Genomic DNA, 56308 nt, shown 5'->3' with positions numbered 1-56308 from the left:
CCAGTTCGACCTGAAAGGCATTGCCATCTACCGGCTTGCTGCGGGTGATGTCCACCTGCAACGTGGCAGGATCGGCCCCGGCAAGATTGCCGACGGCGATGGAGCGGAGCCACAGCGCGCTCAGGATTTCTTGCAGGTGTGGGGCAAGGTTGGCGTGGTCGTACACCGCCTCGGTCACCGAAATGATGTTGTGCTGCGCTTTTTCGCGCAGGGTGCGGTGGTGTTCGTTGGACACTGAATCCAGCAGCGCTCCAATGCCCGAGGCATCGTCATCCAGCCGGAAATCAGCGGCAGTGAGCACAGGCACCGCTTCGCCCCGGCTCTTGTAGAGGTTGGCCAGGATGCGAATCATGTCGCGCGTTTCTTGCGCATCCGTGGCTATCAGCACCTGTTCCTCAAGCAGGCGCAGCAAGTGCGGTGCGTAAGGCCAGGACTCAGTGAATTCACGGCGCTTGCGATCCTGCTCGGCGGGCGGCACATCCAGCAGGCGGAAGTATTCGGAGACGTGTTGCGCAACCAGCGATTCGATGGTGCCGTCTGCAATCTGCAGACGGTTGTCGAACAGGCGATGCAACAGCATCCGCCGTCGATCCTGCTGGATACGCTCGGCATTGCCTCCCGCCTTGAAGTCGATGGCCACCGGGTTGACGCGGTGCACCTGCTGGTAAGCATCGCTTCCGCCATTGCGCACGGAGATCACCAACACGAGTAGGTCGGGGCGCTCTTTGGCGATCTCCGACAGGATCTGGATGAAGTTGAACGCCCATTGCTTCCAGGGGTACTGCTTGGTATTGGTCAGGCCGTCGTACCAAGTCTGGAATTCGTCGAGGAGGAGCATCGCGGGCCGATGCTCAAGCAGCTCGATGATGAGCTTGTCTGAGGGGATGTCGGTCTTGGCCGCTCCCATGCCTTCCCACTTGCCCTTGATGAATTCGCCGCGAGGGTGGCGTTCGAACAGCAAGTCCCACAGGAACTTGTAGCGTTGCCGGTGCAGGCTCTCGCCAATGACCAACATGCCATCGCGCAGTGCTATCTTGCCGATGCCGGGATCACCCAACGTGCTTGACCAGGAGTTGAGCCATGCGCCCGTCGATGCGGCATCGTTGACCGCGTGGTAGAGCGCTGCCATCAAGTGCGACTTACCCAGGCCGCGCTCGCCGATCACGACCACTGGCCGCCCTTGGTTGGGGCCTACGGCTTCGATGCCCTTCAGCAGATCGTGGGTGGGATAGGTGATCTCCAAGAATGCCTGTGCGGCGATCTGGGTGGCACCCGTGTTCGAGTCGTTGGAAAGCTCAATGGCCGTCCCTTTGAGGCGCTTGCCCCGAAACTCATCCCGAAGAGTCAATCCAAGCATTACTTACGCACTCCATCGTTGGTTTGGCCATTGGCCGTGTGGACACCCTCGCGCGCAGCGTCGAGTCCTTCCAAGGACTGCTGCTTGATCCAGTTGTCAATGTCTGCGCGCGAAAACCGCCACGTCCCTCCAACTTTGAAGGCTGGGATTTTCTTGGCCCCGGCCAACCTGTAGATCGTCCGTTCCGTGACCTTCAGGTAGTCGGCTACCTGCCTGATGGTGAGGATTTCGCCTTCGTTGTTGTCGGTGGGCATCGTGGGTGCCTTGGAGGTCAAACAATGGCAGGATTGTACAAAATTTTCATGTTTGGGTGATAATTACGCATCTCATGCGAATTTTTCAAGATTGCTGCCGGTCATAAGGCATGCGTGAAGATCGGGCAGGAAGCGTTGGCAAGAGGTAAAACAATGGAGCTCCGACATCTACGCTGTTTCCTCGCTGTTGCAGAAGAACTGCACTTTGCCCGTGCAGCCGAGCGGCTGCATATGGAGCAGTCGCCACTGTCGCGCGCCATCAAGGAGCTGGAAGAAGAACTAGGCGTGTTGCTGTTTGCCCGTACCACGCGCAGTACACGGCTGACCCGTGCCGGAACATTGTTCTTGGAGCATGTGCGCCGTGTGTTCGCTGCCTTGGAACAAGCGCGTGAAAGCGTGAAAGCGGCAGCAAACGGTTTTCATGGGCAGTTGCGCGTGGCCTTGTCGGATGGCATCACGCCGTCGCGCTTGCCGACCTTGCTGGCGTTGTGTCGCCTAGAAGAACCCGAGGTCGAAATCCGCTTCTTCGAGGTGCCGCTGTCGCAGCAGATCAAAGGGTTGCATGACGATCTGTACGACGTAGGGTTTGCCCAATCCGACGAAGTGGGCGACGGCATCGTCGCCATACCAGTCTGGAGGGACGCGCTCATAGTGACGGTGCCAGCCCGGCATCCGCTGCTTGCATTCAAGCGCATCCCTTTGGAGGAACTGCTGCGCTATCCGCTGGTTCTATGTGATCCGAAAGTGTGCGAAGGCCATGCCAAATTCGTCGATCGGGTGCTGCGCCGGGCCGACATGGAGCCGTTGGTCGCAGAACGGGTCGCTACGTGCGATCTGATGATGGCGTTGGTATCGGCCGGCCTCGGGCTTGGATTTACGGGCGCAGCGCGCATTGCGGCCAACCCCGACTCGGGCGTGGTGGCCCGACCGCTGGCTTTGCGCGTGCCGCCGCTGACGACCTACCTGCTGCACGCTGAAGGTCAGCCGTTCGATGTGCTTGCACGGTTCATTGAGCGCGTGCAGGCCATCGAGTCACCGGAAGCCCCAAGGCCCAAGCCGGGCCATTACTCCGATTCCCTGGAGGAACCTGCGCCATGAAAAGGATCATCCCATTCTTGCTTGCAGCCGCGCTGACTGCCTGCGGCCAGTCCGAAACGCCTCAGAAGGCCAACACATCGGAAGCGAATATCCCGACGGTGGAAGAACTGGCGGCCAACCCCGACCGGCTCAAGGAACTGCGCCAGCAATGCAAGACAGATCGCCCCAAGCTGGGCGACGTGCTGTGCAATCGGGTAGCCGAGGCCACGCGCAAGCGGTTCTATGGCGACGGCGAAACCCCATACACACCACCGAAGGAATCCCCCAAGTTCTGATTGTTGGCGGTTCGTCGCATCGACTTTATCTTTCTGCTCGACACGCCGCAATGCGCCTGCACTTGCGGCGCTTTTCTTTGGTTCGCCATCGCGCGCATTCTGTCTTTTTGCTCGACCTTTCTGCCCGAAACGGTCTTTGACCGGCACTGACCCGGCACCGATCCTGACGCCTGCGGCACGCCCTTGTGCCGCTTTTCCCATGAGGAATCAGCGCAGGAGAAATCGGAGGCCAGGTCATGCAAGGGACGAACGTGCTGTTCGGTCAGATCGCCGTAGTGTTCGGCATCGTGATCGCCGGCGTGTGGGGCGCCACACAATGGACAGCAGCGGCCCTTGGCTATCAGCTACGCCTTGGCTCGCCCTGGTTCGACTTTCTTGGCACGTCTATCTACCACCCTTGGAAGCTGTTTGAGTGGTGGTTCTTCTTCGGCGCGTATGCACCGGAGGTGTTCGACACTGGCGGCGCGATTGCCGGCGCCAGTGGCATGGTCGCCGTGTGCGTTGCCATTGCCATGTCGGTCTGGCGCTCGCGCCAAGCGCGGCTCGTCACCACCTACGGCTCGGCCCGCTGGGCGAACGCGCAGGACATTCGTAGGGCGGGCCTCACGCAGCCGGCCGGCGTGTTCCTCGGCCAGCACGACCGCCAGTACCTGCGACATGAAGGGCCGGAACACGTCCTGACCTTCGCGCCCACGCGAAGCGGCAAAGGCGTTGGCCTCGTAGTGCCGACGCTGCTTTCCTGGCCCGCATCCGCCGTCATCCACGACATCAAAGGCGAGAACTGGCAAATCACCGCAGGCTGGCGCTCGCGCTTCTCGCATTGCCTGCTGTTCAACCCGACCGACGCGAGGTCGGCCGCCTACAACCCGCTGTTGGAGGTGCGGCACGGCGCGCATGAAGTGCGCGACGTGCAGAACATCGCGGACATCCTGGTCGATCCCGAAGGCGCGCTGGAGAAGCGCAACCATTGGGAAAAGACCAGCCACGCGCTGCTGGTCGGGGCCATTCTGCATGTGCTCTACGCGGGCGAGGACAAGACGCTACGCGGCGTTGCGAACTTCCTCTCCGACCCGGCCAGCCCGTTCGAGCTGACCTTGCATCGGATGATGACCACGCCGCACCTGGGCCTGGATCAAGGAGGTATGCCGCATCCGGTTGTCGCTTCGGCTGCGCGCGAGGTGCTCAACAAGTCGGACAACGAGCGTTCCGGCGTGCTGTCCACGGCCATGAGCTTCCTCGGCCTGTACCGCGACCCCACGGTGGCCGAAGTCACGTCTCGCTGCGACTGGCGCATTGCCGACCTGATCGCGGCCAAGCATCCGGTGTCGCTGTATCTGGTGGTGCCGCCTTCGGACATTTCGCGGACGAAGCCGCTAATCCGTCTGATCCTCAACCAGATCGGCCGGCGGCTGACCGAATCGCTCGATGGGTCCGACGGCATCGAACGCCGCCACAAGCTGCTGCTGATGCTCGACGAGTTTCCGGCGCTGGGGCGCCTGGACTTCTTCGAGACCGCCTTGGCCTTCATGGCGGGCTACGGCATCCGCAGTTTCCTCATCGCGCAGTCGCTCAACCAGATCGACAAAGCCTACGGCCAGAACCATTCGATCCTCGACAACTGCCATGTGCGCGTGACGTTCGCCACGAACGACGAGCGCACCGCCAAACGGATCTCCGAGACGCTGGGCACGGCCACCGAGCTGCGCGCCCAGCGCAACTACGCGGGCCACCGGCTCGCGCCGTGGCTGGGCCACCTCATGGTGTCGCGTCAGGAAACCGCGCGCCCGCTGCTGACGCCAGGCGAGGTCATGCAGCTTCCGCCCGACGAGGCCGTGGTGATGGTGGGCAGCAGTCCGCCGATCAAGGCCAAGAAGCTGCGCTACTACGCGGACACCAATTTCAGCCGCCGCGTGCTGCCGCCGCCTGCGCTGGCGGACGGGCAGTACTCCGACGTGCCCCCGCTGCGCCCGGACGATTGGAGCGCGCTGGCGATTCCTGCCGTGCCAGTCGCACCGGTCACCGTTCCCATTGATGACATGGGCAGCGCCGACGACGGCGGCCCGCGCCGTCAGCCCGAACTCTCCGAAACCGTCGCCTACGACCCTGAGCTGGCCGCGTCCGCAGCCGACCTCGCACTGCTCGATGACGACGACCTGCCACTTCCCCTTCCTCGCCAGCTTGACCCTGCCATGCAGCGCACGGCCCGGCTGGCATCGCTGAACCCAAACGACGGAATCGAGCTATGAGCCAATACCGCCTGAATCTCTTTATCCAGTCGGAGCACGCCAAGCGCCTGGACGAGCTGGCCGCCAAGAAAGGCGTGTCCAAGTCGTCCATCGTCGCGGCGGCGCTCGCATCGTGGCTGTCGCCCGATGCCGCCGACCAGCGCGAGGCGGCCATTGCCAAGCGGCTGGATCGCCTCTCGCGCCAGGCCGAGCGCATGGAGCGCGACCAGAACATCGCCATCGAAACGCTGGCGCTGTTCATTCGCTACTACCTGACCGTCAGCACGCCAGTTCCCGAAGCGCACCAAGAGGCCGCGCGCGCCCAAGGCAAGGCGCGCTTCGAGCAATTCGTGGAGCAGTTGGGCCGCCACCTGCTGCGTGGGCGCAGCCTGGTGCGCGACGTGGTGGAGGAACTGCATCCAGACCCAATGCGGATGGAGGACGCGGCGGCGGCTGCGCAAGCACAGGAGCGTGCGTCATGAGTGTCGTTCCGCAATTCCCGCCCGAACCGCGCTCGTCCGCAGCGGCCTCGCTCGACCGGCGCATCCAGATGCTGCGCACGGCGATGGGGCCGTTGATCGCCGCTGCGCTCGAAGACCCGGACGTGGTGGAGGTCATGCTCAACCCGGATCACACCCTTTGGGTGGATCGCCTGTCGTCGGGCCGAGCGCCTATGGGCGTGGAGATGTCCGAGGCGGACGGTGAGCGAATCATCCGCCTGGTGGCCGCCCACGTCGGCGCGGAAGTCCATCGCGGCCAGCCGCTACTGTCCGCCGAGCTGCCCGAAACGGGCGAACGCTTCGAGGGCATCCTGCCACCGGCCGCGCCGGGGCCGGCCTTCGCGCTGCGCAAGCGCGCCATCGGCGTGATCCCGCTGGAGCGGTACGTCATCGACGGGATGATGACCAGCGCACAGGCGGGCTTTCTCGTTCGCGCCGTGCGCGAGCGGCAGAACGTGCTGATCGCCGGCGCCACCAGCAGCGGCAAGACCACGCTCGCCAATGCTTTGCTCGCCGAGGTCGCCGCCACCGGCGACCGTGTGCTGGTGCTCGAAGACACGGTGGAGCTGCAATGCGCGGCGCGCGACCACGTTCCGCTACGCACGCGGCATGGCGTCGTGTCGATGACCGAGCTGGTGCGTTCGTCAATGCGCCTGCGCCCGGATCGTGTCGTCGTTGGCGAGGTGCGTGGCCCCGAGGCGCTGGATCTCATCAAGGTGTGGGGCACGGGCCACCCCGGTGGTATCGCCACGATCCACGCGGGCTCCGCGCTCGGGGCACTGCTGCGCCTGGAGCAACTGATCCTCGAAGTGGCGGTGAACCCGCCCCGTGCGTTGATCGCCGAGGCGGTCAACGTGGTGATCCATATCGCCGGACGCGGGCGCAAGCGCCGCATCGAGAGCATCGCCCGTGTCGTCGGCTTTGACGGTATGGGCTACCGGCTGGTGGATTGGGGGGCGGACGCGCTGAAAACGCCGCTTTCCGAGCTGTCGCCACTTTCCGATGCCGCACCCGCTGCGGCGACCTCCCCATCCCCTGACTCACTTGGAGAACTGCCATGACGCAGATGATCGTTCCTGCTTTCCGTTTTTTTCCGAATCCGGCTTTGCGCCTTGCGCGACTGCGCAGCCTTGCTCGCCCTGCGGGGCAAGGGCTGCTGCTGGCCGCGCTGCTGCTGCTCCTGGCTGGAACCGCACAGGCCGCCGGTTCCTCGATGCCGTGGGAAGGCCCCTTGCAGTCGATCCTGGAGTCGATTCAAGGGCCGGTGGCGCGCATCGTTGCGGTCATCATCATCATCGCCACCGGCCTCGCGCTTGCCTTCGGCGACACGTCGGGCGGCTTCCGCAAGCTGATCCAGATCGTGTTCGGCCTGTCCATCGCGTTCGCGGCTTCGAGCTTCTTCCTGAGTTTCTTCAGCTTCTCTGGCGGGGCTGTCGTATGAGCGCCCCAGACACCTTCGCAGACGGCTTCGAGGTGCCGCTGCATCGCTCGCTGACCGAGCCGCTTCTGCTGGGCGGCGCGCCGCGCACCGTGGCGATCGCCAACGGCACGCTGGCCGCTGCTGTCGGGCTGGGCCTGCAACTGTGGATTCCCGGCGTGGTGCTCTGGATCGTTGGCCATTCGCTGGCGGTGTGGGGCGCGCGCGTCGATCCGCAGTTCATGGCCGTGTTCGCGCGGCACATCAAGCACCGATCGCTGCTGGACGTGTGAGGTGATGCCATGCTGAACCTCGTCGAATACCGCCAGCGGCCCGCGCTGCTCGCCGACTGGCTTCCGTGGGCCGGACTGGTCGCGCCGGGCGTCGTGCTGAACAAGGATGGCTCATTCCAGCGCACGGCACGCTTTCGCGGGCCTGATCTGGACAGCGCGACACAAGGCGAGCTGGTCGCCACGTCGGCGCGGTTGAACAACGCGCTGCGCCGCATGGGATCGGGCTGGGCACTTTTCATCGAAGCCGAGCGCCGTCCCGCCGCCGATTACCCGCGCTCGGAGTTCCCCGAGCCGCTTTCGTGGATGGTGGAGGAAGAGCGCCGGGCCGCCTTTGAGGAATCGGGCCACCACTTCGAGAGCGGTTATCACCTGACGCTGGTGTATCTGCCGCCGGAGGAGTCGCGCGCCCGCGCAGCCAAGATGCTCTACGAGAACACGCCGACGAATGGCGTGGACTGGCGCGAGCGGCTGCAAGCCTTCAGCGCGGAGACGGATCGCGTCTTCGACCTGCTCGATGGCGTGATGCCGGAAATCACCTGGCTCGATGACAGCCAGACGCTGACCTACCTCCATTCGACCGTCTCGACGCGGCGCTATTCGCTGGCGGTACCCGAAGTGCCGTTCCATATCGACGCGCTGCTGACCGATTCTGCACTGGTTGGTGGCCTGGCGCCCATGCTGGGCGACCAGCACCTGCGCGTGGCATCGGTGCGCGGCTTCCCGACCTCGACCTGGCCGGGAATTCTGGACGACCTCAACCGCCTGGGATTTGCATACCGCTGGAGTACGCGCTTTCTGTGCCTGGACAAATCCGAGGCGGAACGGGAGCTGGGGCGCCTGCGCCGTCAGTGGTTTGCGAAAAGAAAGAACGTCATCGCGCTGCTGCGCGAAACGATCTTCCAGCAGGAATCACCGCTGGTCGATACCGACGCCAACAACAAGGCTGCCGACGCGGACGCGGCCTTGCAGGAGTTGGGCAGCGATCAAGTCGCCTTCGGCTACCTGACGGCGACCGTCACCGTCATGGACGAGGACGCCGGCGCAGCCGACGAGAAGCTGCGCATGGTGGAGCGGGTCATCCAGGGACGCGGCTTCGTCACCATCCCCGAAACGCTCAACGCCGTGGATGCGTGGTTGTCGTCTATCCCCGGCAACGCCTATGCGAATGTCCGCCAGCCCATCGTCTCGACGCTGAACCTGGCGCACATGATGCCGGTGTCTGCCGTGTGGGCCGGGCCGGAGAAGAACGACCACCTCGACGGCCCGCCGCTGATCGTCACGCGCACCGATGGCGCCACTCCGTTCCGGCTGGTGACGCACATTGGCGACGTGGGCCACACGCTGGTGGCTGGTCCCACGGGCATGGGCAAGTCGGTGCTGCTCGCCACGCTGGCGATGCAGTTCCGCCGCTATCCCGGCTCGCGCATCTTCGCGTTCGATATGGGCCGCTCGATGCGGGCCACCATCCTCGGGCTGGGCGGCGAGCACTACGACCTGGGCACGGATGGCGAAATCGCCTTCCAGCCGCTCGCCCGCATCGACCGCGAGGGCTACCGCACTTGGGCCGCCGAATGGATCGAAGGCCGCTTGCTGCACGAAGGCGTGACCGTCGGCCCCGACGAGAAAACGGCTATCTGGTCGGCGCTGGGAAGCCTGGCCGGTGCGCCGGTGGAGCAGCGCACGATGACAGGCCTGTCGGTGCTGCTGCAATCGAATGCACTGCGACAGGCGCTCGCGCCGTATGTGCTGGGTGGCGCGCACGGCAAGCTGCTGGATGCCGACCATGACCGGCTGGGCATGGCCGACGTGCAATGCTTCGAGATGGAAGAACTGATGCACAGCAAGGCCGCCGTCATGGCCGTGCTGCATTACCTCTTTGCGCGCTTCGACGAACGCTTTGATGGTGCGCCTACGCTGCTGATCCTCGATGAAGCGTGGCTGTTTCTCGATGACCCGGTGTTTGCGGCACGCATCCGCCAGTGGCTCAAGACGCTGCGCAAGAAGAACGTCTCGGTGATCTTCGCCACGCAGTCGTTGGCGGACATCAAGGATTCGAGCATCGCGCCCGCGATCATCGAAAGCTGCGCCAGCCGCATCTTCCTGCCGAACCCGCAGGCGACCGAGCCGCAGATTCGCACGATCTACGAAGGCTTCGGCCTCAACAGGCGGCAGATCGATATCGTCGCCACCGCGCAGCCCAAGCGCGACTACTACTACCAATCCCGGCTCGGCAACCGCCTGTTCGACCTCGACCTGGGGCTGGCGGCGCTGGCGTTTGCGGGCGCGTCCACGCCGCAGGACCAGCGCGACATGGACGCGGTGCTCGCCGACGCTGGCACGCCCAGCTTCGCGGGCGCGTGGCTGCGCCATCGCGGCCTCAATTGGGCGGCTGACCTGCTGCCCTCGTTCCCCGGCCTTGCGCCGGGTTCCCTCCGTACCGCTGACCACCCCCAGGAGAACCTGCCATGAAAACCCATGCCTCGAAACTCGCCGCGCTGACCGCTGCCTGCGTGCTCGCCTTCGGTATCGCGCAGCCCGCCCATGCCTTGTTCGGCGTCGGCGACATCGTGCTCGACCCGACCAATCTGATTCAGAACACGCTCACGGCCGTTCGCACGCTGGAGCAGATCAACAACCAGATCCGCCAGCTCCAGAACGAAGCGCAGATGCTCATCAACCAGGCGCGCAACCTGGCCAGCCTGCCGTCCAGCGTGGTGGGCCAGTTGCGCGCCAACCTGGCGACCACCCAGCGCCTCATCGCGCAGGCCAAGGGCTTGGCCTACGACGTGACGAGCATCGACCGGGAGTTCGCACGCCTGTACCCCGAGAAATACGCCGCCACGGTGAGCGGCAATCAGATGTACCTCGATGCGCAGGAGCGTTGGAAGAACACGCTCAACGGCCTGCAAACCACCATGCAGATGCAGGCCCAGGCGTCGCAGAACCTGAGCGATGACGAAAGCGTGCTGGCCGACTTGGTGGGCAAGAGCCAGTCGGCCGAGGGTGCGCTGCAAGCCATGCAGGCCATGAACCAGTTGCTGGCCTTGCAGGCCAAGCAGTCGATCCAGTCACAGCGGCTCCAGATCACGCAAGACCGGGCCGCCTCGCTGGAGCTGGCGCGACAAGCGGCGGCCACGGAGCGTGCCCGCGAGGTGCGACGACGCTTCCTCGGTGAAGGCACGCCGTACACACCGCAGTCCATCAACTTCTACCGCGACTGACGGGAGGTCGCCATGCGATGTGTCCTCGCCCCGTCTGTTGTGATGCTTGTCGTGCTGCTGGCTGCGTGCGGCGAGCAGCCGACCGACAACCTTGCGGATGCCTTGTCCGCCGATCCCGTGCGGCTCAAGGCATTGCGCGCGCAATGCGCGGCCCATCCACAACAGGTTATGCCGACCACGGGCGAGGACGCTTGCCGCGCCGCAGCTGAGGTATTCCGGCGGCGCTTCTTCGCCGGCCAGTCCGGGCCGGACGAATACCGGACGCTGGCGGACCTGCCGCCGATCCCGCCCAGCTTCGATGAACCAGAGGGCACGCCATGAATGACGTGACCATCATCGACCAGTTCCTCAACACCTTCGCCACCTACATCGACTCGGGTTTCGGGCTGCTGCGGGGCGAAGTGGCGTTCCTCACGGCCACGCTGATCGTCATCGACATGACGATCGCCGGACTGTATTGGGCCATGAGCCACGCCACTGGCCAGGGCGAGGACGTGATCGCCAAGCTGCTGCGCAAGGTGCTCTACGTCGGTGCCTTCGCCTACATTCTCAATAACTTCAACTGGCTGGCCAGCATCGTGTTCCGCTCCTTTGCGGGTTTGGGTATCACCGCCACCGGTTCGGCCATCACGATGGAGAACTTCTTGCAGCCGGGCCGCCTAGCGAAGATGGGCATTGACGCGGGTGCGCCGATCCTGAAGCAGATCGGCGACATGGCCGGGTTCCCCGAAGTGTTCGTGAACCTTGACCCCATCGTGGTGATGTTCCTCGCGTGGCTGATCGTGGTGCTGTGTTTTTTCGTGCTGGCGATCCAGCTTTTCATCACGCTGATTGAGTTCAAGCTGACCACGCTCGCGGGCTTCGTGCTGGTGCCGTTCGCGCTTTGGAACAAGACCTCGTTCCTGGCCGAAAAGGTCTTGGGCAACGTGGTGGCCTCCGGCGTCAAGGTGCTGGTGTTGGCCGTGATCGTGGGCATTGGATCGGGCCTGTTCTCTCAGTTTCAGGTTCATCCCGCCGAGCCGTCCATCGACCACGCGCTGGTCATCATGCTGGCCTCACTCACGCTGCTGGCGCTGGGCATCTTCGGCCCTGGCATCGCCACAGGCCTCGTGTCCGGTGCGCCGCAGCTCGGCGCGGGTGCGATGGCGGGTGCCGCTGTCGGTGCAGCCGGCACGGCCGTCGTTATCGGTGCTGCAGCAACCGGCGTCGGTGGTGCGGTGGCGGCTGGCGCGCGCATGGCACCGGCAGCCGCCAAGCTGGCCGGCGCTGGTGCGCGTGCGGCCACATCGGCGGCTGGCAGTACGAAGTCGGCATTCCAGGCCGGCTCCGCCGCCGCAGGAGGTGGTGCGAAAGGCGCAATGGCGGGACTGGGCAGCGTCGTCAAGACGGGTGCGCAGGCAGCTGGGCGAGGCGCTGCGTCCCGAGCCTCCGCTGCCGGGCAACGCATGGCCGCTCCCTTCCGCGCAGGCTGGAATGGGGATGCGGGAGCGTCAGGTGGCCCCGCCCCGGCAAGTGCCACTGCGGCCCAGGCACCGGAACAACCTGCCTGGGCCAAGCGGCTGCACCGCCGCCAACAAATCACCCATGCCGCGACCACCACCGCCCACGCGCTGCGCGGTGGCGATGGCGGCGGCTCTGGCCAAGGGCCGAGCCTGCGCGGCTCCGACGACTGAAGCGATTCATAAGGAGAACTGACCATGCGATTCAAGAAACCGCAGGTGCGCTATGCCGACACGCCGCAGCCTGCCACGCCGTACCAAGCTGCCGGCCAGGTGTGGGACGACCGCATCGGCTCGCCGCGCGTGCAGGCGAAGAACTGGCGGCTGATGGCCTTCGGCTGCCTGACGCTCGCGCTGTTGATGGCCGGCGGCCTGGTGTGGCGTTCGGCGCAGTCCATCGTGACACCCTACGTCGTGGAGGTGGACAACGCCGGCCAGGTGCGCGCGGTCGGCGAAGCCGCCACGCCGTACCGGCCCAGCGATGCACAGACTGCGTACCACCTGGGCCGCTTCATCGGTCTGGTGCGCTCGTTGTCAATCGACCCCATCGTTGTCCGCCAGAACTGGCTCGATGCCTACGACTACACGACCGACAAAGGCGCGGCCGTCCTCAACGACTACGCGCGCGTGAGCGACCCGTTCGCACGCATCGGCAAGGAGTCGGTGACGGTGCAGATCACCAGCGTGACTCGCGCCAGCGACACGTCTTTCAACGTGCGCTGGACGGAGCAGCGCTTCGTCAACGGCGCTGCCGCAGGGACTGAACGCTGGAACGCCGTGATTTCCATCGTGCAGCAGACCCCGCGCACCGAGCAGCGCCTGCGCAAGAACCCCTTGGGCATCTACGTCAACGGCCTGTCCTGGGCGCGTGAACTGGATTCTTCCGAAGGAGCCAAACCATGAAATCGTCTTTCCGTATTTATGTTTCCGTGCTGGCGCTTGCGGCCCTGGCGGGCTGCGCCACACAGGGCAAGCCGCCGCCGACCATCTCGCTCGATGAGCCCGTGCAGGCCCAGCCGCTGCCGGAGCCGCCCAAGCCGGTGGAGATGGTGGCCGTGCCCGAGGTGCTGCCGATGCCAGCGCAGTTGAAGCCATTGCCCGAGTCCGAGGCTGCCAAGCCCGCGCCGGAGCCGGCGGACGAGACCGTGCGCGTGTCTCGGGCCAACGCCGAGGCACGCATCGCGCCCACGCGCGAGGGCTACGTCAATGCGATTCAGGTGTGGCCCTATACCGATGGTGCGCTGTATCAGGTCTATGCGGCCGTGGGTCGCGTGACCGTAATCGCGCTCCAGCCGGGTGAGGAGCTGGTGACGGTCGCCGCCGGCGATACCGTGCGTTGGATCGTGGGCGACACATCGAGCGGCAGCGGTGATGCGTTGCGCGTGAACGTAATGGTCAAGCCGATTCGCTCGGGGTTGAAGACCAATCTGGTCATCACGACCAGCCGACGCACCTACCTGATCGAGTTGACCTCGACCGAGAAGACGTGGATGGCGTCGGTGTCCTGGGAGTACCCGAAGGACAAGATGCTGGCCTTGCAGCGCCAGGCGCAGGCGGCCAGTGCCGCCGCGCCGGTCGATAGCGGGCTGTCGCTGGAGAAGATCCGTTTCCGCTACACCGTCTCGGGCAGCAATCCGCCGTGGAAGCCACTGCGCGCTTTCGATGACGGCGAGAAGGTCTATATCCAGTTCCCGCCTGGTATCGCGCAAGGCGAGCTGCCGCCGCTGTTCGTCATTGGGCCACAAGGTGATGGGCAACTGGTGAACTACCGCTTCCGCTCGCCGTACTACATCGTGGATCGGCTGTTCGGCGCGGCCGAACTGCGCCTGGGTGGTGACAAGGGCGACGTGGTACGGATCGAGCGCACGGACGGCGTTGCGCGGAGGAATTGACCATGAGCCAAGACGACACTACCGACCTCGCCACGCCGCAGGCGGGCAAGGTTGCGCCCGAGGCGGTGCCGCTGCGCGCCCAGCCACGCCCCGTCATGCGCCTGAACCGGCGCGTGCTGGCCATCCTCGTTGGCGGCCTGTCGGTCGCCGTGCTCGGGGCCACGATCTGGTCATTGCAACCGCAGCGGCGCGGGGCCAATGAACAGACCGAGCTTTACAACGTCGATCGTGTGTCGAAGTCCGAAGGGTTGGATGGCCTGCCTTCGGACTACTCGAAGCTACCGCCAAAAGTGCCGGAATTAGGGCCGCCGTTACCAGGCGACCTTGGCCCTGCCATCGTCGCTTCGCAGCAGCCGGTGACGCCGGCCTATGCGCCGCCAGGCCATGATCCCGAGGATGCCTTGCGCAAGGAGGCGGACGCGGCGGCGGCCTCGTCGGTGTTCTTCCGCTCGGGCGGCCAAGGTCAGACCGCCGCCACGGTCGCGCAGGCAGCGCCGGGTGCTGCAAGCACGCTCGCGGCCTTCGATCCTCTCGCTGCCGGGCCTGCCTCGACGGCGGCCCAGCCCGCCGACCCGACCGCCGTGCAGAACCGGCAAGACCAGAAAGAGGCGTTCCTGAAAGCCGGTTCTACGGAAACCCGCAATTCCGGCAATCTGGCGCTGCCGGCGTCGCCCTATCAGGTGATGGCTGGAACCGTGATCGCGGGCGCGCTGGTGACAGGCATCAAGTCGGACTTGCCGGGCGACGTGATCGCCACGGTGACAGAGCCGGTCTTTGACACAGCCACGGGCAAGTTCCTGCTGATTCCGCAGGGGGCGCGCATCCTTGGGCGCTACAACAGCCAGGTCAGCTACGGGCAGAGCCGCGTGCAAGTAGTGTGGAACCGGATCATCTTGCCCGACACGTCTTCGCTGACGCTCGACAACCTAGTGGGCACCGATCCGGCCGGCTACGCCGGCCTGGAGGATGACGTGAACTGGCACTGGAATCGCATCGTTGCGGGCGCGGTGTTGACGACGCTGCTGGGCGTGGGCGCCGAACTGGCCGCGCCGGAGAACCGGCAGGACGGCAACCGCATCGTGATTGCCGGGCGCGACAGCGCGCAGGACAGCATCAATCAGGTCGGCCAAGAGATCACCCGGCGCAACATGAATATCCAGCCGACGCTGACCACGCGGCCGGGCCTGCCGGTGCGCATCATCGTCAACCGCGATTTGGTGTTGCGGCCTTACCAGCCGATGTTCTTCCAACGGGGGGCGATGCAATGAGCACAACCAAGAACCTGCGGCTCGGGCCGCTGCCCAAGACCGAGAGCATCAAGCTGACCTTTGCGTGCCCGGTCAGCTTGAAAGCCGACCTTGACCGCTACGCCACGCTGCACGCGCAGGCGTATGGCGAGACGGTCGATGCCATGACGCTGATCCCGCACATGCTGGAGGCGTTTATCGCTGGGGATCGAGGATTCCGGCGGGGCAGGGGAGATGACACCCGACCTTCTTCCCGCACGGCTATGCCGAAAGGGTGATTGTGTGGATTAGATTCCATTGTCGTATCCAGCCTACGATTGGTGGTTCCACATCAAATTGACGTTTTCTTGGAAAAGATATATATATCGTAGTGTGGCTACGACTAATTCAAGCAGATTAAATGTGCTCTACACCCGGTTGGCACCGGGAACGCCGCTGACCTCGCTGGACTTGGCGGCGTTGGGCATCTCTGCTGACCTGGCTGTTCACTACGTCCGGGCAGGGTGGCTCACGCGCCTGGCGCGGGGGGTGTTCTGCCGCCCCAACGATCCCCCGGCGCTTCATCCCAGCCTGCTGCTGTTGCAGCGCCAGTTCGAGGGGCTGCACGTCGGCGGCAAGTCGGCGCTGGACTGGTACGGTGTGCGGCAGTACGTAGCGCAGCAGCCGGTGCTGCATCTGTATGGCTGGAAGGCCGCACGCTTGCCGGAATGGTTCACGGAACGATTCCCAGCTGAATACCACCGCAAACGGCTGTTCGACGAGCAGCCGGCCGCCTTGTTGCACGTTGGCCCGTTCGAGAAGCGCAGCGGGGCGCCGCAGGTGTCCGCGCCGGAGCGCGCCTTGCTGGAACTGTTGAGTGAGGTTGGCGTGCGCCAGCCCTTACAGGAAGCCCGCGAACTGGTGGAGAGCGCCTATAGCCTGCGCGCCAATGTGCTGCGCGAGCTGTTGCAGCGTTGCACGAACGTCAAGACCGTGCGGCTGTGCTTGCAACTCGGCCGTGAGGCGTCGCTGCCTTGGGTGGCCAAGCTCGACCCGTCCACGCTGCCGACAGGCAGCGACCGGCCCTGGGTGTCCCGCTCGGCCGATGGCCTGCTGGTGCTCAAGCCATGAACCAGACCTATCTCGATACCGCGCGCCTGCTGACGCAGGTGGCACCGCTGGTGTTTGTTGACGATACCTTTGCCCTGAAGGGCGGTACGGCGATCAACCTGTTTGTGCGTGACATGCCGCGCCTGTCGGTAGATCTCGATCTGGTCTTTCCCGATCACACGTTGCCGCGTGATGAGGCGCTGGCGCGCATCAGCGAGGCCGTCCGGCAAGCTGCCGAACGGTTGAAGAAGCGAGGGTTCCAGACACACGCGCCGGCGGCAGCAGCAGGGGAGACGAAGTTGCTGGTGCGTCGTGGCTCGATTCAGGTCAAGGTCGAAGTCAACTTCGTCATGCGTGGCACGGTGCAGCCGGTGCACCGCGCCTCGCTGACGCCGATGGCCTGCGATGTGCTGATGGCCGATCTGGAGATTCCGGTGGTGTCGCTGGAAGACGTGTACGGCGGCAAGCTGGTGGCGGCGCTGGATCGGCAGCATCCGCGTGATCTGTTCGACGTGATGCAGCTCTTTGCGCACGAGGGCATCACGCCCGGCATCCGGCGCGCCTTCGTGGTCTACCTGGCCAGCAGCAATCGGCCGATCCACGAAGTGCTGTTCACGACGCTGCGGGACATCCGGCACGACTACGAGCACAACTTCCAAGGCATGACGACCGAGCCGGTGCCGCTTGATGCGCTGCTCGACGCGCGAGAACGCATGGTGCGCGAAATCCAGCAGGGTTTGGACGACGACGAGCGGCGCTTCCTGCTGTCGCTGGCCGCTGGCACGCCGGAGTGGTCATTGCTGGACATCGCACACCTCGAACAACTGCCGGGCATCCGCTGGAAGCTGCACAACCTGGCGCAGTTGCAGAAGACCGATGCGAAGAAGTTTGCCGAGCAGGCCGACTTGCTCGCCACGCGACTTGCTGCGGTATCCTAAGCGCTGATTGATGATGAGCCGATGCCGCGTAAACCCGCGCCAGCAAAGGACCTGTTTTTCTGACGGTAAAAGCGACGGTAACGGCCTATGTCGATCAAAGCAAATCCCTTTAACCACGCGGACTTGCGTGAGCTGTTGATGATCGAGTGGGAGTGATTGGGCGGCTGGCATGACGCGGTAGCAACTGGCGGTAACAAGCCAAAAGCTCGCTTGGCGCGCAATGCTGTTCACCAGATCATTTGAGTAACCGGAATCCGATGCCAGAGCGCTGGCATCGGATTTTTTGTTTTGTGGGAGCGGCGTAAGCCGCGAAGCACGCACACCATCAGCTGGCGGAGTGCTCGGGCACGGATCGAGCAAGGTCAGCTTCGCGGCTTACGCCGCTCCCACAGACAAGCGCCGGGTCGGTGCTTCAGTTGTTTCGCTGAGATGCGCTGCATTACATGTAGTACGGGTATTCGCTTTACTCAGGGCGAGCCTGATTCGGCCTGCAACCTTTCACTGCATTGGCACGTGCGCGACATGTTATTTGCCCTTCGGCGTTTACCGGTAAACGTGCGCTGATCCGAGCCTTGAGCAACACACGCTCCTCAGCGGCCATTGTCGCGAGCGTCGAGCCGACGCTTGGCGCGCCGAGCGCGGTGGACCAGAAGTCTTCGAAATCGACAAAGGTGCGGGAGACCACGATTTCCCGGGTTTCAATCGCCTCCAAACCAGCGTCGCTCCACAACTCCTGCAATACCTCGATCCGTGAGGCCTCAGGGCTGGGCGGCGAAGGGACTGCATGGCCAAGCCCACGCATCTCGGCCAGCAACATCTCATAGGGGAATCCGCCACCTAGCATATCCCAGGCGTATGCGGCGACGGTCCCACCCGGGCGCACCACGCGCGCCATTTCAGCGACGCCGCGAGCGGGCTCGGGGACAAAGAAAATCACCAGCGGCATCACCGCGACATCGAAGGCAGCATCCGGGTGGGGCAAGGCCATAGCATCGCCTTGCTCAAACACTGCCGCCTGCAGCGTTGGCTGCGCACGTGCATAGGCAAGTTGTTGCTGGGATGGATCTACGCCATGCATCGAGCTGGGCGCGCAGCGCCCGATCACCATCCCGGTGAAGGCACCGTTGCCGCAGCCGACGTCCAGCCATAGCTGACGCGGTGCAGGAGCCAGCCAATCGAGGAATACCTCGCCGGCAAGCTGGCTCCACACTCCCATGTAGCGCTCGTAGGCAGCGCCGTCGCGAAAGCGGATTTCATTGGTCGTCATATCAAGCCTCAGAGAACACAATCAGCGTAGCGGAAAGATAGAGCCCCAGCCCGAACACCGTATGCGTGGCCACGCTGCGCAGGCAGTTCTTCAATGGCGTTGGCGTCTTCGATGCCATGAACCCCGCGCCCATCGCGGGCTGCATCACCAATAGCGGTGCCGCTACGGTCGCTACGCCTACGGCCAAGGCGGGTAGCAGGGTGGGGCGATGCAACCAGGACGGGCCTTCAATCGCCAGCAGCAAGGCTGCGAAAGCGATGCCAATGGCATAGTGAATGCCCCAGCCAAGCAATCGCTCGCCGGGTATGACGGCAGCGTGTCTGATGCTGGCATGGGCGACCGTGCCTCCGGCCAGGTGTCCAGCCCAGCGCCCGAGCAGTGCGTAGTCGAGTGTGGCCACGCCAAGCCGTTTGAGGGTCTGGGTCCAGGCATCCATCACGATGGTCGCCCCGATTCCAACCAGTACCATCCGCAGCACATCCATCCACGTCATGTCGGTTCCTTTGCTGTGACCCATCTGTTTCCCCGGACATGCTAAAAGTTGAAGTCAACTTCAAGTCAAGGGTCTCTGCGATGGATATCGCCGAAGTCGCCCGGCGAACAGGACTGCCGTCCTCCACGCTGCGGTTTTACGAAAACAAAGGCCTGATCGTGGCAAGCCGCGCCGCAGGCGGGCGACGCCACTTTGCGGCTGACGTACTCGACCAATTGGCTCTGATTGCCTTGGGTCAGGCCGGCGGGCTGTCGCTGGATGAGATCCAGGTGATGCTGTCGCCGCAGGGGGCTCCGCAGGTTGATAGGGCGCTGCTGCTGGCCAAGGCCGACGAGATCGATGCAACCGCAAAGCGCTTGCGCGCGATGGGCCAAGGTCTGCGTCATGCGGCAGCATGCCCTGCGGTGAATCACGCCGAATGCCCGACTTTCCGGCGCTTGCTCAAGGTCGCCGCCGCTGGACGGCTGAAGCAGGACGCCGCCAAGCTGAAGCTGACAAGACGCAGTGCGCGGGCCGTCAGTTGATTGGCTCCGCGCTTGCTCAGTGCGTGTTGCCCTGAAGACGGCGATACTTCCGGCAATGCGCGCCACTTCGTTGCCTGGTTGGCGGTGGTGTTCTTCAGCCTCACCGAGCGCAACGGCTGCTTGAGATCGAGGCCAGCAGCTCCCGTTGCTCCATCTGGGTTGCGGTCCTCGGGGCCTCCCGCCTGGCTTCAGCGGAACGTTACATTGACCGTGGCGGTGGCAGAGAACGGGCCCAGTTTTGCGGTGTCGTCGGTCCATATCAACGAAGCGAGGAAGTCGTAGTTCATCAGCGTGTTGTTTACCGGTCCCAGCGGGATGGCTTTCTTCAACTGGATGAAGTTGCCTGGCGTATCTGCGTGGGATAGTGCAATGCCGAAGCCGCCGTTGAGTTTTGGCATGATGAAGCTGCCATCCTTGACGATGTTGAGTGTGCTGATCGAGGCGACCAGCATCCGATTGCTGCATTCATTGCCTGCGCCGGGATGGGTCATGTCGACCTGTATCTGGAAGGGGATCTGGGACTGGATGTTGCCTTTGTTGATGTCCGCAACCGGGATGCGGCCAAAATTCACCGTACTTCCCGAATTCCCGATGATCGTGATGTTCGGATTGCAGGCGATGAAGTGGATCTGCCCAAGTCCAGAAACACCTGCGCGGAAGTTCGAGTTGGGTATGGTGTTCAGGCCACCTTCGCCATCCACCTGGAATAGATCGTAGACCCCCCAGTTGTTGATTTGTCCATTCTGGGGGGGCGGGCTGCCTGTCGCCTTGATGTAGATGGAGAAGGTGACGTACAGCACCATCGAGGTTGCACATCGCTTTGCCCTGGCGTTGTTCCAGTACATCTTGCAGTTCGGTCGGTTTGCTGGCGGCACGGTTCCTCTGCCTGCCAGCATTCTGATGTCGCCCCCGTTGATGTTGTGGTCGACGTGCTTGATGGTCACGCCAACCTCGATCGACGGATGGATCTGCGCAACGGTTCTGTCCGGGTGCCAGTAGAAGAATGCGTCTTCCCCTTGCGGTGCGCCTTGCGCGTCCACGCAGCGGAAGCTCACGGTGTAGTCCTCCGACCGCCACAACAGCCGGCCACGCACCGCGTCTCCCTTGGAAATCACGATCTCGTCGCGTAGTGGGATGACCTGGTTGATCGACTGTGTCATGGCTTCCTTGCATGACAGCGCCCACGCTGCGTTTGGCAGCACCAGCAAAAGCACCAATACTGAAAATCCCTTGAGTAATGCTTTCTTCATCGTCAGTTTCATTGTGTTTGGCCTGGCGGAACGCAGCGCAATGCGATGCGCCGGTAACCAGGCAGCGTCATGTTGGAGGGACTTGCCTGGACCTGCCCCAGGCGCATTTCGCAGCGCTGATCAGGTTTCGCGCCCCAGCGGACGGAGAGCCGGTCGCCAAGGTGCACTCCGCTGACGAAGATCTCGCCATTGGGGCCGGCGATACCGCGGCTCAGACCATCGCTGTCGAATACGGTGGCGCCGAGGGGTACCCGGATGTCCTCGACCAGGATGGGGTGGATCATCAGGCTGATACCACGACGGGTCTCAAAGTCCACACGCGTCAGTGCGCCGCGGGTTGGGACGACGTTTCTGGAAGTCCTGCTGGCATCGATGTCAGCGCCAAGGTCATCGGTGCGCAGGGCCACCCGATTGGTGCGATAGGCGCTGACACCACTGACCAGGCCATAGCCGCGCCGGTCCAGGCGGACGCCGGACTGGTTCTCCAGGCCAAGCCCTGCGCCGTCCTGTGCATGCACCAGCACATTGGTACGGTGCAGCGACTGCGCGAAGGTCAGGCCATTGCGGTGCAGAACCCAACCGCCGCGTAGCCCCCAGTTGATCTGGGAGTAGCGGTCTGCAAGGGTGCCGCCGATCGTGGCGACACCCTTGCTGCCCATGTAACGCAGGTTTGCCGAACCGGTCTTGCCGGTATCGGATCTACCGATATTCAGCCCGTATCCCAAGCGGTCGCCATCCAGCAGCGAGCCATTCATACCGGACTGGTAGCTTGCGCCGCTATTGCGTGAGTGGCTGTAGGAAGCAGAACTGCTGCTGCGGCGCAGTCCCAGGCGGTCCAGTGGCAGCGAAAGCGTCAGCCCGAATGAACGGTCGGCACGGTTGTAGCGCCCTTGGCTATGCCTGAAGTACGTGCCAAAGCTCACGGCGCCAACACGGCCGTTCAATCCCAGTTGCAGTTCGCGCTCCCGTTCATTGGCACCCCAATAGTTCTGGTTGTTGTAGCTGGCATTGAGCGAGTAGTCGTCGGATATGTGCTGGTTCAGCGCGATTTCCAGACGGTTGCGTTTGTTGTGGTAGCGCTGGCTTTGGATCAGATGCTGCTGCGGGTGTGTCCACGGCGCGGCCTGATCGGCGTATTCGACCTGGTCGTTGTAGCTGGTTTCGTAGTAGCCGTGGCGCCATTGCGCACGCTCCGCAGAGGCGTCACCGAAATCGTAGTAGCCGGAGGTAGAGTAGCGATGCCCGACCAGACGGAACTCCGTGCCATGTGCATTCAGCGACTTTGAGTACAGGAAACGGTAACTCTGACCGTTGCTGACCTTGCCCTGGGCCAGATGGGTGCGGGCATGGATGACATCGATGGAGGCCGAGCCAATTTTGCCCAGGCTTTGGGCGGCACCAACCGCCAGAGCGCTGTAGTTGGCGGACAACAGCAGGCCGGCATAAGGTGTGGTGTTTGATGCCAGGCCTCGTGCTGCAGTGGCCTGCACAAAGCGCGGCTGGTAGTGGTCGTAGCCATTGCGCAGTTCGCCGCCGCTGAATTCGTAGTGCACCAGACCCGGTCGCAGCATGGTCTCCACCGCGGAAAAGGACTGCTTGTAGCGTTGCAGCGAGCCATCGGCTTCGACAATGGAAACGTCCAGTTCGCTGCTCAGGCGATTGGGTACGATATCGTCGATCTTGAAAGCGCCCGGTGCCACGTTCAATGCATAGATGAGGCTCCCGTCCTGACGGATCTCCACGCGTGCGTTGCTGGCGGCGATGCCGCGTACCACGGGGGCATAGCTGCGCTGGCTGTAGGGCAGCATTTCATCGTCGTTGGATATCTGCACGCCGCGAAAGCGTACGCTGTCAAAGACCCCATATGCGGTATAGGTATCACCAAACGTCAACCTGCTGTGCGAGGAGCCTAGATCGGTCTCGGCACGGAAGCCCTGTGTTGTCCAGTGTGTTCGGCTGTCATTGTTTGATCGGTTGGCACTGGCTGTATGACGGAAGCGCCACATACCTACATTGAACGTGCTGTTGATCGACGCAAAAAAGTAGTCATCGCGGCGCTGATATTTGTCGTCGTTGTGCGCGCCATTGAGTGCGTAGTCGACCAATAGTGCGTTGATGCCCTGGTCGCGCAGCGCCTTTGGAATGTGGCCGCGTGGCAGGTTATGCAGGTGCACCTGGGGTACACGTAGATCGAGGCGCTGCTGGTTGCCGTTGTAGCTGACGCGTGCGTCAGGAATGGAATGGGCAAGTTCAAGGCAGTCAGTTGCATCGCTTGCACCAGTCTCCACATCCTCCAGGCGGATGCCCCACTGCTTGAGGCGGCTGCGCGAAAGGCAAGGTTCGGTCTGGCCGGACCGGGACGCAGTAAACACGATTGCTTCGCGAGCCACCTCATTGCCATTGAGATAGATGGCGAACGGATAGGTGCCAGGCAGGATGGCGCCAGGGCTGGACAGCGCGGCGACATCGCCGTGGCTGGTGCCGGCGCGTAGAAAATCCATGTTGAAGTTTGCTGCAGCAACTGCGCTGCCGATGCTGAAGGCATTGAGGGCAACCGCCAGTGGTGCCAAGCGAGGGGCAGCACTTCCCCGCCGCGGGCTTACACGGATTCTGCGAAGCATGAAGGAAATCGCGAAGTTGATCGGAGTTTTGCTCAGGACCGGATTGGCACATCGGTGATATCGCTGATGCCGCCGTAGTCGTTGATGTAGCCAAAACGCAACGATTGGGAGGCGCCAAGGTTGAGCTTTGACAGCGGGACCGAGAGCGTCTGGCCGGGCGCAATCATGTCCAGCTCGATATCGTTGCCGATGCCCGCGGTTGGCTGCCCCTGTAGATGCGAGAAGGTGATATGCATCGGGCTGTTGTTGCGAACCTCCAGGCATTGGTCGTTCGTGCGCCACTGCAAACTACGGGCGGCTTCATCAAGTGTCTGGTCGAGGCCAAGCGGCCGATAGAACAGCTTGATACGGGTACGGATGGCTACCTGCAGAACGTTGTCGGCTTCCGCAGTGGGGGGGATTTCCTGTACGTTGATCCACAACAGCGACTCCGTGTTGTCTGGAAGCCCGCTGCCGGCGTAGATCGTTCGGACCACTGCCTGCTCGCCTGGCGCCAATTGCATCAGCGGAGGTGTGATCACCATTGGCAGGTCCTTTGGGATCGCGGAGTCGTCACCGTCGTCCAGCCAGGTCTGAACCATATATGGAAGGCTGCTTTTGTTGGAAAGGGTCATCGCGGCAGACGCGGACTTTGCGTCATAGATAACGCGTGTGGTCTGCACTTGCACTGCTGCCTGGGCTGCATGCGGTGAGGACAGGCAGAGCAGCATCGCCAGGGCGATGCACCAGTTCATCGGCGGGCAGTTGGGGGCGTGCATGAAAGTCATCGGGCTTGCTTTGAGGTTCGGTGATGCGCGAGCGCTCAGGTGGATAAGCCGCGGGGCTGCCAGCGACAATGCGTCATCAGCCCCGCGGACAGCATCAGCGGTACTCGATCGAGAACGTCGAGTTCGCGTCGGCGATGCCAGCACCGACGTCCTTCTCGAAGGACTTGTAGCGCGCCTTCAGATTGACGGTTGCCTTGCCGGTGGCGGCAACGGTGACCAGCGCCGGGTCAACCAGGTCCTGGTTGATCGGAAAAACCTTGTCGTTGTTGTCCAGAATCTCAATGCCAACGCCGGTTGCCTTGCTCACCGCAAGCAGTTCCGGATGGCCGGCTGGCGTGGTGCCGTCAAAGCGCAGCGTGTAGGTGCCGGCTTCGCAGTTTTCCATATCGATATTGAAGCTCTTTGGCGCGGAAACATCGCCAGCCTCCTTGAACAGGGTGGTCGGGAAAGTGCCGATGGTGACGGTCTGGTCCACGCTGGCCGTGCTTACGTCGCAGGTGGATTGGACGATCTCGCCCTTGAAGGTGATGGAGCCCGATGCTGCCTGGGCTGCTGATGCCACCAGGCAGGACAGTGCCAGCGCCAATGCGGCGGTCTTGGCGACGTTGGTGTTGATGAAGTTCATTTGGTTTTCCTGTTTGTTGTGAGGGGCGTCGACACCGTTTGTGCGTTTGCAGCGGAGTGTTGTTTGCCCGTAGTTATGCCTGCAGCGCAATCGATGGTTGTGCAAAATGGGCGTACGACGAGGACAGTCAGGCGGTGCTGGCAGTCCTTGCACGTTGGCGATGCAGGCGTGGGGGTTGGCCCATGCGCTTTTCTGCATGAGTGGTTGGGAGGGGCTCACTCCAGGTGATGCGAGCAAGCGCGGTGGTGAAACAACTTATGTGGTGAAGCAACCACCTGCGTCGGTGGCCACCTCGCTATTGCCGGAGCGGCGCAACGCGCAACGCCCTACCTGCGCTATCGCGCTGGATGGCGACGAGATGGATTTTTTTCAGCCAGAGTGCCAGTTGGTTGAAACGCGGCTGCGCGGAGTTGTTGGTCAACCCGCGATGGAATTGGATTTGCGCGATGCACACTGTTCAGCGCAAATGCTCGGCAACTCGAATGCGGACCTCGTGCGCTTGCGGAGTGTCTGGCTGTGACAGGGAGGGGCTGTATGCCTGGCCTGGAGCTGCCAGTGAAAGTGGCAGTGAGTACTCCGGCCGTGCATTGAATGCTCGTGATTGATGGTGCTGATATGCCTTGAAGCTTCGAACCGAGCCGAAAATATTATGTTGCTCGGCTGATCCAGGCTGTAGGTATTCCCCAGTGCGTGGGCGGCGATAAGTGATGATGCTGCGGGGAATTTGCGCTGCCCCCTTTCGGAAGTGCTGCGGGAATGCATTTCGAATGCCGTTGTTGATCGCGTGGGTACGGCAAGGCATTCACGTTCGGCGCGGGGGAAATCGTGAAGCAGGCTGTCGCGGATCGTCGCCCGTTCTGGAAATGAATAGGCGCTGCAGGGTGCAGATCCTCGCATGCATGTATGGCTAGGAAGCAGGCTCATCCGCTATGTTGTGGTTGAGTGACGCGTTACGGGCTACCTGTGCGATTGCCAGCTGTCCTGTACCTGCTCGGATAGCGTTGGGTTGGAGTGTGATCTCCGTCGGCCGAAGCACGCTTGCGTATTTGAGCGCTACCGGATGCTGGACGCCATTGCGATGTGTCACCGCGCTGTAATCGTTTTCCCTCGCCATGGCCTACACATGGTTTTCACTTCAGCGATGTCCGCTGTACTGCATGATGTTGCTGCGTGATCCGTGGAGGCAATGCATCAGGGGGAAGTGCAATGCTTTGGGACGAGGCTGTTGAGCCGTCTCCAGGGAGGGGGAGATTGACGGATTTGTATGTGCAGTTGCAGGCAGTGTTGGACGCGTTGCCGCAGATGGCTGCGATGGTTCACGATGGCGTGCCCGTGCAGGCCAATCTGCGTTGGCGTGAGTTCTTCGGCAATGATGCGGCGCTGGGAAGTTCACGTGATTGGCTTGAGCGTGTGCATGCCGATGAGCGTGCGCTGGCGATAGCGGGCTGGCGCGAGTTTCTGCTGCGTGGGCATGCGCCCGCATTTGAATGTCGTCTGCAGGATGAGGCAGGCATCGAACATTGGTTCGAGGTGCGCTTGGGGAGCCCTGCAGCGGAGGTTCCGTTGCAGGCGGTAACGATGACCGATATCAGTGCCAGGCGTCGCCTGCGTCATTCTCTGGAGCAGAGTCTGGATCTGCAGGACCGGATGCTGGATGCCAGCATGGACTGCATCCAGGTGATAAACAGCGATGGCACGGTGCGGCATATGAACCGCTCCGGCTGCTTGGCGTTCGGGCTGCCGCAGGACGAGCGCAGGTTCGGAATGCAGTGGGCCGAGCTGTTGCCTGCGGCCTTTCGCAACAAAGGAAAGCGTGCGTTGGCGCAGGCCGCGGGTGGGCGGGCGGCGCGCTTTGCGGGCCAGACCGGCAGCGAAGGCGCGCTTACGCAGTTCTGGGACAACGTCCTCACCCCGATGTTTGACGGGCAAGGGCAGGTAAACGGCATCCTGTGTGTCTCGCGTGATGTCAGCCGACAGCAGCATGCCGAGCGGCGCCTGCGGATCGCCTGCGAGATCGATGAGTTGACCGGCTTGCCAAATCGACGTTCGTTCAATCGCAGGCTGCGGCTCAGCTTGCAGCGCCAGCGTGAGTGCCATGGCACGTTGGGGTTGATGATCATTGACCTGGACCACTTCAAGCACGTCAACGACACGTTAGGGCATTCGGCTGGCGATCATCTGCTGCGGGTGCTGGCCAAGCGGGTGGCCGCACACGTTTCCGACACGACCCTGGTCACGCGCCTGGGTGGCGATGAGTTCGCGGTGGTAGTGGAAGATATTGCCGGTGAGGCCGAGTTGCTGCAGGTTGCCGAAGGCATCAGTTTGCTGGCCGAAAGCTCGGTGACCTTTGCCGGGCAGGTGATCAATACCGGCATGAGTATTGGTTGCGCCATGTACCCACGCGATGCCTGTGATCCGGCCGAGCTGTTGAAAGCAGCCGACACCGCGTTGAACGATCTGAAGGCCAACGGGCGCGGCGGGGTGCGTTTATACAGCCGGCGGTTGATGGCCATCGCCGAGCAGGCGGCAAATCAACGCTTGATGGCGCGACAGTTGGTGCGCGACGGTGGGGTGGTGCCGCACTACCAGCCGAAGGTGAACCTGCAGGATGGTCGCGTCGTTGGCTACGAGGCATTGCTGCGCTGGCCTTGCGTAGAAGACAAGGGCATCGGCGAAGACTGCCAGCTTGATGAGGCCTTTCGCGATTACGAGCTCGCTTCGCGCCTGGCCGAGGCCATGCATCTGCAGGTGCTGGCGGATATCCGTGCGTGGCAGGCGCAGGGCCTGCAGGTGCTGCCGATCGCGATCAATGCCGCGCCGGTGGAGTTCCTCCGTGACGATTTTGCCGAGATCCTGCTGGAGAAGCTGCAGCGTTTTGCCGTCGACCCGGTGTTGATCGAGCTGGAGATCACCGAGCAGGTACTGACCGATCGTGGCTCTGCTTTCGTCGCCCGTGCGCTGGGTCTGTTGAAGGACGCCGGCATGCGCATCGCGCTGGATGATTTTGGTACCGGGCATTCTTCATTGGCACATCTGCGCGACTACCCGATTGATGTACTCAAGATCGATCGCAGTTTCGTCGCACGCATGGTCGATGAGCCATCGATCCGCGCGATAGTCGAAGCGGTCGGCAAGCTTGGACCGAGCCTGCGTCTGGATCTGGTCGCCGAGGGGGTGGAGAACGCCAGCCAACGGCAGATCCTGATCGAGGCTGGTTACCGGATTGGCCAGGGCTTCCTGTACGACCGCGCGGTCGACGCTGCGCAGGTGGCGCAGCGCTTGCAGGGGGCGCCGAAGTTGTCGACGGCGTAAGTATCAATCGGCCTGGTTGTGCTGCGCCTCCACCAGCCGCAGCCAAGCCTGCGCCGCAGCGGACAGATAGCCGCCGCGACGCCAGGCCAGCACCATTTTCCAGTCCAGTTCCGGCGCATCCAGCGGCACGATCACGACATCCGCACGTGGACGTGCGTTGGCAATCATGCGCGGCAGCAGGGCCACGCCCAAGCCGGCTGCGACCAGCGCGACGATGAAGTCCGGTTGCCCGCTGCGGGTGACTTCGCGAGGGCTGAAGCCACGCGCCTGGCAGGCCTGGATGATGTGGCGGTTCAGCAGGAAGCCCTTCTCGAACAGCACAAAAGGCACCTCTGCCAGATCCTGCAGCTGCAGGCTGGCCGAGCCCGCCAATGGGTGCTGGCGCGGCAGCAGCGCGACCAGGGGTTCGGTGCGCACCGGTTGCCAGTCCAGGTCGTCGGCGACCGGCAGCAGGCTGGCGGCCAGCTCGATCTCGCCGGCGCGCAGGCTTTCCTCCAGTGCCTCGCTGCCGCGTTCGAGCACGCGCAACTCGATCTGCGGGTAGAGCTGGCGGAAGCGTGCAAACACCGGCGCGAACAGGATGTCGCTGCCCAGCGAGGCCAGGCCCAGGTGCAGTTCGCCGCGCTGTAGATCGCGCAGTTCTTCCAGTTCCCGCAGCATGTCTTCGCGTTCGCCGAGCAGGGCCAAGGCGCGCCGATAGACGATCTGCCCGGCCGGGGTCAGCCGCACCCCATTGCGGGAGCGCTGCAGCAGCACTTCACCCAGTTCGTCCTCCAGCTGGCGGATGGCCTTGCTGATGGTTGGTTGGGTCGCGAATACCGCTTCGGCGGCCGCTGAAAAGCCGTCATGGCGGACTACTTCCACCAGCATGCGTAGCTGTCTGATATCCATTCTTAAATGGAATCCATTGGATGCAATGAATTCATTTTATTTATAGATCAGCCCGGCGTACATAGGGGGAATGGAAACCTTGATGTCGTCATTGCGTCGCGGCCAACTCGGACTGCGACGTGGGTTGCGCCGTAGCGCTGGCTTGCAGGTCGGCGTACTGGTGGTGATCTGGCTGCTGGCTGAGATGTTGATGCAGTGGCTGGCTGTGCCGGTGCCAGCTGGCATCGTTGGCTTGTTTGTGCTGCTGCTGGCCTTCGCGATGCGCTGGTTGTCGCCGCGCTCGTTCGCGCGTGGTGCGCAGTGGCTGCTGGCGGAAATGCTGTTGTTCTTCGTGCCGGCGGCAATGATCCTGCTCGACAACCGGCACATGTTCGGTTGGCTTGGCCTGAAGCTGTTGCTGGTGGTGGTGGCCGGCACCTTGCTGGTGATGGCGAGCACGGCGCTGACCGTCGAACTGTTGCTGCGGAGGAGCCTGCGCCATGAAGGTTGAGGCGCTGATCCAACAACCGGGGCAATTGCTGTGGCCGCTGTTCTGGGCCGTGCTGACGGTGGCGGTCTACCTGCTGGCCAAGCAGTTGTATCTGCGCAGCGGCAAGGCCTGGACGTCACCGTTGATCACTGCGCCATTGGTCCTGCTGGGACTTGCGTTGGTATTGCACGCCAACTACCACGACTACCTGCGTGGCACGCATTGGCTGGTGGCAATGCTGGGGCCGGCGACCGTTGCGTTCGCGGTGCCCATCCATCAGCAGCGGGCGTTGATTGCGCGGCATTGGAAGGTGCTGGGTGCAGGTGTGTTGGTCGGTAGCGGGGTGGCCATCGTCGCTGCGTGGGCGATGGCAACGGCCCTGCACCTGTCGCCGGAGCTGCGCTTGAGCCTGGCGCCGCGCTCGGTCACCACACCGTTCGCGATGGACGTATCCGGGCGCATTGGCGGCATCCCCGGGCTGACTGCAGTGTTTGTGATCATCACCGGCGTCTGCGGCTCGCTATGTGGGCAGGTGCTGCTCAAGCTGTTGCCGGTGCGCAGCGCGATGGCACGTGGTGCGCTGTTTGGCATGGGCGCGCATGGCATGGGCGTGGCCAAGGCGCGCGAACTGGGCGAGAGCGAGGGCGCAATCGCCGGACTGGTGATGGTGATGGCCGGTGTATTGAACGTGGCTGTCGCGCCCTTGCTGGTGATGCTGCTGCAGCGCTGACGACGGCTGGGCTCAAGTCAGGCCGGGGTGTCGCCGGCCCGGGCGTTCTGCAGGGTGTCTTGCCGACGCGCCAATACCGCTTCGCGGTGGGCGATGTAAGCGTTGGCAGCGAGGATGATCAGGGCGCCGATCACGGTCCAGCGGTCCAGTGTTTCATCGAACAACAGCCAGCCCATGACTGCCACCAAGGGCAGCTGGGTGAAGCTGATCGGGGTCAGTGCGGAAACTTCGCCCAGCTTGAGCGCGCGGGTCCACAGCAACTGGCCCAATGTGCCCATCACGCCGGTCGCCGCCAGCCACAGCCAGGCGATACCGCTCGGCCAGACCCAGACGAACAAAGCCGGGATCAACGACAGCGGCACCCAGAACACATAGGTGTAGAACACCACGGTATCCGGGCTGTCGACGCGGGTGAGCTGCTTGATCTGGATCGCGACCAGCGCGCTGAGCACGGCAGCCAGCACCGCGATCAGGCTGCCGAGCTCGAAGCTGTGCGCGCCTGGACGGACGATCACCAATACCCCGATGAAGCCGACAATCACCGCCGCCCAGCGGCGGAAGCGGACCTTCTCACCCAGCCACAGCACGGCGGCGATGGTGACGAACAACGGCGTGGAGTAGGACAGGGAAATGGCCTGCGACAGCGGCAGGTGGCCAATGGCCCAGAAGCCACACAGCATCGAGGCAAGGCCAATTGCGCTGCGCAGGAAGTAGCGCGGCAACTGCTGGGTACGCAACGGCGCGTGGCCCGGCCGCAGCAGCATCGGCAACAGCGCCAGCAGGCCAAAACTGTTGCGGAAGAACGCCACTTCCTGGGTGGGAACGTAGGCGGTTGCCAGGCGGATGGCGATGGCCATCAGGCCGAAGGCCATGGCGCTGCCGAACATCAGCAGGGCAGCGCGCATTGCGGTGGAGCGGGGTGCAGCCAAGGCAGTATTCACCAGCGGGCGCCGACCAACCTGGGCTCGGGTTCAATCGGGACGCCGAATTTCTCCAGCACGGCAGCGGATACGCGCCGCGCAAACGCCAGCAGCTCGGCGCCGGTGGCATTGCCATGGTTGACCAGCACCAGGGCGTGATTGGGCGAGACACCCGCATCACCGTCGCGCTGGCCCTTGAAGCCGGCCTGCTCGATCATCCATGCCGCCGATACCTTGCGGTTGCCGACATCGTTGCCGGGGAACACCGGCAGATCGGGGTAGTGCTGCAGCAGCACGTCGATCTGTTCCAGCGGCAGGATCGGGTTCTTGAAGAAGCTGCCTGCATTGCCGAGTACATCCGGGTCAGGCAGCTTGCGTTGGCGGATGGCGATGACGGCATTGGCGACGTCGGCCGAGACCGGGAACTCAATTCCCATGATCTGCAGCTCCTCGCGGATGCCGGCATAGTCCAGCTGCAGCTCGTGCAGCAGCGGCAAGCGGAACTCCACGGCGGTGATCAGGTAGCGATCGGCCTCGTGTTTGAACAGACTGTCGCGGTAGCCGAAGCGGCAGGCTTCCTGGTCCATGCGCACCCAGGCCTGTTCCTGCCGGTCCCAGGCCTCGACGATCTGGATGAACTCACCGACCTGGGCGCCATAGGCGCCGATGTTCTGGATTGGCGCGGCGCCGACGGTGCCGGGGATCAATGCCAGGTTCTCGAGTCCGGACAGGCCTTCGTTCAAGGACCACATCACCAGCTCGTGCCAGATCACGCCAGCGCCTGCGCGGACGATGGTGTGATCAGCGCGGTGTTCCAGTGCGCTGATCTCGCGGTTGTCGAACACCAGTACGACATCTTCCGGATCGGCAGCGAGCAGCACATTGCTGCCGCTGCCAAGCACCAGCAGGTCTGCCACACCGATGGCGGCCAGCGCTTCAGGCAGGGCGATGGGATCGGCGATACGCAACATGCGCGGTGCACGGGCGTCGACATGAAAGGTGTTGAGGTGGCGCAGTGGAGCGTTCTCGGTCAACGACCAAGCTGGGGCGGCATTCGTCATAGCGGTGCGACAGCGCCTCCCGACGGGGATTCGCGACGGCGACGGATGGCATTCACGCAGTCGCCGATCAGGCCTGGGCCCTGGAAGATCAGCCCGCTATAGCACTGCACCAGGGTCGCGCCAGCTGCCATCTTGGCGACGGCATCAGCGCCAGAGCTGATGCCACCGACGCCGATCAACGGCACCGACTCGGGCAGGCGCGCTCGCAGGCGGCGCAACACCAGGGTGGATTGACCGAGCAAGGGCGCGCCGGACAGGCCGCCGATTTCCTTGGACAGTGGATCCGCTTCGACCGTGGGCCGGCCGATGGTGGTGTTGGTGGCGATCACGCCATCCACGCCCAGCTCGCCGAGTACGCGGGCGGCGGCATCGATATCGCGGTCACTCAGGTCCGGCGCCACCTTGACCAGCATCGGCACGCGCTTGCCGTGCTTGGCCGCCAGTTGCTCCTGCGCCTCGCGCAGGCCGCCAACCAGTCGCCGCAATGCCTGCTCTTCCTGCAGTTCACGCAGGCCGGCGGTATTGGGGGAGGAGATGTTGACGGTGATGTAGTCGGCCAGCGGATAGACCTTTTCCATGCAGATCAGGTAGTCGGACAGCGCGTCCTCGTTGGGCGTGTCCTTGTTCTTGCCGATGTTGATGCCGAGCGGGCCGGGACGATGCTTGATCGCCTCCACGTTCTTTACCAGCGCATCAACACCGAGGTTGTTGAAACCCATGCGGTTGATGATGGCGTTGTGCCGAGGCAAGCGGAACAGTCGCGGTCTGGGGCTGCCGGCCTGCGGGCGCGGGGTGATGGTGCCGATCTCGACATAACCAAAGCCCAATGCAAACAGGGCTTCGATGTGCTCGCCGTTCTTGTCCAGGCCAGCGGCCAGACCAACCGGGTTGGGGAAGCTCAGGCCGAATGCCGGGGTGGGGAGCGGCTTGATGCGGCCGGCAATCAGCGGCGTGGTGCCGGTGCGCCAGGCAAGATCCAGCGCGGACAGACCCAGGCCGTGCGCGCGCTCGGCATCAAGGGTGAACAGGAAGGGGCGGGCAATGGAATACATAAGCTCAGTTCAGCGTGCCAACAAAGGCGCGGGTTTGGTACTCAAAGGCAACCTTGCCATCGACCGCATGCGCATCAAACAGGCGCTGCAGGGCCTCCAGCATCGGGGAATGACGTTCGTGGCCGGCTTGCGGCGCGTACGAGGAGGACAGTAGCCGGCCACGCAGGCCGTCGTAGTCCAGGTGCTGCACATTCGGCAGGTGGACCAGGCCGCGCAGCCCATCGCCGAACCAGTCGCGCATGGTCTGGTCGTCCTGGTAGCGCTCGGCGACCTCGGTGTAGTCGGTGCCGTAGTCCAGCAGCAGCTGCTCGTAGCCGGCCAGGAACGGCGAAGCATCGAGCAGGCGCGAGTTCCAGTACACCAGGGCCAGGCCACCCGGACGCAGGATACGCATCCATTCGCGGCGTACGGCGTTGGTATCGAACCAGTGGAATGCCTGCGCGGCCGCGACCAGATCAACGCTGTGGTCGGCCAGGGTGGTGGCCTCGGCGGTACCGGCGACGGATTGGAATTGCGGATGACCGGGCAGCAGCCAGTGTTCGGCGGCGGCGCGCATTGCGGCGTTGGGCTCAACCGCGATCAGCGGATGGCCGGCAGCCAGGAACAACTCGCTGGAAATGCCGGTGCCGGCGCCGATATCGGCGACCAGGGCAGAGCGGGACAGGCCGATATCGCGGTGCAGCCATTCCAGCAGCGTGGACGGATAGCCAGGGCGATAGCGCACATAGTCCGCTACCCGGCTGCTGAAACGTTGGGTTGAGTCGGATTGCCCCATGCCGGCCTCAGGAGTGCATCGCCGCGAGGCCAGCCAAGCCACCGAAGAACACAAGGATGGCGATGAAGCAGATGATGCCGATCAGCCACAGCGCGGTAGCCAGCCAGCCCAGCACCAGCCCGGCCACGGCCAGGCCATCGCCTTCCAGTTGTCCGTTGCTGCGGCGGATTTCGCCACGTGCCATATGGCCGAAGATGATGGCGCAGATGCTGCCGATGGCCGGCAACAGGGTCCAGCCAAGGATCCCGGCGACCAAGCTGATCACGGCGTAGCTGCTGGTCTGGCGAGGTGCAGGAATGCTCATCGGGAACTCCGTTTCAGCGAATTAAGCCCCTCTCCCGCGCGCGGGAGAGGGGGTGGGGTGAGGGCAAGCTTTTCAGCTAAGCGCTCTCCCACTTCAACGCCCCGACCAAGGCCGGGGCAGACACGATCAAAGATCGAACTTGATGCCCTGGGCCAGCGGCAGCGAGTCGGAGTAGTTGATGGTGTTGGTCTGGCGACGCATATAGACCTTCCATGCATCCGAACCGGACTCGCGGCCACCGCCGGTGTCCTTTTCGCCACCGAAGGCGCCACCGATCTCAGCACCGGACGTGCCGATGTTGATGTTGGCGATGCCACAGTCGCTGCCGGCAGCCGACAGGAACTTCTCGGCGGTCTTCAGGTTCTGGGTGAAGATCGACGAGGACAGGCCCTGTGGCACGCCGTTCTGCATGTCGATGGCTTCGTCCAGGGTCTTGTACTTCATCACGTACAGGATCGGCGCGAAGGTCTCGTGCTGGACAATTTCATCGCTGTTCTTCAGACCGGTGACAATCGCCGGCAGCACGAAATTGCCTGCGCGGTCGATGGCGGTGCCGCCGGTCTCGACGGTGCCACCGGCAGCCTTGGCCTTGGCGATGGAGCCGAGGAACTGCTGCACGGCTTCCGGGCTGTTCAACGGGCCCATCAGGTTGGCCGCGTCGGTCGGGTCGCCGATCTTGCCTTCCACCTGCTTGTAAGCCTTGATCAGCGTGGCCAGCACGTTGTCGTAGATGGATTCATGCACGATCAGGCGACGGGTGGTGGTGCAGCGCTGGCCGGCAGTGCCGACGGCGCCGAACACGATGCCCGGCACGGCCAGCTTCTGGTCGGCGGTCTCGTCCATGATGATGGCGTTGTTACCGCCCAGTTCCAGCAGGCAGCGGCCAAGACGCTGGGCAACCTTCTGGTTGACGGTGCGGCCGACCTGGGTGGAACCGGTGAAGGAAATCAGCGGCACGCGGCGGTCGTCGACCATCTTTTCCGAAAGCGCGGTGCCGGCATCGTTGATCAGGAAGAACAGGTTCGGGAAGCCGGCACCTTCGAGCGCCTCATTGCAGATCTTCATCGTCGCAATGGCGGTCAGCGGGGTCTTGTTGGACGGCTTCCAGATGCAGATGTCGCCACAGATGGCAGCCAGGAACGCGTTCCAGCTCCACACCGCGACCGGGAAGTTGAAAGCGGAGATGATGCCGACCAGGCCCAGCGGGTGGTACTGCTCGTACATGCGGTGGCCGGGGCGCTCGGAATGCATGGTGTAGCCGTACAGCATGCGGCTCTGGCCCAGCGCGAAGTCGGCGATGTCGATCATCTCCTGCACTTCACCGTCGCCTTCCGGCTTGGACTTGCCCATTTCCAGCGCGACCAGCGAGCCCAGTGCGTCCTTGTGCTTGCGCAGTGCTTCACCGCAAAGGCGCACGGCTTCGCCGCGGCGCGGTGCCGGGGTGGTGCGCCATACCTTGTAGGCTTCCTGCGCGCGGGCGATGACGGTTTCGTAGTCAGCTTCGGTCGTCGCCTGGACCTCGGCAATCACTTCGCCTGTGGTCGGGTTCTGCGGCTTGAGGACGCCCGCGCCGGTGGCGGCGGACCATTCCCCGTTGCCCATGTAGGTGCCAGCGTTGGTGGCATCCAGCGCCAAGGCCTTGAGCAGCTCGGAAGACATTCAAACTCCTGTTTCTTAACGTTATTTTGGCGCCGTCGGAAACTGCGGGTGGGGCGACGGAGTGAGTGCCACATAGTATCAGAGTGAACCGATTGGCCCCGTACCCCTTGGTTTGTCCAATGCGACAGGCTGTGCCGGCGCCATGGACTGTGCTGATGGCGGGCCTTGCCTCGGCTGTGACCGCAAACCCTGTCACTGGCGGCCGTTTTCGGCCATATTCGCCACCCTTGATAGGGGTTTCCCCGGCTTGAACAGGATAGACAGATGAACGTGAGGATTTCGGACGGGGTAGTGGTTGGCAACAAGCTGCCCTTCGTGCTGTTTGGTGGGCTGAATGTGCTGGAGGACCTGGATTCCACCCTCTATGCCGCCGAGCGCTACGTGGAGGTCACCCGCAAGCTGGGCATCCCGTACGTATTCAAGGCTTCCTTCGACAAGGCCAACCGCTCCTCGATCACCTCCTTCCGTGGCGTCGGCCTGGAAGAAGGGCTGCGCATCTTCGATCAGGTCAAGCAGCGTTTCGGCGTGCCGGTGATCACCGACGTGCATGAAGTGGCGCAGGCTGCGCCGGTTGCTGAAGTGGTGGATGTGCTGCAGATCCCGGCCTTCCTGGCGCGGCAGACCGATCTGGTCACGGCCATTGCCCGCACCGGCCGTGCGGTCAACATCAAGAAGCCGCAGTTCCTCAGCCCGACCCAGATCAAGCACATCGTCAGCAAGATCCGCGAAGCTGGCAACGAGCAGATCATCCTGTGCGAGCGGGGCGCCCAGTTCGGCTACGACAACCTGGTCGTGGACATGCTCGGCTTCCGCGAGATGATCGAAGCCACCGGCGGCCTGCCGGCGATCTTCGACGTCACCCACAGCCTGCAGCGTCGTGATGCGGGAAGTGAGGCGTCGGGCGGTCGTCGCCGCCAGGTCGTTGAACTGGCACGTGCGGGTATGGCAGTCGGCATCGCCGGCCTGTTCCTCGAGGCGCATCCGGACCCGGACAACGCGCGCTGTGATGGCCCCAGCGCATTGCCGCTGGATGTGCTGGAGCCGTTTCTGGCACAGATCAAGGCGCTGGATGACATGGTCAAGGCGTTCCCGGTGCTGGATATCGCCTGATCTGCAGGAAGCAGGTGGCCGGCTGCCAGATCGAGCAGCCGGCATGCAAATCTGCTGGTGATGACGTCGAGGGCAGCTGCGAGTGCACGCCGAATCCATATCCAGGATGGGCGTTGGCTGCAACGACGTGTCGCAATGCTGCCGAGTGCACCCCGTAGCTACAAACGGCATCGGCGAAGAAGCCTTCGGTCACCCATTTGCCGCTCCAGCTGGGGTTGGTCGGAATTGTTTGCGGATACAGCTCCGCATGGCGGGAAATGCTGGCTGGGGGCGGCGCTTGCCTGTAACCTTGGCCTCCATCTTTTGACTCCGTAGCTCAGCTGGATAGAGCGGTCCCCTCCTAATTTTAAAGCCTTTGTTTCTGCTGATTTTTCGAAACTATAAGTCTTTGAATATGAATGTTTTTTTGGCCTTGTGTTGCGATCCAAGTGTTAAAGAAACAGAAGAAAACAGTTAAAAACAGGCCGAAACAGGGGCAAGTTGTCCCAGCCAGTTGTCCCAGCCTCACTTATTTCTCCTTAAAGAGCGGTTCCCGGAGGTGAGGGGACATGTCTTTAATCGGACGAGCGAGGGGGAATTTTCGTACTCACTTGAGTGCGGGGGAGACCCCCTAGTCGGCGCTTCAAATTCTTCGGCTATGCAATGAGGAGTCGGTCCGACCCTATACGTTGCCCCCTTGGTTGCCCTAGATCACTACAGGCATTTGGCAAGATGGCATTGCAAGCCGTATTGTTGAATTGCCATTAGGAGTGACATACCAAGGACGCCGTATGTTTGATCTGTGCTTGTTCGACTTAGATAACACGCTGCTTCGTACTGACGATCTCGAGGACATTCGCATGCAGGGCGTGGGGCAGCAGAATAATGCTGCTTACAAGGCTGTACTGCTCCGAAGAATCGGTGATCCTGTCAATCGGTACATCTACACGCCTGCGCATCTAGCGGCTCTTAGGGCGAGATGGCCCGATATGAAGTTCGCTGTGTTTACTCGATCCCCAGAGGCTTATGCGGTGACGTTGGACGGGGTCGCGTACCCAGACTTCAATTGGGACACTGGGGTGGTCTACGAGACGGTGCCTGCGGGCTTTCATAAGCCCAATGGCTGGGGTATACGCGAGTGCATGCGTCAGTTCGGGATTACCGATCCCAAGCGTGTTGTGATGATTGGGGACGAGGCTGTTGATGTTAAATCCGCCTACCACGCAGGATGCTGGGCCGTGCTTGACAAAGCATCTTGGCCGCATATGAGATGGGATCGCAGAAAGCATTGGGGCGCTCTTGAATTGGTTCCTGATGCAATGATCAATGGAGCGGATGAACTCATTGCCGTTCTAGCGGATATTGAAGCCTACGCTCCGCACTTGGAGTGGGAGTTCAATGATTCACTGGATGATTCGCGCCAATCACGCTTCGCGCCTGTAAATCACTTTTATCCTAGTGAGGTTGGAGAGCCGGATAGAGCGAAGGAAGAAATTCACTCGGCTGGGCGGCATTTTTCAGGCTACGAGTCATTGGATAGGCGTCGCGCTTGGCATGCGCTCACGCAAAGTATTCATTTGCACAAGGACGTGCAGGTATTTCCTGTGCAGTGGTGTAATTCAGTGTATTCCTTTGTTCGGAAACGGTTTCCGCTTTTGCGGTTTCCCAATCAATCAGTGACTATTGCTGCAATTCCGCCGCGCCCTTTGCGTTTGCCGCGAATGCAGCATTTTATTGCTCAGTTGCACGGCGACTTTGGCAGGCGTACTTCCTTGGGGCTGACGCATGATGCTGTTCAGTTCAGCACGACTTTGCTTTCTTATAGGCAGGGTGTTCGTTCCCAAAGCGGAGATCATTTGGGAAGGGTTGACCGTTTCATGAATGTCCGCGACCACCTTTTTGTGACAGATCCCACCTCAGTGAGGGGGAAGGATTTTGTTATCATCGATGACGTATGCACTAGCGGTGCGACTTTGATGTATGCCAAGAAAAGACTGATAGAGGCCGGAGCACGCAACGTTCAATTGCTTGCTCTTTCAAGGAACATCAGCGAAATCCTCCCTAGATCATAATTTAGTCGGTATTGATGGACACTATTTCTCTTCAAACAGGCAAGTTGCTTGCTCTGTCTATGCTGAAAGGCGTAGGTCCTGCAACTTTGCGCATGGCCTTGAACACGGCCAACTTCGCGACCTCATCAATGGAGGCTGTTGCAAAGCAAGTGCCTCGCTTGGCTGCGGTGATGCAACCTGCGTTATGGAATGAGGCGCTAGAAAAAGCGGAAATGCAGGTGGAGCAGGCGGAGAAAAACGACGCTCGTATCCTGTCTGTAATTGATCCTGAGTACCCGGCGTTGTTGAAGGCTACGAAGGACGATCCGGTGATCTTGTTCGTCAAAGGGTGCTTGGCTGAAAAGCCAGAGCAATCGGCGGCGGTGATTGGCACCCGCGAGCCTACCAAACATGGAGTGATGGTGGCCGAGCGCACCACACAATTCTTGGTGGAGAACGGTTGGTCGGTAGTCAGTGGGTTGGCTCTCGGGCTGGACGCTGTCGCCCATCAGGCTGCGTTGAAGGCAGGAGGGCATACGGTGGCCGTTCTTGCACATGGACTGCACACAATAGCGCCTTCAAAGCACAAGTCGTTGGCACAAGAGATCCTAGAGAAAGGCGGGGTACTGGTGTCTGAGTACCGTTTCGGAGTCGACCCGCGTCCGGAATTCTTCGTGAAGCGCGACCGCATTCAAGCGGGTCTTGCTCAAGGCGTCGTGATGGTGCAATCGGACTTGAAGGGGGGGAGTCTGCACGCCAGTCGTGCCGCCTTGGACTATGGTCGATGGCTGGCGGTGCCGGAGCCTACTCAACTTGATGCTGACAACATGGAGCCTAAGGCTCAGGCAAACGCACTGATTGCTGCTGGCGATACCGCAAAAATGGCCGAGTTGTTGATGTGCTCGACTGCTGACGTGCGCAGGGTGATCGTGTTGCGCTCGCGCGAGGACTATCCCAAGTTGCTGAGTGTTGGTTCACCATCTTCCGATGAAGGCGTCATGCCACAGGTGGGCTTGCTATAACTGAAATGTCTCATCAATTGTGAGGTGCGCTTGTTCAGCATAAGTGAGTGTTATGGCGCTGTCTTTCGCAGCGCTTGAACAGCAAATGAGGTTGCAGCCTTTAGGATATTGAAGTGTGCAAATGGCATGCGCGGTTCGACAAGAGGGTGGGGTTTAGATATTTCGTTAATCGTTGCGGAGATATCTATTTTGGTTCTTTTAAATCAATGTGGGTGGAATGATGTCAGTTAAAACATGGAAGTTGGATCTTGTCACGTCAGAGCACGTGATGGAGGCGGCTCGGATCTGGGATAGAAAGGGCCGAGGTCTTGCAAAGGATGAATTGTATTTCAGGCAGGGTTTTGGCGACTCTCAGAACTATGATGTGATGATCAATGGGAAAGCGTATCCACCAAAGCCTATTGGGAGTTTTGCGCATCACTTGGCTGAAGAACGATTGATCGCGAGGGACGAGTTTGGCGGGGCGAAGCGCGGGAAGTGGCATCGCCGTTTTCGCGAACTTGGGTTTGATGTTGTGTACAAAGGGACTGCGATTAGTGTCTTCTCTGAGTCCTCTCTCTGTGACGATGTCGCTGAGGTCGTGCTCAATCGACAGTTGGATGAAACACAGCGCCTTGCTCAGATCTTGGCCCGAATTGGACAGGGGCAGTTCCGTAGTGATTTGATGAAGATCTGGCAGGGGTGTTCTGTAACAGGGAGCGTGGTTCCCGAGGCTATTCGGGCCTCCCATATCAAGCCATGGTCAGAGTGCGGAAGCACGCCGGATGAACGGCTTAATTCTCAGAATGGCTTGCTTTTAGTCGCCACCTTGGACGCTCTTTTTGATCGAAATCTCATTTCGTTCGATAACGAAGGGCTAATTCTTATCTCCGAGAAAATACCCAAATCCGAGTACGCAGGACTTGGGTTGCGGTCCGATTTGCGTCTGAGGAAGCCCATGGGGACTCAGATGGCACACTTCATGAAATGGCATCGGGATCGCTTGCTCTAGATTTTCCTATTAGAATAAATTGGGTAATTAGTGAATTCCGTATTCTTTGCCGCTGTGGTGTTCGGAAGGCATTTCTTTCACTAGGGCGCGAGTACCACTTTTTTGAACGCTTTCGTATGCCGTCTCAATTGGCGCGTTATTGCTGACGAGCCGGTCTTTTCGGCTGCGCGCCTGACATAGTTGAAGTAGTTTCGATGTTTTTTTGGTGCATTTTCGGTGTACTGCCGAACCAAATACTTGCGGCGCTGCTCAAGGATAGGGGTGCTTCCGTCGCGCCGTTTCGCTCTTTTGTGCAAGTTTACGCCATGCCTCATCTTGGCGTAATAAAGAGAAATTCCGGAAGGCCGTAGAGTGGTTTTCTTTCCGTCAAATATTAGGCCCAAGTATTGTAGGGGCTTGTCGGCATTTGGGTTAAAGGTGCATTCAAGTGTTTTGCTTGTTTGCAAGTTCAATTCAATCGCGGCGAGTTCTTCTGCTACGAAATTCTTGATGTCGTCCGCATATTTTGCCGGGACCACTACAAGGATGTCGTCGCAGTATCTTTTATAGAGTCCGCCTATCTCATCAATTGCCTTGGTGAGTGCAATGTCGAACGGAAGCATGTAGATATTCGAAAGCAGGGCGCTTATTGGCGATCCTTGTGGGATGCCGTGCGGGTGTGGATTTGAAGTAATCAATCCGCTATTTCGTATTTTGCTTCGAAAATCAACAGGCGTACATAGGCGCTCAATGCGCTTTAATTCTTGTCTGCTCAAGTTCAGGGCATTTCGTGCAGAAATGAGTTCAACAGAAGCATGTCTTGTCAATGAACGGAAAATTGCAAAATGATCGTCAGGCAAGGTTGTGTTGCCAAGAACATGGGTCCACTGCTTCTTTAGCAATTTATGATCAAGGGTGCCAAAAAAGTCTTTAACATCAAATCCAAGTGCAACGCAGGGCTGATTTTTCGCGATCCACTGAAATGATTCGTGGGCAAAGTCAATATTGGATTTTTTTAGAGATCTGAATGCTATGACTGATTCTGAAAGGTTGTGGTCGCGAATAATACTTTCGTATTTTTCAGATATCAGATAATTGTAATAAGAGTAGATCGCGGCATCGCTGTGCGCTGCGTATCTGATCTCTCTGACCTTTGTACTCTTTTTAAGACGCTTTGGCCCGATGCGTTTTATGCGTGTTCGAACAATGTCGTGGCGCAGAAACGGAAGGAAAGGGTGTGATTTGACGGCGGCAGGGTTCTGCACAAGCGCTTTGCAGGCGCTGGCAGATAGTGGGGCGTCAAAGTGCACATATCTCCGAGGCTTAAGTGCAGCTTCAAGTGCGCTCGCTGGGTTCCGGAAATACATAATGGCGATTCCATTGCCTTCCTACAGGGCGGGGCTGGCTGCGGCGACCATTCCCTGCCCTGTTAATACAACACAGACTCTATCTAAAGAGCCCTACCCATTTCGGCCGTTTGCCGAAATTTAACCGCAAAGCAACAAGATTGTTGTGTAGCCAAGTATTGAAGGAACTATTGATGACTATCGCTGTCGAAGTGGTATCGAGTTTGATCGTCGTAGCGCTTCGCTGGTCAGCGACCGCACTGTGCGGACGCTGGCTTGGCGTGGTAAGACTTACCCCGTTCACGTGCATCAAACGGGCAATCATCTTTTAACGGATCGGTGCGCTCAGTGCAAGGGTATGATGATTGTGGCGTCTATGTAATTACGTGGTAGTTGGGGGTCAAATGTAGCAACGGTCGATTTCGGGAGCGATGTGGCAAGGTGGGGGGGGGGCAATTCTGTCTGGGACGCTTACATCCCCGGTTTGATGTAATCACATTGCAGCGGGATGGACTGCTGGCGCCAGTCGTACAGGTATTCTCTCTCGTCTAGGTCGCTGCACTTCATCAACAGGATGTCGGCCGTAGGGTTGGTGACCACCTTACGTGTGTAGTACCGCCATAAGTACGGCTTATCGCCGGGCTTGCTAGTCTCCGGTACGAGGCGCGACACGTTGATGACGCCGCAGTCTCCTACAGGCCTGCTGTCCACCACTACCCATGCTTGAAAAGTGTCCCCGGAATACTGGGCCTTGAAGGTCTGCGTGAAGAGGTTGGTTCCAATGTTGCAAGTGCGCCGTTCCGAACCCAAGGACAGGGCAATGGAGTTGCGGACGCCTTCGAGTGTGCGGGTTGTACAGGACTGGCCTATGGCCTCGGCCCAAGCGTGCATGTCTTTTTTCTGCACTGCATTGAGACGGCTGAGATTCCGTAGTGCTTCGGGTGGCGTATCCGCAGGCGTGACACCGTCCAGAATGGCAGCCATCTGGCTGGCCATGTTGCACAGTTCCTTCCATTGCGGACTGTCGTAGATCCTAGTGGGTGTGGTCTTGTAGTCTTTGGCTAGCGAGTCGACTAGATCGTTGGTTTCTTCGGCGAGACGCTTGGCGGCCTCAATCTCGCTCAACGCTTGTCTGATGCTGGTCTGGACGAATGAGCACGTCAGCAAGCCGTGTTCGGGTGGCGTGCATTCGTACGTTAGCCAGCCGTTCTCTACAGTGTTGTGCACCTGCCCGAAGGTTGGATAGGGCAGGTCTGCGGCTAGCGCAGTGCTTGATGCAACTAATGCCAACGCGGTTAGAACGGACTGACGCTTCCTTGTGCTCATATAGCCATCCCCTGTTAGTACGTGAAGGCTAGCACCACCGCGTGACTTCTCAAATGCTGATGCACAGAGGGATGAAGGGCTAATGCGCGCCCTCCGGCTATTGTGTGGAGAAGATCGCCGACATTCTTGGGATGAATGGATGTCCGCCGATGCTGAGAGGTAAGGGGCTTGCTAAGACCCCTGAAGAATTCATTCAGTGCCGTCGACTGGAGGCCAAGCAGTGGAGCCCCGTGGCAACACAAGAAGAGTGAGCGCTGTGTCGTACTCCCCAGAGGTAATCTTCATTTCTCGAAGTGAAAGATGCGCAGGCGCGTGGGGGAACCACACGCGCGCAGATACTTCGGTTCCGCTGCGGTCGCTGGTTATGGATTCGTTGGCGGCAATTGAATTTTCTGGTATTTCAATGATCTGCTTGCGTGAACGAAAGAATGCTCCATTCTTTTTGGCCGCCTTACTTGAGTAGGCCCATCGCATGTAGCCGTCGCGGTGATTGATCAGGACGGCCTGTTGATCAGTGTCTTTGAGCCACCGCAGTACCGTGGCTGTCAGTGATGCGCCGTAACGCTCCGCACATGCTCCAAGGGACTCTAAGTCAGATGCCGTCCCAATTTGGTCACGGAAGTCGTTGAGCGGCATCAGTAACGTTGCTGCGAAAGTGTCAGCCTGCGCTTCGATTGAAGTTTCTTCGGCATCACGATTGACTACGTCATCTTCAGAGCAATTGAAGGAGTCTTTCTGGTGGCGATGAAGGATGTAGTGACCTAGTTCATGGGCCTGTGTAAAACGAATTCGCCCGTTAGACTTGATGCCGTTGTTGTACAGCAGGCACCACTCGCTTCGGTCATCGTTGGAGAACAATGCCCCTTCGAACTTCTTGATGTCCGCGGCTTGAACTTGAGTGATCGAATCCTTCCAGCCAAAAAGAGAGGCTGTGTTCAAGGCAAGTTCTGTCACGTCTACCGGGAAGCGTGCTGCGCCATGAGCATTGGCGAAGGCGTCTAGAACGTGGGTAAGTTTGTATGCCGCCTTCGAGGGTGTGAGTGCGTGCGTCATTTGACCTGAGGCTTCTTGAAGGACTCCATGATCTGCCGCATGACTTGCTTGCCGTCTGCATCAAGGTCTTTGTAGTTCCGAAAAAAGGCCTCATCTATCTGTGTTTCTTCGGGCGTGTTGGCTTCTTCTTCTAAGAAGAACGACACGGTGCGCCCGAGAACTCTAGCAAGAGCATCCAGTTTTTCCGCTGATGGGCGAGGTGAGGGCCTGTTCTCAAGCTCCCATAGGTAGCTTTTGCTCATGCCGGCAGCAATAGCCAGTGAATCAAGAGTCAGGTGCTTTTCCTTACGGAGAAGCCTGATTTTTTCGCCCAGAGTGGTAGCCATAGGATTTGTTAAAAAGTCGTTAAAATTCGTTCATACCACTATACCGAACTTTTCCGTTGACAGTAGCGAACGAGAGGGGCACACTACGCCTCGTTCGGTACATCGAACGTGGTGTAAATAATTTGAAAATTCCTTGATGCACGTCACAAATTCTGATAGCGTATTCAGAATATGACTAAGGCCCAACGTTGAGGTTGAGCCTTCGTGCGGCATTGCCGCCTTAACAACTTGAGTTTTCTATCAGCCCGATGGGCTGATGGTTCCGCAAAATCGCACTTGTAAGATGTCCAGCATCGTGCGGTCTTGGGAGGATTCCACTCTGCCCGCCAAGGCAGGTCGAAGATTGTCGTTTTTTCTCTTCGGCCTGTCAATAGAGTGCTAATTCCTCGCGAGTTCCTAGATGGGCATCACTTGCATGAGGTATCGCGACGATGTCAGAACAGACTTCGACGACCCCCCATCGCCCCGGCTACCGGCTGATCTATCGGCCTGTAATCACCCTTCGAAATGGCAAAAAGTTGCATGCCGCTTCGAAAGGGCTGAAGGCTTGGCCGATCTGGGTGCGTGACGACGAGCAGAAGTAATCTCGCCGATGCGGGGTGACCAGACAGCACTGTTGTCTGGTCACCAGTCTTCGATCAACTCCTGACATGGGTCAACGATGCCAGTCCCCATTTGAAAGCAAGGAGCAGCAATGGCTACTAATCCACCTAAGGGTGATGGACACCGCAACGGCGCTGTCCGCGAACGTTCACAGACACAAACTCCGTCTGGACACTTCGTAAAGCGTGATACGAATACCGGTCGTTTCATGGACGTGAAGTCTGACGGCAAGCCGTTCAAGGGTGTTCGCAAAGAGAAGTGATGTTGTCCAAGGAAGAGGGCCCCCAATGGGGCCCTCTTTTTTGTTGGGCGCACGTAGCGCAATGGTTCATCTTGGTCGAACGGCTTCGGTCCTGTATCCTTCACGCCGAATGGCCCCGTGGCATAACTGGATAACGCGCGGTCCTCCTAAGACTGAGTTGGGGGTTCAAGTCCCTCCGGGGCCACCATTTTTCGCCGTGTCTAGCATGCGGTGAGTTTGCTTTCGCTCTTTTTCAAAGAGCGGTCCCTCCAGAGGGGACATGCATGCATGTTGTTCGAAGAATTGTCATTACAGTTTTAATTTCTTTTTATTTCAATGGCTTGCGGCTCAGTGCGGCGTTCTCCTAAGGGACAGGTCGCACGTTCGAATCGTGTCGGGGTCACCATCTTTTCGTGCAGCTTGCGATGCCCGCTGCAAGCGCCAGTCAGCCCCCGGTGCGCATGCCGATGCAATGCGTTGAAGCCCTCAATTTCCGTAGTTATGGCCCGGCCGGTCATACGCACAGCCATGACCATTTGCAGCTGGTGTTGCCGCTGCGTGGGAGCCTGGAGCTGGAGATCGACGGGCGCGGCGGGCGCTTGGACACCTTGCACGGGGCCCTGATCGTCCCGGGCGCGGCTCACGTGCAGGCAGGTAGTGGGCAGAACCGGTTCCTGATTGTTGACTGTGACAGTGTCCTGTTGGAGCGGTCACAACTGGATCAGGGGCGAAGGCGTCCATTTCTGGGGATTTCGGCTGCGGCGTCCAGCTTGCTTGAATTCGTGGATATCAGCGTGGGTGGCCGCGATGCAGTGCCTGCACCTGTGGCCAGACATGTATTGCCGCTGTTGCTGGATAGCTTGTTTGCTGCCGGGCGTCCCTCAGCGGCTGACAGTGCCGGCTTGCGGCGGTTGTGCGAACAGATACGTGCAGCCCCGGGTCAGTCCTGGCCGCTGGCGCGGATGGCGCCGGTGGCCGGCATAGGCTTGACCGCACTGCACGGCGCGTTCAAACGTCAATTCGGCCTCACGCCGGGGCAATGGCTGCAGCAGCAGCGTCTGCAATGGGCGCAACGCCAGCTGGCTGAGGGCAGGCAGTCGGTGGCGCAGATTGCCCAGCAGGCCGGTTTCTCCGACCAGAGTGCATTGACCCGGGCCATGCGTCGCTCGCAGGGGATTACCCCGGGCCGCTATCGACGGAGTCTGGACGCGTAGTTTGAGCACAGCATCGCGCAGCTTGGGACAATACAGCGTGGGCCGGCAGCTGGATGCTGGTGTTGTGTCTGACTGTCGGGTGGCTTGATGAAAGAGCGGATGTTGTTCGGGATTGGCAATGGCGTGGCTTCGGGCGCGCTATGGGGCTTGGTGTTCCTGGCGCCAGCGGTGTTGGTGGATTTTTCGCCGCTGCAGTTGGCTGCGGCGCGCTATCTGATTTATGGCCTGGTTGCAGTGATCCTGCTTGTGCCGCGCTGGCCGGCGTTGCGGGCGCATATCGGCAAGGCGGACTGGAAGGCCCTGACCTGGCTGAGCCTGCTCGGCAATCTGATCTATTTCGTGCTGCTGTCCATCTGCGTGCAGTGGAGCGGTGGCGGTGCTGCGGCCTTGATAGTCGGCATGGTGCCGGTGTTGGTGGCCGTGGTCGGTGCACGTGAGCCGGGGGCAGTGCCGCTGTCACGGTTGGTGCCGGCCTTGCTGCTATGTGTGGCAGGCGTTGTCCTGATGGGTTACGAGGCCATCGCCTCGACGCATGTAGAAACCACCGCCGCGCAGCGATTGATCGGCTTGCTGTGCGGCGTGGGCGCGTTGGTGTCCTGGACCGCCTATTCGGTGGGTAATACCCGTTGGCTGGCCAAGGTGCCCAATGTGTCTGGACATGACTGGTCCCTGCTGACCGGTGTGGCAACCGGCGGCCTGGCCTTGCTGCTGGCGCCGCTCGCCTTTGCTGATGGCGCGGCAGGACATTCGGGGCGGGAATGGGCGGGCTTCTGGGGGATGGCCGCGGCAGTGGCGGTGTTTGCATCCATTCTGGGCAATGCCTGCTGGAACCGCGCCAGCCGCGCGCTGCCGCTGACCCTGGGCGGGCAGATGATCGTGTTCGAGACTTTGTTCGGGCTGCTCTACGGTTTTCTGTGGCAGCAGCGCTGGCCAGTGGCGATCGAGATTGTTGCTGCGCTGTGCCTTCTGCTCGGCGTGATCTGGAGCGCTGCGGCGCACCGGCCGAAGGCGCAAGCGCCGGCATCGGCGTGAGGAATCTGCGCAGTCAGGCGGCGAAAGCCTGACTGCGATGCTGCTTTCGATTGCATGCGGGCGCTAGTTGGCCGGCATGCGCCGCAGGCAGCGCCCGCAGCAATGATCCAGCCGTTGCGCGCTGCTTGCTGGTTAAATGCGCGACGTTTGCGCTTGATGACATTTGCAACTTTTAGCAGCAGGTTTGACGACGTTGCCTTTATCTGCGTTTTTGCAACGCAGCACTTGACAGTCTGATCCCGGCTGTTGTCTCTTGAAGGCCATGAACAGCCCGCAGCCCCTCGCCATCACCTCGCAGTCGCCCTCCGGCGGCCGGGTGAGTGCGCCCGGGTTCGGCGGCGCCATTACCACCACCACTATTACCGTCACCATTAGCCCGGTGCGGCCCGTCGTCTTCGCGTAATTTCCGAAAACAACGGCCCCGCACCCGGATCAGGATGCGGGGGAACCCCATCCAGATGCGCGTCGGGGCCTCCATCCGAGGTTCTTCCGATGTCGTCAGTTGCTGCTTCACCCGTCGATCCTGCCGCGAGCGCTGCCGTTCGCACCGTCGTCCATAAATTCGGCGGCACGTCCGTGGCGGACGCCGAGCGTTACCGCCATGTGGCGCAGCTGCTGCTGGACCGCGACGAGACAGTGCAGGTCACCGTGGTGTCGGCCATGAAGGGCGTGACCGACGCGCTGATCGGCTTGGCCAAGGCCGCGGCTGCTGCGGACCCGCAATGGGATGATCGATGGCACGAGCTGCGGGCGCGCCATCGTGGCGCCGCCGCCGCATTGTTGGGCGAGCATTCCGGGGCAACCATTGAATGGCTGGATGCGCGCTTCGATCGTCTGCGCGAGATACTGGCCGCGTTGGCAGTCATTGGAGAATTGCCACAGGAAGTACTGGATCGTGTGCAGGGTCTGGGCGAGGTGTTCTCAGCCCACCTGCTGGGTCATCACCTGCAGGCCCTGGGTGAAGACGCCGATGTGCTGGACGCGCGTGACGTGCTGGTGGTCAACCACGGCGAATTGGGCGTGGATGTGGATTGGAAGTCCAGCGCCGCCAAACTGGCGCTGTGGCGCGAATCGCATCCATCGCAACGTCTGGTGGTGACCGGCTTTGTTGCCCGTGATCGCAAAGGCAACATCACCACGCTTGGGCGCAACGGCAGTGATTTCTCCGGCGCCATCTTCGCGGCTTTGTTCGCGGCCGATGAGCTGCATATCTGGACCGACGTTGACGGCGTGCTTTCGGCCGACCCGCGGGTGGTGCCCGAAGCCGTGCAGCTGGATGCCTTGAGCTATGACGAAGCCTGTGAGCTGGCGTATTTCGGCGCAAAGGTGGTGCATCCGCAAACCATGTCGCCGGCGATCGAGCGCGGTTTGCCGATCATCATCCGCAACACCTTCCGCCCGGATCACCCGGGTACCCGCATCACTGCCGAGAGCTCCAGCAACGGCCCGATCAAAGGTTTGACGCTGAGTGCGGATCTGGCCGTGCTGAACGTTGAAGGCACCGGCCTGATCGGCGTGCCGGGCACCGCCGAGCGCGTGTTCTCGGCGCTGCGTAATGCACATGTGTCGGTGGTGATGATCTCGCAGGGATCATCCGAGCATTCAATCTGTTGCGTGGTGAAACAGGCCGAGGCCGAGTTCGCCCGCGACGCCTTGGCCCAGGCGTTCTCGCACGAATTGGCGGCAGGCCAGGTGCAGCGCGTGCAGCTCACCACTGGAGTGAGTGTGCTTGCGGCGGTGGGTGATGGCATGACCGGCCAGCCTGGTGTTGCTGCGCGACTGTTTGAGTCGCTGGGGCGTGCGCAGGTCAATATCCTGGCTATTGCGCAGGGCTCGTCGGAGCGCAATATCTCGGTCGCCATTGAAGCCTGCGATGCCACCAAGGCCTTGCGTGCCGCGCATGCCGGTTTCTGGTTGTCGCCGCAGACTTTCTCGGTGGGCTTGATCGGGCCCGGTAACGTCGGCGCTGCCTTGCTTGAGCAGCTATATGCATCCGAAGCCGCGCTGTTGGCCAGGGCCAAGCTTGATCTTCGACTGCGTGCGGTTGCTTCGCGTAATCGCATGGTGCTTGACCAGCGCGGCATGCACGGCAATTGGAAGGCCGCGTTCGATTCCGCGGCGCTGCCAAATGATCTTGATCTGTTCACCGAACACCTGCTGTCGGCGCGCCTGCCACACACATTGATCATCGATTGCAGCGGCAGTGCCGAAGTGGCCGATCGCTATGCAGGTTGGTTGGCTGCCGGCATCCACGTGGTCACTCCGAACAAGCAGGCGGGCTCCGGTCCATTGGCGCGTTATCAGGCAATCCGCGAGGCAGCTGCCTCCACCGGTGCACGCTTCCGCTACGAAGCCACGGTGGGCGCGGGTCTGCCAGTGATCACCACGCTGCGTGATCTGGTCGATACCGGCGACGAAGTCACGGCGATTGCCGGCATTTTCTCCGGCACGTTGGCGTGGCTGTTCAACAAATACGACGGCACTGTGCCGTTCTCCGAGCTGGTTACGCAGGCGCGCGGCATGGGCTATACCGAGCCGGACCCGCGTGATGATCTGTCCGGCGTGGACGTTGCCCGCAAGTTGGTGATCCTGGCCCGCGAAGCCGGTTACGAGCTGAGTCTGGAAGATGTCGCGGTGGAAAGCCTGGTGCCTGCGGCCCTGCAGCAGGCCAGCGTCGACGACTTCATGGCGCGCCTCAACGAGGTGGATGCGAGCTTCGCGCAGCGTCTGGCCGATGCCCGTACCCGCGGCAACGTGCTGCGCTATGTGGCGCAGTTCAAGCCGGGGCAGCAGCCGAGCGTCGGCCTGGTTGAACTGCCGGGGGATCATGCCTTCGCAAACCTGCGCTTGACCGACAACGTGGTGCAGTTCACCACCCGTCGCTATTGCGACAACCCCTTGGTGGTGCAAGGTCCGGGCGCAGGTCCGGAAGTAACCGCAGCCGGTGTGTTTGCCGATGTGCTGCGGGTGGCAGCTGGCGAGGGAGCGCGATTGTGAGTGATGCAACGAAGGGTGGTGCTGCCCGTCAGGCGCGCGCGTTCTCGCCCGCGTCGGTGGCCAATGTGGCGGTCGGTTTTGACCTGCTGGGTTATGCCGTGCCGGATGTAGGCGACACGGTTACCGTGCGTCGCATCGATGCGCCGGAAGTTCGGATCGTCGCCATTCGGGGTGCCGCCATCGAGCTGCCGCTGGATGCGCCCAGCAACACCGCAGGTGCGGCGCTGATTGCCTTGCGCGAGGCGCTGGCGCTGCCGTTCGGGTTCGAGGTGGAGATCGACAAGGGCATACCGCTGAGCTCGGGCATGGGCGGTTCGGCCGCGTCCTGTGTGGCGGCCTTGGTTGCAGCCAATGCGTTGCTGGATGCGCCCTTGAGTCGAGAGCAGTTGTACAAGTACTCGCTGGACGGTGAAGCAGTGGCCAGTGGCAGCCGTCATGGCGACAACCTTGGCCCGATGTTCCTGGGTGGCTTGGTGCTCTCAACGCTGGAGCGTCTGGTGCCGGTGCCGGTGCCTGCGAATTGGCATAGCCTGCTGGTGCATCCGGACGCGCTTCTGGAGACGCGACGTGCACGTGAAGCCTTGCAAGGCAGTTATGCTTTGAAAGAGTTTGTCGCACAGAGCAGTAATCTGGCCTTGGTATTGGCGGGTTGCCATGCAGGCGACGCTGGTTTGGTGCGGGCGGGTCTGGCTGATGTTTTGATCGAGCCGCGGCGTGCGCCTTTGATCGTCGGTTTTGATGCGGCCAAGGCAGCCGCATTGGCTGCAGGTGCGATGGGTGCCGGCATCTCCGGGGCCGGTCCCAGCGTATTTGCCTGGTTTGAAGAACGCGGCGCCGCAGTGGCCGCTGCGCCAAAGTTGCAGGCGGCCTTCGCTGCGGCAGGCTTCGACAGCCAGAGCTGGGTAAGCCCGATCAACAGTCCCGGCGCACGACTGCTCTAAGCCTGATAGCACCTCTCCCATCGGGAGAGGGCTTGGGGTGAGGGGGATCCTTGCGCGGGTCTCGAGTCCAGAGCAGCACACCAACCATTTCGCGGATTTCCGAATGAACTTCATCTCCACCCGCAACGCTTCCCCTGCCGCTACGCTGAGCCAGGCTATTGCCGCCGGTCTGGCACCCGATGGCGGCTTGTACGTACCCGAAACTATGCCGGCAGTACGCACCTTGCAGTTGGGCGACACCCTTGCCGGGACCGCCACCGGGCTGCTAAAGCCGTTCTTCGCTGATGACGCCCTGGTTTCCGAATTGCCGAAGATCTGCAGCGAAGCCTTCGATTTCCCGGCACCACTGCAGGCCTTGGCGACCAGTAAGGATCATGTGCTGGAGTTGTTCCATGGCCCCACCGCAGCCTTCAAGGATTTCGGCGCGCGGTTCCTCGCGGCCAGCCTGTCGCGCTTGCGCGCTGCGCAAGAGCGTCCACTGACCATCGTGGTCGCCACCTCAGGCGACACCGGTGCTGCCGTGGCCGCAGCCTTCCACAATCAGCCCAACCTTCAAGTCGTGGTGCTGTACCCGGATGGACGTGTATCGCCGCGTCAGGCGCATCAGCTTGGTTGCCTTGGTGGCAATATCCGCGCGTTGCGTGTGGCTGGTTCGTTTGATGATTGCCAGGCCATGGCCAAGCAGGCGCTGAGCGATGCTGACTTGCAGGCGCAGGTGCCGTTGAGTTCAGCCAACAGCATCAGCCTGGGGCGCCTGTTGCCGCAGATGAGCTACTACGCACATGCCGCGCTCAGCCATCAGGCTGCGCATGGCTCACTGCTCAACTTCGTCATTCCTACCGGCAATCTGGGGAACGCGATGGCAGCCGTGATGGCGCGTGCACTCGGTGTGCCGCTGGGGCGGATCGTGCTGGCGACCAATGCCAATCGTGTTTTGCCGGACTACTTCAACGGCGGTGATTACGCGCCGAAGGCCAGTGTTGCCACGCTAGCCAATGCAATGGACGTAGGCGCGCCGAGCAATTTCGAGCGCCTGCGCTGGTTGTACGAGGGCGATGATGCAGCACTGCGCGCTGCCTTCACCTCGCAGGCGGTGGACGATGCCACCATCCGCGATACCATCGCTCGCCGCTATGGTGCCTATGGCGAAGTGTTCTGTCCGCATACCGCCACGGCGGTGCACGTTCTGGAGCAGCTGCGTGCCAATGGCAGTGCAGCGTCGGATCAACATTGGGCAGTGGCAGCGACCGCGCACCCGGCTAAATTTGAATCGGTGGTCGAACCGCTGATCGGTCGTGAAGTCGAAGTGCCGCCAGCACTGGCAGAACTGCTCAAGCGTCCGGCCCACGCCGAGCCTTGCGCACCAGACTACGCAGCCCTGCGCCAGAAACTGCTGTAGGCCCGACCTGTAGTGCCGAGCCGTGCTCGGCAAGAGGCCTCACCGATGAATCTGGTTGTAGGAGCGGCATAACCCGCGAAACCGGTATAGCTTCGCGGTCAATTATTCCGGCCCCCGGCAGCTGTACGAGCTTCGCGGCTTACGCCGCTCCTACAAAAAGGGAGGAGGCTGCGCATGTAGAGCCAAGCCTTGCTCGGCAGGGGGCTTCACCGGTAACGCCCCAGCCGAGCTCGGCTCTACGGGTGAGGCGTCAGAACTCGTCGTTGGCCAGCTGCTGCAGTTCGGCGAAATCCAGGATCTCCACCACATTCAGGTGGGGCAGGGCAATCAGGCCTTGCTGGCGCAGCTTGGTAAAGGTGCGGCTCACCGTTTCCATGGTCAGGCCAAGATGGTCGGCTATATCGCCGCGGCCCATCGGCAAGGAAACCCGGTTGCTGCTGCGGCCGTTCAAGGTTGCCTCACGGGCAGCCAGGCGCAGCAGGAAGTCAGCCAGTCGCTCCGGTGGCTGCAGGCGTGCCAGTGCAAGTGCGTTGTCCTGTGCCGCGTCCAGCTCCTGGCAGGCGCGTTGCAGCAATTTGCGCTCCAGATGCGGGTAGCGCTGGCGCAGGTCACGCATCTGCGTGGTTGGCACCCGGCAGACCCGGCTGTCGGCGATGGCCTCGATATCGTAACGGTGATGGTCGCTGCCGCTCAGGCCCAGATAATCGCCTGGCAGTACAAAGCCGTTCACCTGGCGGCGGCCATCGGCCAAGGTGCGTACCAGGCGCAGCGCGCCCTCGGTTACTGTATAGACATAAGCGCGCGGCTCACCGGCGCGCGCCAGCGTAGTGCCCATCGCAACCGGCGTGGAGACGGTGATCTGCTCCAGCGCATGTACTTCATCGCAGGACAGGGCCGAGCACACCGACAGGTGGCGGACCGAGCACTGCAGGCACTCGCGCCCGCCATTGCCTTCGGGGGCAACGGACGAAACCGTGGATTGCTCGGTGCCTTGGGCTGGCCGGGACATGTCTAGAACGAGGGGGAAGTGGCCAAATTATACTTCATGCGGCCAGACGGGCGGTGTGCGGCTAGAATTGGCGACCGTTTCCCCATTGAGTTGCAGGAGTTTTGCCCGTGATCAAGCCCCGTACCCCGCCCGGCATCATGGAATTGCTGCCGCGCGAGCAGATCGCGTTCCAGCGCATGCTGGACGTCATCCGCCGCAACTACGAGCGCTTCGGGTTCCTGCCGGTGGAAACCCCGGTGTTCGAGCTGTCCGATGTGCTGCTGACCAAATCCGGCGGCGAGACCGAGCGCCAGGTGTATTTCGTGCAGTCGACCGGTGCGCTGGCCAATGCCGCCGAATCGGCCGACAAGGGCGGGCTGCCGGAGATGGCGCTGCGTTTCGATCTGACTGTGCCGCTGGCCCGCTATGTGGCCGAGCATGAGCACGACCTGACCTTCCCGTTCCGTCGCTACCAGATGCAGCGCGTCTACCGTGGCGAGCGTGCCCAGCGCGGCCGTTTCCGCGAGTTCTACCAGTGCGACGTCGATGTGATCGGCAAGGACACGCTGAGCATCCGCTACGACGCTGAAGTGTTGGCGGTGATCTACGCAGTGTTCTCTGAGCTGCGCATCGGCAACTTCGCCGTGCAGCTGAACAACCGCAAGCTGATGCGTGGTTTCTTCGAAGCGCAGGGTGTTGTGGATGCCGGGCAGCAGGCGCTGGTATTGCGCGAAGTCGACAAGCTCGACAAGCGCGGCCCGGATTACGTGCGTGAGACCTTGGTTGGCCCCGATTTCGGGCTGCCGGCTGACGCGGTCGAACGCATCCTGTCCTTCGTTGAAGTGCGTTCCAGCTCGCATGCTGATGCGCTGGCGCAGATCGAGGCGGTACTGGCTGCCGCCGGCGAATCGGCCAGCGAGTCGCTGCGCACCGGCGCTGCCGAGCTGCGTGAAGTGCTGGAGCTGGTCAAGGCACTGGGTGTGCCGGAAACCGCGTATTGCCTGAATTTCTCCATCGCCCGTGGTCTGGATTACTACACCGGGACGGTCTACGAGACCAGCTTGATTGATCACCCGCAGATCGGTTCGATCTGCTCTGGCGGTCGCTATGAAGACCTGGCCAGTCACTACACCAAGTCCAAGTTGCCGGGCGTAGGCATCTCGATCGGTCTGACCCGTTTGTTCTGGCAGCTGCGCGAGGCCAACCTGATTGACGGCATCGCGGAAAGCAGCGTGCTCGCGATGGTGGCCTTGATGGACGAGGCGGCCATGCCGCAGTCGCTGGATATCGCTCGTCGCCTGCGCGCTGGTGGCATCAATACCGAAGTGCAGATGGAGCCGAAGAAGATCGGCAAGCAGTTCCAGTACGCGGCCAAGGCCGGTATCCGTTTTGTGGTGTTGGCCGGTGAAGATGAGCTGGCGCGCGGCGTGGTTGCGGTGAAGGATCTGCTGCGTGAACAGCAGTTCGAGGTAGCCAGGGATGAGTTGGCTTCTACCCTCCAGGTAGAGCTGGAACAGACCCGCGCGATGGCGCGCTGATGAAAAGCCCCGCGTAGCGGGGCTTTTTTTTGTCTGTAGTGGGGGGGCGGGCGGAGGCGGGTGGGGGGAGGCCGCGGCGCCGACGGGCGCGGGGGGGGCGTGGCTAGCGGCGCCCCCCCCCGGCGGGGGGGGAGGGGGGGCGGGGGG

General features: G+C 61.6%; 52 protein-coding genes and 1 tRNA gene (1 of these 53 cut by a window edge). 33 read left to right on the top strand and 20 right to left on the bottom strand.

From position 1 onward, the window contains the following. Both ACVOLS_RS10250 and ACVOLS_RS10245 read right to left on the bottom strand, forming a co-directional pair. Positions 1–1357, bottom strand: partial view of a DUF499 domain-containing protein gene (locus ACVOLS_RS10250; RefSeq protein ID WP_481545523.1) — the beginning only. 1391 nt of this gene lie to the left of the window's left edge; only the first 1357 of its 2748 coding nucleotides appear in the window; the start codon lies at positions 1355–1357; its stop codon lies beyond the left edge, outside the window. Beyond that, on the bottom strand, positions 1357–1611 hold the full coding sequence (locus ACVOLS_RS10245) for a helix-turn-helix domain-containing protein (RefSeq protein WP_099605296.1): 255 nt from the start codon (positions 1609–1611) through the stop codon (positions 1357–1359). The genes ACVOLS_RS10250 and ACVOLS_RS10245 overlap by 1 nt, the downstream gene beginning before the upstream one ends. A 153-nt stretch (positions 1612–1764) precedes the next feature. Between ACVOLS_RS10245 and ACVOLS_RS10240 the strand changes: the two genes are divergently transcribed. The 17 genes from ACVOLS_RS10240 to ACVOLS_RS10160 all read left to right on the top strand — a co-directional run bounded on the left by ACVOLS_RS10240 (position 1765) and on the right by ACVOLS_RS10160 (position 17305). Further along, the gene (locus tag ACVOLS_RS10240; RefSeq protein ID WP_150360007.1) at positions 1765–2709 is read left to right on the top strand and encodes a LysR family transcriptional regulator; all 945 of its coding nucleotides are present in this window, start codon (positions 1765–1767) and stop codon (positions 2707–2709) included. Beyond that, on the top strand, positions 2706–2984 hold the full coding sequence (locus ACVOLS_RS10235; protein ID WP_099605294.1) for an EexN family lipoprotein: 279 nt from the start codon (positions 2706–2708) through the stop codon (positions 2982–2984). The genes ACVOLS_RS10240 and ACVOLS_RS10235 overlap by 4 nt, the downstream gene beginning before the upstream one ends. A 236-nt stretch (positions 2985–3220) precedes the next feature. After that, positions 3221–5230, top strand: coding sequence for a conjugal transfer protein TraG (locus ACVOLS_RS10230; RefSeq protein WP_099605293.1), 2010 nt, complete (start codon positions 3221–3223; stop codon positions 5228–5230). Further along, on the top strand, positions 5227–5691 hold the full coding sequence (locus ACVOLS_RS10225) for a ribbon-helix-helix protein, CopG family (RefSeq protein ID WP_099605292.1): 465 nt from the start codon (positions 5227–5229) through the stop codon (positions 5689–5691). The genes ACVOLS_RS10230 and ACVOLS_RS10225 overlap by 4 nt, the downstream gene beginning before the upstream one ends. A gap of 68 nt (positions 5692–5759) precedes the next feature. Further along, positions 5760–6770 carry a P-type conjugative transfer ATPase TrbB gene (trbB, locus tag ACVOLS_RS10220; RefSeq protein WP_425519159.1) on the top strand — a complete coding sequence of 337 codons (1011 nt, stop codon included), beginning with the start codon at positions 5760–5762 and terminating at the stop codon, positions 6768–6770. Then, positions 6767–7150, top strand: coding sequence for a TrbC/VirB2 family type IV secretion system protein (locus ACVOLS_RS10215; RefSeq protein ID WP_099605290.1), 384 nt, complete (start codon positions 6767–6769; stop codon positions 7148–7150). The genes trbB and ACVOLS_RS10215 overlap by 4 nt, the downstream gene beginning before the upstream one ends. Continuing rightward, positions 7147–7419 carry a VirB3 family type IV secretion system protein gene (locus tag ACVOLS_RS10210; protein ID WP_150359734.1) on the top strand — a complete coding sequence of 91 codons (273 nt, stop codon included), beginning with the start codon at positions 7147–7149 and terminating at the stop codon, positions 7417–7419. The genes ACVOLS_RS10215 and ACVOLS_RS10210 overlap by 4 nt, the downstream gene beginning before the upstream one ends. 9 nt (positions 7420–7428) lie before the next feature. Further along, positions 7429–9888 (top strand): conjugal transfer protein TrbE, encoded by a 2460-nt coding sequence (gene trbE / locus ACVOLS_RS10205; protein ID WP_099605288.1) that lies wholly within the window; start codon positions 7429–7431, stop codon positions 9886–9888. Continuing rightward, positions 9885–10640 (top strand): P-type conjugative transfer protein TrbJ, encoded by a 756-nt coding sequence (trbJ, locus tag ACVOLS_RS10200; RefSeq protein ID WP_099605287.1) that lies wholly within the window; start codon positions 9885–9887, stop codon positions 10638–10640. Before trbE ends, trbJ begins: the two co-directional genes overlap by 4 nt. Positions 10641–10682: 42 nt before the next feature. Continuing rightward, the gene (locus ACVOLS_RS10195) at positions 10683–10961 is read left to right on the top strand and encodes a hypothetical protein (RefSeq protein WP_425519128.1); all 279 of its coding nucleotides are present in this window, start codon (positions 10683–10685) and stop codon (positions 10959–10961) included. Beyond that, positions 10958–12313 (top strand): P-type conjugative transfer protein TrbL, encoded by a 1356-nt coding sequence (trbL, locus tag ACVOLS_RS10190; protein ID WP_099605285.1) that lies wholly within the window; start codon positions 10958–10960, stop codon positions 12311–12313. Before ACVOLS_RS10195 ends, trbL begins: the two co-directional genes overlap by 4 nt. Positions 12314–12337: 24 nt before the next feature. Beyond that, the gene (trbF, locus tag ACVOLS_RS10185) at positions 12338–13042 is read left to right on the top strand and encodes a conjugal transfer protein TrbF (RefSeq protein ID WP_099605284.1); all 705 of its coding nucleotides are present in this window, start codon (positions 12338–12340) and stop codon (positions 13040–13042) included. Beyond that, on the top strand, positions 13039–14031 hold the full coding sequence (gene trbG, locus ACVOLS_RS10180; RefSeq protein WP_099605283.1) for a P-type conjugative transfer protein TrbG: 993 nt from the start codon (positions 13039–13041) through the stop codon (positions 14029–14031). The genes trbF and trbG overlap by 4 nt, the downstream gene beginning before the upstream one ends. A 2-nt stretch (positions 14032–14033) precedes the next feature. Beyond that, positions 14034–15299, top strand: coding sequence for a TraB/TrbI/VirB10 family type IV secretion system protein (locus tag ACVOLS_RS10175; RefSeq protein ID WP_099605282.1), 1266 nt, complete (start codon positions 14034–14036; stop codon positions 15297–15299). Further along, a complete protein-coding gene (locus ACVOLS_RS10170; RefSeq protein WP_099605281.1) occupies positions 15296–15556 on the top strand; it encodes a DUF2274 domain-containing protein in 261 nt (86 codons plus the stop codon). Before ACVOLS_RS10175 ends, ACVOLS_RS10170 begins: the two co-directional genes overlap by 4 nt. Before the next feature lie 94 nt (positions 15557–15650). Beyond that, positions 15651–16388, top strand: coding sequence for a type IV toxin-antitoxin system AbiEi family antitoxin (locus ACVOLS_RS10165; protein WP_099605280.1), 738 nt, complete (start codon positions 15651–15653; stop codon positions 16386–16388). Further along, positions 16385–17305: a nucleotidyl transferase AbiEii/AbiGii toxin family protein gene (locus tag ACVOLS_RS10160; RefSeq protein WP_481545522.1), complete on the top strand. Its 921-nt coding sequence runs from the start codon at positions 16385–16387 to the stop codon at positions 17303–17305. Before ACVOLS_RS10165 ends, ACVOLS_RS10160 begins: the two co-directional genes overlap by 4 nt. Before the next feature lie 463 nt (positions 17306–17768). On the opposite strand, the gene ACVOLS_RS10155 is transcribed toward ACVOLS_RS10160, so the two are convergent. Together ACVOLS_RS10155 and ACVOLS_RS10150 are read right to left on the bottom strand one after the other, a co-directional pair. Then, entirely contained in the window at positions 17769–18572 is an 804-nt protein-coding gene (locus tag ACVOLS_RS10155) for a class I SAM-dependent methyltransferase (RefSeq protein WP_481545521.1), read from the bottom strand. A gap of 1 nt (position 18573) precedes the next feature. After that, a complete protein-coding gene (locus tag ACVOLS_RS10150) occupies positions 18574–19065 on the bottom strand; it encodes a DUF2938 domain-containing protein (protein WP_481545520.1) in 492 nt (163 codons plus the stop codon). 80 nt (positions 19066–19145) lie between these two features. Between ACVOLS_RS10150 and ACVOLS_RS10145 the strand changes: the two genes are divergently transcribed. Continuing rightward, entirely contained in the window at positions 19146–19589 is a 444-nt protein-coding gene (locus ACVOLS_RS10145) for a helix-turn-helix domain-containing protein (protein ID WP_481545519.1), read from the top strand. A gap of 188 nt (positions 19590–19777) precedes the next feature. Here ACVOLS_RS10145 and ACVOLS_RS10140 read toward each other — a convergent pair whose 3' ends face one another. From ACVOLS_RS10140 to ACVOLS_RS10125, 4 genes are all read right to left on the bottom strand, one after another. Continuing rightward, a complete protein-coding gene (locus tag ACVOLS_RS10140; RefSeq protein ID WP_481545518.1) occupies positions 19778–20851 on the bottom strand; it encodes a fimbrial protein in 1074 nt (357 codons plus the stop codon). Further along, on the bottom strand, positions 20848–23340 hold the full coding sequence (locus ACVOLS_RS10135; protein WP_481545517.1) for a fimbria/pilus outer membrane usher protein: 2493 nt from the start codon (positions 23338–23340) through the stop codon (positions 20848–20850). Before ACVOLS_RS10135 ends, ACVOLS_RS10140 begins: the two co-directional genes overlap by 4 nt. A gap of 152 nt (positions 23341–23492) precedes the next feature. Next, positions 23493–24218, bottom strand: coding sequence for a fimbrial biogenesis chaperone (locus ACVOLS_RS10130; protein WP_481545516.1), 726 nt, complete (start codon positions 24216–24218; stop codon positions 23493–23495). Positions 24219–24321: 103 nt separating this feature from the next. Further along, entirely contained in the window at positions 24322–24852 is a 531-nt protein-coding gene (locus ACVOLS_RS10125) for a fimbrial protein (protein WP_481545515.1), read from the bottom strand. A gap of 196 nt (positions 24853–25048) precedes the next feature. Between ACVOLS_RS10125 and ACVOLS_RS10120 the strand changes: the two genes are divergently transcribed. Then, entirely contained in the window at positions 25049–25372 is a 324-nt protein-coding gene (locus tag ACVOLS_RS10120) for a hypothetical protein (RefSeq protein WP_481545514.1), read from the top strand. Between the two features lie 731 nt (positions 25373–26103). Continuing rightward, positions 26104–28164 (top strand): putative bifunctional diguanylate cyclase/phosphodiesterase, encoded by a 2061-nt coding sequence (locus tag ACVOLS_RS10115; RefSeq protein WP_481545513.1) that lies wholly within the window; start codon positions 26104–26106, stop codon positions 28162–28164. A 3-nt stretch (positions 28165–28167) separates the two neighbouring features. Here ACVOLS_RS10115 and ACVOLS_RS10110 read toward each other — a convergent pair whose 3' ends face one another. Further along, complete coding sequence (locus ACVOLS_RS10110; protein ID WP_481545512.1) at positions 28168–29055, bottom strand: LysR family transcriptional regulator; 888 nt, start codon at positions 29053–29055, stop codon at positions 28168–28170. A gap of 82 nt (positions 29056–29137) precedes the next feature. On the opposite strand from ACVOLS_RS10110, the gene ACVOLS_RS10105 reads away from it, so the two are divergent. Both ACVOLS_RS10105 and ACVOLS_RS10100 read left to right on the top strand, forming a co-directional pair. Then, positions 29138–29545, top strand: coding sequence for a CidA/LrgA family protein (locus ACVOLS_RS10105; protein WP_481545511.1), 408 nt, complete (start codon positions 29138–29140; stop codon positions 29543–29545). Continuing rightward, the gene (locus ACVOLS_RS10100) at positions 29535–30254 is read left to right on the top strand and encodes an LrgB family protein (RefSeq protein WP_481545510.1); all 720 of its coding nucleotides are present in this window, start codon (positions 29535–29537) and stop codon (positions 30252–30254) included. Before ACVOLS_RS10105 ends, ACVOLS_RS10100 begins: the two co-directional genes overlap by 11 nt. A gap of 17 nt (positions 30255–30271) precedes the next feature. Here the strand turns inward: ACVOLS_RS10100 and ACVOLS_RS10095 are convergent, their stop codons facing one another. The 6 genes from ACVOLS_RS10095 to amaB form a co-directional block, all read right to left on the bottom strand. Beyond that, positions 30272–31159 carry a DMT family transporter gene (locus tag ACVOLS_RS10095; protein WP_481545532.1) on the bottom strand — a complete coding sequence of 296 codons (888 nt, stop codon included), beginning with the start codon at positions 31157–31159 and terminating at the stop codon, positions 30272–30274. 32 nt (positions 31160–31191) lie between these two features. Next, positions 31192–32235: a UDP-N-acetylmuramate dehydrogenase gene (murB, locus tag ACVOLS_RS10090; RefSeq protein ID WP_481545509.1), complete on the bottom strand. Its 1044-nt coding sequence runs from the start codon at positions 32233–32235 to the stop codon at positions 31192–31194. Next, positions 32232–33287, bottom strand: coding sequence for a quinone-dependent dihydroorotate dehydrogenase (locus ACVOLS_RS10085; protein ID WP_481545508.1), 1056 nt, complete (start codon positions 33285–33287; stop codon positions 32232–32234). The genes murB and ACVOLS_RS10085 overlap by 4 nt, the downstream gene beginning before the upstream one ends. Before the next feature lie 4 nt (positions 33288–33291). Beyond that, positions 33292–34062: a class I SAM-dependent methyltransferase gene (locus ACVOLS_RS10080; protein ID WP_481545507.1), complete on the bottom strand. Its 771-nt coding sequence runs from the start codon at positions 34060–34062 to the stop codon at positions 33292–33294. Between the two features lie 7 nt (positions 34063–34069). Further along, a complete protein-coding gene (locus tag ACVOLS_RS10075) occupies positions 34070–34366 on the bottom strand; it encodes a DUF4190 domain-containing protein (protein WP_282269011.1) in 297 nt (98 codons plus the stop codon). A 126-nt stretch (positions 34367–34492) separates the two neighbouring features. Then, the gene (amaB, locus tag ACVOLS_RS10070; protein WP_481545506.1) at positions 34493–36025 is read right to left on the bottom strand and encodes an L-piperidine-6-carboxylate dehydrogenase; all 1533 of its coding nucleotides are present in this window, start codon (positions 36023–36025) and stop codon (positions 34493–34495) included. Positions 36026–36289: 264 nt separating this feature from the next. On the opposite strand from amaB, the gene kdsA reads away from it, so the two are divergent. From kdsA to ACVOLS_RS10050, 4 genes are all read left to right on the top strand, one after another. Further along, the gene (gene kdsA, locus ACVOLS_RS10065) at positions 36290–37135 is read left to right on the top strand and encodes a 3-deoxy-8-phosphooctulonate synthase (protein ID WP_481545505.1); all 846 of its coding nucleotides are present in this window, start codon (positions 36290–36292) and stop codon (positions 37133–37135) included. A 770-nt stretch (positions 37136–37905) separates the two neighbouring features. Continuing rightward, a complete protein-coding gene (locus ACVOLS_RS10060; RefSeq protein ID WP_481545504.1) occupies positions 37906–39186 on the top strand; it encodes an HAD hydrolase-like protein in 1281 nt (426 codons plus the stop codon). 14 nt (positions 39187–39200) lie between these two features. Then, on the top strand, positions 39201–40187 hold the full coding sequence (locus ACVOLS_RS10055; protein ID WP_481545503.1) for a DNA-processing protein DprA: 987 nt from the start codon (positions 39201–39203) through the stop codon (positions 40185–40187). A 220-nt stretch (positions 40188–40407) separates the two neighbouring features. Continuing rightward, positions 40408–41178 carry an HNH endonuclease gene (locus ACVOLS_RS10050; RefSeq protein ID WP_481545502.1) on the top strand — a complete coding sequence of 257 codons (771 nt, stop codon included), beginning with the start codon at positions 40408–40410 and terminating at the stop codon, positions 41176–41178. Between the two features lie 80 nt (positions 41179–41258). On the opposite strand, the gene drt2 is transcribed toward ACVOLS_RS10050, so the two are convergent. The 4 genes from drt2 to ACVOLS_RS10030 all read right to left on the bottom strand — a co-directional run bounded on the left by drt2 (position 41259) and on the right by ACVOLS_RS10030 (position 45208). After that, positions 41259–42524, bottom strand: a complete 1266-nt coding sequence (drt2, locus tag ACVOLS_RS10045) for an antiviral reverse transcriptase Drt2 (protein WP_481545501.1) — start codon at positions 42522–42524, stop codon at positions 41259–41261. 450 nt (positions 42525–42974) lie between these two features. After that, positions 42975–43829, bottom strand: a complete 855-nt coding sequence (locus ACVOLS_RS10040) for a hypothetical protein (RefSeq protein ID WP_481545500.1) — start codon at positions 43827–43829, stop codon at positions 42975–42977. Between the two features lie 189 nt (positions 43830–44018). Next, positions 44019–44882 carry an ImmA/IrrE family metallo-endopeptidase gene (locus ACVOLS_RS10035; protein ID WP_481545499.1) on the bottom strand — a complete coding sequence of 288 codons (864 nt, stop codon included), beginning with the start codon at positions 44880–44882 and terminating at the stop codon, positions 44019–44021. Further along, positions 44879–45208 carry a helix-turn-helix domain-containing protein gene (locus ACVOLS_RS10030; protein WP_481545498.1) on the bottom strand — a complete coding sequence of 110 codons (330 nt, stop codon included), beginning with the start codon at positions 45206–45208 and terminating at the stop codon, positions 44879–44881. The genes ACVOLS_RS10035 and ACVOLS_RS10030 overlap by 4 nt, the downstream gene beginning before the upstream one ends. A 976-nt stretch (positions 45209–46184) precedes the next feature. Between ACVOLS_RS10030 and ACVOLS_RS10025 the strand changes: the two genes are divergently transcribed. The 6 genes from ACVOLS_RS10025 to thrC all read left to right on the top strand — a co-directional run bounded on the left by ACVOLS_RS10025 (position 46185) and on the right by thrC (position 53635). Beyond that, positions 46185–46260, top strand: a tRNA-Arg gene (locus ACVOLS_RS10025). 217 nt (positions 46261–46477) lie between these two features. Next, on the top strand, positions 46478–47266 hold the full coding sequence (locus ACVOLS_RS10020; RefSeq protein ID WP_481545497.1) for an AraC family transcriptional regulator: 789 nt from the start codon (positions 46478–46480) through the stop codon (positions 47264–47266). Between the two features lie 87 nt (positions 47267–47353). Continuing rightward, on the top strand, positions 47354–48298 hold the full coding sequence (locus tag ACVOLS_RS10015; RefSeq protein WP_481545496.1) for a DMT family transporter: 945 nt from the start codon (positions 47354–47356) through the stop codon (positions 48296–48298). Between the two features lie 492 nt (positions 48299–48790). Then, positions 48791–51295, top strand: coding sequence for a bifunctional aspartate kinase/homoserine dehydrogenase I (gene thrA / locus ACVOLS_RS10010; RefSeq protein WP_481545495.1), 2505 nt, complete (start codon positions 48791–48793; stop codon positions 51293–51295). Further along, a complete protein-coding gene (locus ACVOLS_RS10005) occupies positions 51292–52236 on the top strand; it encodes a homoserine kinase (RefSeq protein WP_481545494.1) in 945 nt (314 codons plus the stop codon). The genes thrA and ACVOLS_RS10005 overlap by 4 nt, the downstream gene beginning before the upstream one ends. A 103-nt stretch (positions 52237–52339) precedes the next feature. Continuing rightward, entirely contained in the window at positions 52340–53635 is a 1296-nt protein-coding gene (gene thrC, locus ACVOLS_RS10000; RefSeq protein WP_481545493.1) for a threonine synthase, read from the top strand. Between the two features lie 250 nt (positions 53636–53885). On the opposite strand, the gene ACVOLS_RS09995 is transcribed toward thrC, so the two are convergent. Next, positions 53886–54644, bottom strand: coding sequence for a Crp/Fnr family transcriptional regulator (locus ACVOLS_RS09995; RefSeq protein ID WP_481545492.1), 759 nt, complete (start codon positions 54642–54644; stop codon positions 53886–53888). Positions 54645–54751: 107 nt separating this feature from the next. Between ACVOLS_RS09995 and hisS the strand changes: the two genes are divergently transcribed. Continuing rightward, the gene (gene hisS, locus ACVOLS_RS09990; RefSeq protein ID WP_481545491.1) at positions 54752–56161 is read left to right on the top strand and encodes a histidine--tRNA ligase; all 1410 of its coding nucleotides are present in this window, start codon (positions 54752–54754) and stop codon (positions 56159–56161) included. The last annotated feature ends 147 nt before the right edge of the window (positions 56162–56308 follow it).

This window comes from Stenotrophomonas sp. STEN038, assembly GCF_056759895.1.
The sequence above is the reverse complement of the archived record's forward strand: the minus strand, read 5'-3'. Positions and strand labels throughout refer to the sequence as shown.

What these genes read in the sequence shown, in the direction of transcription:
- ACVOLS_RS10245 (WP_099605296.1), bottom strand. Translation starts at nt 1,611, where the DNA reads ATGCCCACCGACAACAACGAAGGCGAAATCCTCACCATCAGGCAGGTA.
- ACVOLS_RS10240 (WP_150360007.1), top strand. Translation starts at nt 1,765, where the DNA reads ATGGAGCTCCGACATCTACGCTGTTTCCTCGCTGTTGCAGAAGAACTG.
- ACVOLS_RS10235 (WP_099605294.1), top strand. Translation starts at nt 2,706, where the DNA reads ATGAAAAGGATCATCCCATTCTTGCTTGCAGCCGCGCTGACTGCCTGC.
- ACVOLS_RS10230 (WP_099605293.1), top strand. Translation starts at nt 3,221, where the DNA reads ATGCAAGGGACGAACGTGCTGTTCGGTCAGATCGCCGTAGTGTTCGGC.
- ACVOLS_RS10225 (WP_099605292.1), top strand. Translation starts at nt 5,227, where the DNA reads ATGAGCCAATACCGCCTGAATCTCTTTATCCAGTCGGAGCACGCCAAG.
- trbB (WP_425519159.1), top strand. Translation starts at nt 5,760, where the DNA reads ATGCTGCGCACGGCGATGGGGCCGTTGATCGCCGCTGCGCTCGAAGAC.
- ACVOLS_RS10215 (WP_099605290.1), top strand. Translation starts at nt 6,767, where the DNA reads ATGACGCAGATGATCGTTCCTGCTTTCCGTTTTTTTCCGAATCCGGCT.
- ACVOLS_RS10210 (WP_150359734.1), top strand. Translation starts at nt 7,147, where the DNA reads ATGAGCGCCCCAGACACCTTCGCAGACGGCTTCGAGGTGCCGCTGCAT.
- trbE (WP_099605288.1), top strand. Translation starts at nt 7,429, where the DNA reads ATGCTGAACCTCGTCGAATACCGCCAGCGGCCCGCGCTGCTCGCCGAC.
- trbJ (WP_099605287.1), top strand. Translation starts at nt 9,885, where the DNA reads ATGAAAACCCATGCCTCGAAACTCGCCGCGCTGACCGCTGCCTGCGTG.
- ACVOLS_RS10195 (WP_425519128.1), top strand. Translation starts at nt 10,683, where the DNA reads ATGCTTGTCGTGCTGCTGGCTGCGTGCGGCGAGCAGCCGACCGACAAC.
- trbL (WP_099605285.1), top strand. Translation starts at nt 10,958, where the DNA reads ATGAATGACGTGACCATCATCGACCAGTTCCTCAACACCTTCGCCACC.
- trbF (WP_099605284.1), top strand. Translation starts at nt 12,338, where the DNA reads ATGCGATTCAAGAAACCGCAGGTGCGCTATGCCGACACGCCGCAGCCT.
- trbG (WP_099605283.1), top strand. Translation starts at nt 13,039, where the DNA reads ATGAAATCGTCTTTCCGTATTTATGTTTCCGTGCTGGCGCTTGCGGCC.
- ACVOLS_RS10175 (WP_099605282.1), top strand. Translation starts at nt 14,034, where the DNA reads ATGAGCCAAGACGACACTACCGACCTCGCCACGCCGCAGGCGGGCAAG.
- ACVOLS_RS10170 (WP_099605281.1), top strand. Translation starts at nt 15,296, where the DNA reads ATGAGCACAACCAAGAACCTGCGGCTCGGGCCGCTGCCCAAGACCGAG.
- ACVOLS_RS10160 (WP_481545522.1), top strand. Translation starts at nt 16,385, where the DNA reads ATGAACCAGACCTATCTCGATACCGCGCGCCTGCTGACGCAGGTGGCA.
- ACVOLS_RS10155 (WP_481545521.1), bottom strand. Translation starts at nt 18,572, where the DNA reads ATGACGACCAATGAAATCCGCTTTCGCGACGGCGCTGCCTACGAGCGC.
- ACVOLS_RS10150 (WP_481545520.1), bottom strand. Translation starts at nt 19,065, where the DNA reads ATGACGTGGATGGATGTGCTGCGGATGGTACTGGTTGGAATCGGGGCG.
- ACVOLS_RS10145 (WP_481545519.1), top strand. Translation starts at nt 19,146, where the DNA reads ATGGATATCGCCGAAGTCGCCCGGCGAACAGGACTGCCGTCCTCCACG.
- ACVOLS_RS10140 (WP_481545518.1), bottom strand. Translation starts at nt 20,851, where the DNA reads ATGAAACTGACGATGAAGAAAGCATTACTCAAGGGATTTTCAGTATTG.
- ACVOLS_RS10135 (WP_481545517.1), bottom strand. Translation starts at nt 23,340, where the DNA reads ATGGATTTTCTACGCGCCGGCACCAGCCACGGCGATGTCGCCGCGCTG.
- ACVOLS_RS10130 (WP_481545516.1), bottom strand. Translation starts at nt 24,218, where the DNA reads ATGCACGCCCCCAACTGCCCGCCGATGAACTGGTGCATCGCCCTGGCG.
- ACVOLS_RS10125 (WP_481545515.1), bottom strand. Translation starts at nt 24,852, where the DNA reads ATGAACTTCATCAACACCAACGTCGCCAAGACCGCCGCATTGGCGCTG.
- ACVOLS_RS10120 (WP_481545514.1), top strand. Translation starts at nt 25,049, where the DNA reads ATGAGTGGTTGGGAGGGGCTCACTCCAGGTGATGCGAGCAAGCGCGGT.
- ACVOLS_RS10110 (WP_481545512.1), bottom strand. Translation starts at nt 29,055, where the DNA reads ATGGATATCAGACAGCTACGCATGCTGGTGGAAGTAGTCCGCCATGAC.
- ACVOLS_RS10105 (WP_481545511.1), top strand. Translation starts at nt 29,138, where the DNA reads ATGTCGTCATTGCGTCGCGGCCAACTCGGACTGCGACGTGGGTTGCGC.
- ACVOLS_RS10100 (WP_481545510.1), top strand. Translation starts at nt 29,535, where the DNA reads ATGAAGGTTGAGGCGCTGATCCAACAACCGGGGCAATTGCTGTGGCCG.
- ACVOLS_RS10095 (WP_481545532.1), bottom strand. Translation starts at nt 31,159, where the DNA reads ATGCGCGCTGCCCTGCTGATGTTCGGCAGCGCCATGGCCTTCGGCCTG.
- murB (WP_481545509.1), bottom strand. Translation starts at nt 32,235, where the DNA reads ATGACGAATGCCGCCCCAGCTTGGTCGTTGACCGAGAACGCTCCACTG.
- ACVOLS_RS10085 (WP_481545508.1), bottom strand. Translation starts at nt 33,287, where the DNA reads ATGTATTCCATTGCCCGCCCCTTCCTGTTCACCCTTGATGCCGAGCGC.
- ACVOLS_RS10080 (WP_481545507.1), bottom strand. Translation starts at nt 34,062, where the DNA reads ATGGGGCAATCCGACTCAACCCAACGTTTCAGCAGCCGGGTAGCGGAC.
- ACVOLS_RS10075 (WP_282269011.1), bottom strand. Translation starts at nt 34,366, where the DNA reads ATGAGCATTCCTGCACCTCGCCAGACCAGCAGCTACGCCGTGATCAGC.
- amaB (WP_481545506.1), bottom strand. Translation starts at nt 36,025, where the DNA reads ATGTCTTCCGAGCTGCTCAAGGCCTTGGCGCTGGATGCCACCAACGCT.
- kdsA (WP_481545505.1), top strand. Translation starts at nt 36,290, where the DNA reads ATGAACGTGAGGATTTCGGACGGGGTAGTGGTTGGCAACAAGCTGCCC.
- ACVOLS_RS10060 (WP_481545504.1), top strand. Translation starts at nt 37,906, where the DNA reads ATGTTTGATCTGTGCTTGTTCGACTTAGATAACACGCTGCTTCGTACT.
- ACVOLS_RS10055 (WP_481545503.1), top strand. Translation starts at nt 39,201, where the DNA reads ATGGACACTATTTCTCTTCAAACAGGCAAGTTGCTTGCTCTGTCTATG.
- ACVOLS_RS10050 (WP_481545502.1), top strand. Translation starts at nt 40,408, where the DNA reads ATGTCAGTTAAAACATGGAAGTTGGATCTTGTCACGTCAGAGCACGTG.
- drt2 (WP_481545501.1), bottom strand. Translation starts at nt 42,524, where the DNA reads ATGTATTTCCGGAACCCAGCGAGCGCACTTGAAGCTGCACTTAAGCCT.
- ACVOLS_RS10040 (WP_481545500.1), bottom strand. Translation starts at nt 43,829, where the DNA reads ATGAGCACAAGGAAGCGTCAGTCCGTTCTAACCGCGTTGGCATTAGTT.
- ACVOLS_RS10035 (WP_481545499.1), bottom strand. Translation starts at nt 44,882, where the DNA reads ATGACGCACGCACTCACACCCTCGAAGGCGGCATACAAACTTACCCAC.
- ACVOLS_RS10030 (WP_481545498.1), bottom strand. Translation starts at nt 45,208, where the DNA reads ATGGCTACCACTCTGGGCGAAAAAATCAGGCTTCTCCGTAAGGAAAAG.
- ACVOLS_RS10020 (WP_481545497.1), top strand. Translation starts at nt 46,478, where the DNA reads ATGCCCGCTGCAAGCGCCAGTCAGCCCCCGGTGCGCATGCCGATGCAA.
- ACVOLS_RS10015 (WP_481545496.1), top strand. Translation starts at nt 47,354, where the DNA reads ATGAAAGAGCGGATGTTGTTCGGGATTGGCAATGGCGTGGCTTCGGGC.
- thrA (WP_481545495.1), top strand. Translation starts at nt 48,791, where the DNA reads ATGTCGTCAGTTGCTGCTTCACCCGTCGATCCTGCCGCGAGCGCTGCC.
- thrC (WP_481545493.1), top strand. Translation starts at nt 52,340, where the DNA reads ATGAACTTCATCTCCACCCGCAACGCTTCCCCTGCCGCTACGCTGAGC.
- ACVOLS_RS09995 (WP_481545492.1), bottom strand. Translation starts at nt 54,644, where the DNA reads ATGTCCCGGCCAGCCCAAGGCACCGAGCAATCCACGGTTTCGTCCGTT.